Source organism: Maribacter ulvicola, assembly GCF_900155985.1.
In the GTDB taxonomy this organism is placed as follows: domain Bacteria; phylum Bacteroidota; class Bacteroidia; order Flavobacteriales; family Flavobacteriaceae; genus Maribacter; species Maribacter ulvicola.
On record NZ_FTMA01000003.1, the window covers coordinates 288,357 to 346,027 of the forward strand.

54 protein-coding genes and 1 other RNA gene (2 of these 55 cut by a window edge) are annotated in these 57,671 nt (G+C 35.3%); 35 read left to right on the plus strand and 20 right to left on the minus strand.

Annotation, left to right across the window (positions count from 1 at the left end; all coding sequences use genetic code 11):
- The 3 genes in view from BW936_RS11870 to BW936_RS11880 are tightly spaced (at most 10 nt apart) and all read left to right on the plus strand, a layout consistent with a single transcriptional unit that may run on beyond the window.
- On the plus strand, positions 1 to 314 hold the final stretch of the coding sequence (locus tag BW936_RS11870) for a DHH family phosphoesterase (protein ID WP_076548612.1). It extends 703 nt beyond the left edge of the window; 314 of the gene's 1,017 nt are visible here — the last part of the coding sequence; the start codon falls outside the window, past its left edge; the stop codon is at positions 312 to 314.
- Positions 311 to 862: a gliding motility-associated peptidyl-prolyl isomerase GldI gene (gldI, locus tag BW936_RS11875; RefSeq protein ID WP_076548613.1), complete on the plus strand. Its 552-nt coding sequence runs from the start codon at positions 311 to 313 to the stop codon at positions 860 to 862. Before BW936_RS11870 ends, gldI begins: the two co-directional genes overlap by 4 nt.
- A gap of 10 nt (positions 863 to 872) precedes the next feature.
- The gene (locus BW936_RS11880; RefSeq protein WP_076548683.1) at positions 873 to 2,012 is read left to right on the plus strand and encodes a peptidylprolyl isomerase; all 1,140 of its coding nucleotides are present in this window, start codon (positions 873 to 875) and stop codon (positions 2,010 to 2,012) included.
- 60 nt (positions 2,013 to 2,072) lie between these two features.
- Here the strand turns inward: BW936_RS11880 and BW936_RS11885 are convergent, their stop codons facing one another.
- Positions 2,073 to 3,518: an aminoacyl-histidine dipeptidase gene (locus tag BW936_RS11885; RefSeq protein ID WP_076548614.1), complete on the minus strand. Its 1,446-nt coding sequence runs from the start codon at positions 3,516 to 3,518 to the stop codon at positions 2,073 to 2,075.
- 68 nt (positions 3,519 to 3,586) lie between these two features.
- On the opposite strand from BW936_RS11885, the gene BW936_RS11890 reads away from it, so the two are divergent.
- From BW936_RS11890 to BW936_RS11900, 3 genes are all read left to right on the plus strand, one after another.
- Positions 3,587 to 4,654, plus strand: coding sequence for a DUF3810 domain-containing protein (locus tag BW936_RS11890; protein WP_076548615.1), 1,068 nt, complete (start codon positions 3,587 to 3,589; stop codon positions 4,652 to 4,654).
- 173 nt (positions 4,655 to 4,827) lie between these two features.
- Positions 4,828 to 7,782 (plus strand): amidohydrolase family protein, encoded by a 2,955-nt coding sequence (locus BW936_RS11895; RefSeq protein WP_076548616.1) that lies wholly within the window; start codon positions 4,828 to 4,830, stop codon positions 7,780 to 7,782.
- Positions 7,783 to 7,821: 39 nt separating this feature from the next.
- On the plus strand, positions 7,822 to 9,114 hold the full coding sequence (locus tag BW936_RS11900) for an amidohydrolase family protein (protein WP_076548617.1): 1,293 nt from the start codon (positions 7,822 to 7,824) through the stop codon (positions 9,112 to 9,114).
- 76 nt (positions 9,115 to 9,190) lie between these two features.
- Here BW936_RS11900 and BW936_RS11905 read toward each other — a convergent pair whose 3' ends face one another.
- From BW936_RS11905 to BW936_RS11950, 10 genes are all read right to left on the minus strand, one after another.
- Complete coding sequence (locus tag BW936_RS11905; RefSeq protein WP_076548618.1) at positions 9,191 to 9,598, minus strand: hypothetical protein; 408 nt, start codon at positions 9,596 to 9,598, stop codon at positions 9,191 to 9,193.
- Positions 9,599 to 9,619: 21 nt separating this feature from the next.
- Positions 9,620 to 10,810 (minus strand): molybdopterin molybdotransferase MoeA, encoded by a 1,191-nt coding sequence (locus tag BW936_RS11910; RefSeq protein WP_076548619.1) that lies wholly within the window; start codon positions 10,808 to 10,810, stop codon positions 9,620 to 9,622.
- A gap of 64 nt (positions 10,811 to 10,874) precedes the next feature.
- Positions 10,875 to 11,651 carry a sulfite exporter TauE/SafE family protein gene (locus BW936_RS11915; protein ID WP_076548620.1) on the minus strand — a complete coding sequence of 259 codons (777 nt, stop codon included), beginning with the start codon at positions 11,649 to 11,651 and terminating at the stop codon, positions 10,875 to 10,877.
- Positions 11,635 to 12,708 carry a HesA/MoeB/ThiF family protein gene (locus tag BW936_RS11920; RefSeq protein ID WP_076548621.1) on the minus strand — a complete coding sequence of 358 codons (1,074 nt, stop codon included), beginning with the start codon at positions 12,706 to 12,708 and terminating at the stop codon, positions 11,635 to 11,637. Before BW936_RS11920 ends, BW936_RS11915 begins: the two co-directional genes overlap by 17 nt.
- Positions 12,705 to 13,298: an NTP transferase domain-containing protein gene (locus BW936_RS11925; RefSeq protein WP_076548622.1), complete on the minus strand. Its 594-nt coding sequence runs from the start codon at positions 13,296 to 13,298 to the stop codon at positions 12,705 to 12,707. The genes BW936_RS11920 and BW936_RS11925 overlap by 4 nt, the downstream gene beginning before the upstream one ends.
- Positions 13,282 to 13,755, minus strand: a complete 474-nt coding sequence (gene moaC / locus BW936_RS11930; RefSeq protein WP_076548623.1) for a cyclic pyranopterin monophosphate synthase MoaC — start codon at positions 13,753 to 13,755, stop codon at positions 13,282 to 13,284. The genes BW936_RS11925 and moaC overlap by 17 nt, the downstream gene beginning before the upstream one ends.
- On the minus strand, positions 13,755 to 14,738 hold the full coding sequence (moaA, locus tag BW936_RS11935) for a GTP 3',8-cyclase MoaA (RefSeq protein WP_076548624.1): 984 nt from the start codon (positions 14,736 to 14,738) through the stop codon (positions 13,755 to 13,757). Before moaA ends, moaC begins: the two co-directional genes overlap by 1 nt.
- A gap of 119 nt (positions 14,739 to 14,857) precedes the next feature.
- Positions 14,858 to 15,274: a molybdenum cofactor biosynthesis protein MoaE gene (locus BW936_RS11940; RefSeq protein WP_076548625.1), complete on the minus strand. Its 417-nt coding sequence runs from the start codon at positions 15,272 to 15,274 to the stop codon at positions 14,858 to 14,860.
- Positions 15,274 to 15,513 (minus strand): MoaD/ThiS family protein, encoded by a 240-nt coding sequence (locus BW936_RS11945; protein ID WP_076548626.1) that lies wholly within the window; start codon positions 15,511 to 15,513, stop codon positions 15,274 to 15,276. Before BW936_RS11945 ends, BW936_RS11940 begins: the two co-directional genes overlap by 1 nt.
- Before the next feature lie 98 nt (positions 15,514 to 15,611).
- Complete coding sequence (locus BW936_RS11950) at positions 15,612 to 16,406, minus strand: DUF6503 family protein (protein ID WP_076548627.1); 795 nt, start codon at positions 16,404 to 16,406, stop codon at positions 15,612 to 15,614.
- Positions 16,407 to 16,490: 84 nt separating this feature from the next.
- Here BW936_RS11950 and BW936_RS11955 point away from each other — a divergent pair, with 84 nt between their 5' ends.
- From BW936_RS11955 to BW936_RS12040, 18 genes are all read left to right on the plus strand, one after another.
- A complete protein-coding gene (locus BW936_RS11955; protein WP_076548628.1) occupies positions 16,491 to 17,294 on the plus strand; it encodes a TrmH family RNA methyltransferase in 804 nt (267 codons plus the stop codon).
- Positions 17,295 to 17,340: 46 nt separating this feature from the next.
- The gene (locus BW936_RS11960) at positions 17,341 to 18,573 is read left to right on the plus strand and encodes a M48 family metallopeptidase (protein ID WP_076548629.1); all 1,233 of its coding nucleotides are present in this window, start codon (positions 17,341 to 17,343) and stop codon (positions 18,571 to 18,573) included.
- 44 nt (positions 18,574 to 18,617) lie between these two features.
- Complete coding sequence (locus tag BW936_RS11965; RefSeq protein WP_076548630.1) at positions 18,618 to 20,822, plus strand: RelA/SpoT family protein; 2,205 nt, start codon at positions 18,618 to 18,620, stop codon at positions 20,820 to 20,822.
- A gap of 50 nt (positions 20,823 to 20,872) precedes the next feature.
- Positions 20,873 to 21,343 (plus strand): Fur family transcriptional regulator, encoded by a 471-nt coding sequence (locus BW936_RS11970; protein ID WP_076548631.1) that lies wholly within the window; start codon positions 20,873 to 20,875, stop codon positions 21,341 to 21,343.
- Positions 21,344 to 21,368: 25 nt separating this feature from the next.
- Entirely contained in the window at positions 21,369 to 22,640 is a 1,272-nt protein-coding gene (locus BW936_RS11975) for an adenylosuccinate synthase (protein WP_076548632.1), read from the plus strand.
- A gap of 136 nt (positions 22,641 to 22,776) precedes the next feature.
- On the plus strand, positions 22,777 to 23,574 hold the full coding sequence (locus tag BW936_RS11980; RefSeq protein WP_076548633.1) for a 3-keto-disaccharide hydrolase: 798 nt from the start codon (positions 22,777 to 22,779) through the stop codon (positions 23,572 to 23,574).
- Between the two features lie 10 nt (positions 23,575 to 23,584).
- Positions 23,585 to 25,021: a Gfo/Idh/MocA family protein gene (locus BW936_RS11985; protein ID WP_076548634.1), complete on the plus strand. Its 1,437-nt coding sequence runs from the start codon at positions 23,585 to 23,587 to the stop codon at positions 25,019 to 25,021.
- Between the two features lie 90 nt (positions 25,022 to 25,111).
- Complete coding sequence (locus BW936_RS11990) at positions 25,112 to 28,270, plus strand: PVC-type heme-binding CxxCH protein (protein WP_076548635.1); 3,159 nt, start codon at positions 25,112 to 25,114, stop codon at positions 28,268 to 28,270.
- 20 nt (positions 28,271 to 28,290) lie between these two features.
- Positions 28,291 to 29,274, plus strand: coding sequence for a ThuA domain-containing protein (locus tag BW936_RS11995; protein WP_143744138.1), 984 nt, complete (start codon positions 28,291 to 28,293; stop codon positions 29,272 to 29,274).
- 3 nt (positions 29,275 to 29,277) lie between these two features.
- Positions 29,278 to 30,120, plus strand: coding sequence for a sugar phosphate isomerase/epimerase family protein (locus BW936_RS12000; protein ID WP_076548637.1), 843 nt, complete (start codon positions 29,278 to 29,280; stop codon positions 30,118 to 30,120).
- 132 nt (positions 30,121 to 30,252) lie between these two features.
- On the plus strand, positions 30,253 to 31,956 hold the full coding sequence (locus BW936_RS12005) for an OstA-like protein (protein ID WP_076548638.1): 1,704 nt from the start codon (positions 30,253 to 30,255) through the stop codon (positions 31,954 to 31,956).
- 9 nt (positions 31,957 to 31,965) lie between these two features.
- Positions 31,966 to 33,141 (plus strand): aspartate aminotransferase family protein, encoded by a 1,176-nt coding sequence (locus tag BW936_RS12010; protein ID WP_076548639.1) that lies wholly within the window; start codon positions 31,966 to 31,968, stop codon positions 33,139 to 33,141.
- A gap of 104 nt (positions 33,142 to 33,245) precedes the next feature.
- Complete coding sequence (locus BW936_RS12015) at positions 33,246 to 34,649, plus strand: tetratricopeptide repeat protein (protein WP_076548640.1); 1,404 nt, start codon at positions 33,246 to 33,248, stop codon at positions 34,647 to 34,649.
- A 17-nt stretch (positions 34,650 to 34,666) separates the two neighbouring features.
- Entirely contained in the window at positions 34,667 to 35,581 is a 915-nt protein-coding gene (locus BW936_RS12020; RefSeq protein ID WP_076548641.1) for a DUF368 domain-containing protein, read from the plus strand.
- A 13-nt stretch (positions 35,582 to 35,594) separates the two neighbouring features.
- Positions 35,595 to 36,614: a DUF368 domain-containing protein gene (locus BW936_RS12025; RefSeq protein WP_076548642.1), complete on the plus strand. Its 1,020-nt coding sequence runs from the start codon at positions 35,595 to 35,597 to the stop codon at positions 36,612 to 36,614.
- A complete protein-coding gene (locus tag BW936_RS12030) occupies positions 36,586 to 37,338 on the plus strand; it encodes a shikimate dehydrogenase family protein (RefSeq protein ID WP_076548643.1) in 753 nt (250 codons plus the stop codon). The genes BW936_RS12025 and BW936_RS12030 overlap by 29 nt, the downstream gene beginning before the upstream one ends.
- 148 nt (positions 37,339 to 37,486) lie before the next feature.
- A complete protein-coding gene (locus BW936_RS12035; protein WP_076548644.1) occupies positions 37,487 to 39,505 on the plus strand; it encodes a DUF349 domain-containing protein in 2,019 nt (672 codons plus the stop codon).
- A gap of 100 nt (positions 39,506 to 39,605) precedes the next feature.
- On the plus strand, positions 39,606 to 40,817 hold the full coding sequence (locus BW936_RS12040) for a sensor histidine kinase (protein ID WP_076548645.1): 1,212 nt from the start codon (positions 39,606 to 39,608) through the stop codon (positions 40,815 to 40,817).
- Positions 40,818 to 40,944: 127 nt separating this feature from the next.
- Here the strand turns inward: BW936_RS12040 and rny are convergent, their stop codons facing one another.
- The 4 genes from rny to BW936_RS12060 form a co-directional block, all read right to left on the minus strand.
- Entirely contained in the window at positions 40,945 to 42,513 is a 1,569-nt protein-coding gene (gene rny / locus BW936_RS12045; RefSeq protein WP_076548684.1) for a ribonuclease Y, read from the minus strand.
- A 49-nt stretch (positions 42,514 to 42,562) separates the two neighbouring features.
- Positions 42,563 to 42,673: non-coding RNA, 6S RNA (gene ssrS / locus BW936_RS12050), on the minus strand.
- Positions 42,674 to 42,729: 56 nt separating this feature from the next.
- On the minus strand, positions 42,730 to 43,026 hold the full coding sequence (locus tag BW936_RS12055; RefSeq protein WP_076548646.1) for a cell division protein ZapA: 297 nt from the start codon (positions 43,024 to 43,026) through the stop codon (positions 42,730 to 42,732).
- Between the two features lie 13 nt (positions 43,027 to 43,039).
- Entirely contained in the window at positions 43,040 to 43,330 is a 291-nt protein-coding gene (locus BW936_RS12060) for a hypothetical protein (RefSeq protein WP_076548647.1), read from the minus strand.
- Between the two features lie 194 nt (positions 43,331 to 43,524).
- On the opposite strand from BW936_RS12060, the gene BW936_RS12065 reads away from it, so the two are divergent.
- From BW936_RS12065 to BW936_RS12075, 3 genes are read left to right on the plus strand one after another with little or no spacing between them, the layout of a single operon-like run.
- A complete protein-coding gene (locus BW936_RS12065; RefSeq protein WP_076548648.1) occupies positions 43,525 to 45,219 on the plus strand; it encodes a M23 family metallopeptidase in 1,695 nt (564 codons plus the stop codon).
- Between the two features lie 5 nt (positions 45,220 to 45,224).
- On the plus strand, positions 45,225 to 47,690 hold the full coding sequence (locus BW936_RS12070) for a TonB-dependent receptor (protein WP_076548649.1): 2,466 nt from the start codon (positions 45,225 to 45,227) through the stop codon (positions 47,688 to 47,690).
- A 9-nt stretch (positions 47,691 to 47,699) separates the two neighbouring features.
- Positions 47,700 to 48,350 (plus strand): hypothetical protein, encoded by a 651-nt coding sequence (locus tag BW936_RS12075; protein WP_076548650.1) that lies wholly within the window; start codon positions 47,700 to 47,702, stop codon positions 48,348 to 48,350.
- Here BW936_RS12075 and BW936_RS12080 read toward each other — a convergent pair whose 3' ends face one another.
- On the minus strand, positions 48,351 to 49,496 hold the full coding sequence (locus BW936_RS12080; protein ID WP_076548651.1) for a cysteine desulfurase family protein: 1,146 nt from the start codon (positions 49,494 to 49,496) through the stop codon (positions 48,351 to 48,353).
- 102 nt (positions 49,497 to 49,598) lie between these two features.
- Between BW936_RS12080 and BW936_RS12085 the strand changes: the two genes are divergently transcribed.
- Positions 49,599 to 50,105, plus strand: a complete 507-nt coding sequence (locus tag BW936_RS12085) for a hypothetical protein (protein ID WP_076548652.1) — start codon at positions 49,599 to 49,601, stop codon at positions 50,103 to 50,105.
- Here the strand turns inward: BW936_RS12085 and BW936_RS12090 are convergent, their stop codons facing one another.
- Positions 50,106 to 50,648 (minus strand): Smr/MutS family protein, encoded by a 543-nt coding sequence (locus BW936_RS12090; protein WP_076548653.1) that lies wholly within the window; start codon positions 50,646 to 50,648, stop codon positions 50,106 to 50,108. It lies immediately after the preceding gene.
- Positions 50,649 to 50,752: 104 nt separating this feature from the next.
- Here BW936_RS12090 and BW936_RS12095 point away from each other — a divergent pair, with 104 nt between their 5' ends.
- Genes BW936_RS12095 through BW936_RS12105 form a run of 3 tightly spaced genes read left to right on the plus strand, consistent with a single transcriptional unit; the run spans position 50,753 to position 51,671 of the window.
- Complete coding sequence (locus BW936_RS12095; protein ID WP_244156221.1) at positions 50,753 to 51,013, plus strand: DUF2752 domain-containing protein; 261 nt, start codon at positions 50,753 to 50,755, stop codon at positions 51,011 to 51,013.
- A gap of 18 nt (positions 51,014 to 51,031) precedes the next feature.
- The gene (locus BW936_RS12100; protein ID WP_076548654.1) at positions 51,032 to 51,358 is read left to right on the plus strand and encodes a CCC motif membrane protein; all 327 of its coding nucleotides are present in this window, start codon (positions 51,032 to 51,034) and stop codon (positions 51,356 to 51,358) included.
- A gap of 4 nt (positions 51,359 to 51,362) precedes the next feature.
- Positions 51,363 to 51,671 carry a CCC motif membrane protein gene (locus BW936_RS12105; RefSeq protein ID WP_076548655.1) on the plus strand — a complete coding sequence of 103 codons (309 nt, stop codon included), beginning with the start codon at positions 51,363 to 51,365 and terminating at the stop codon, positions 51,669 to 51,671.
- A 55-nt stretch (positions 51,672 to 51,726) separates the two neighbouring features.
- Here the strand turns inward: BW936_RS12105 and rocD are convergent, their stop codons facing one another.
- Entirely contained in the window at positions 51,727 to 53,007 is a 1,281-nt protein-coding gene (rocD, locus tag BW936_RS12110; RefSeq protein WP_076548656.1) for an ornithine--oxo-acid transaminase, read from the minus strand.
- A gap of 234 nt (positions 53,008 to 53,241) precedes the next feature.
- On the opposite strand from rocD, the gene rlmD reads away from it, so the two are divergent.
- Genes rlmD through BW936_RS12130 form a run of 3 tightly spaced genes read left to right on the plus strand, consistent with a single transcriptional unit; the run spans position 53,242 to position 55,931 of the window.
- Positions 53,242 to 54,654, plus strand: a complete 1,413-nt coding sequence (rlmD, locus tag BW936_RS12120; protein WP_076548658.1) for a 23S rRNA (uracil(1939)-C(5))-methyltransferase RlmD — start codon at positions 53,242 to 53,244, stop codon at positions 54,652 to 54,654.
- Position 54,655: 1 nt separating this feature from the next.
- Positions 54,656 to 55,159 (plus strand): DUF6452 family protein, encoded by a 504-nt coding sequence (locus BW936_RS12125; protein ID WP_076548659.1) that lies wholly within the window; start codon positions 54,656 to 54,658, stop codon positions 55,157 to 55,159.
- On the plus strand, positions 55,140 to 55,931 hold the full coding sequence (locus BW936_RS12130) for a DUF6048 family protein (protein WP_076548660.1): 792 nt from the start codon (positions 55,140 to 55,142) through the stop codon (positions 55,929 to 55,931). Before BW936_RS12125 ends, BW936_RS12130 begins: the two co-directional genes overlap by 20 nt.
- On the opposite strand, the gene BW936_RS12135 is transcribed toward BW936_RS12130, so the two are convergent.
- Entirely contained in the window at positions 55,926 to 56,156 is a 231-nt protein-coding gene (locus tag BW936_RS12135) for a hypothetical protein (RefSeq protein WP_076548661.1), read from the minus strand. The genes BW936_RS12130 and BW936_RS12135 overlap by 6 nt on opposite strands.
- On the minus strand, positions 56,153 to 57,322 hold the full coding sequence (locus BW936_RS12140) for a THUMP domain-containing class I SAM-dependent RNA methyltransferase (protein ID WP_076548662.1): 1,170 nt from the start codon (positions 57,320 to 57,322) through the stop codon (positions 56,153 to 56,155). The genes BW936_RS12135 and BW936_RS12140 overlap by 4 nt, the downstream gene beginning before the upstream one ends.
- A 95-nt stretch (positions 57,323 to 57,417) precedes the next feature.
- Between BW936_RS12140 and BW936_RS12145 the strand changes: the two genes are divergently transcribed.
- Positions 57,418 to 57,671: the beginning of a ZIP family metal transporter gene (locus BW936_RS12145; RefSeq protein WP_076548663.1), read on the plus strand. 418 nt of this gene lie beyond the right edge of the window; 254 of the gene's 672 nt are visible here — the first part of the coding sequence; the start codon lies at positions 57,418 to 57,420; its stop codon lies beyond the right edge, outside the window.

Sequence of the window (57,671 nt, forward strand, 5' to 3'; positions counted from 1 at the left end):
ACATTACCTTAAGTCAAGACGAATTAGACGCTTATAACTACCAGAAAGGAGATACTGAAGGCTTTGTAAATTACGGTTTAACTTTAGATGGCATTAAGTTCGCAGTCATATTTATAGAAAACAGGGAAGAAGGCATTTACAAAATCTCATTTAGATCCGTAGGTGAGTTTTCTGTAAATGATTTTGCAAGAAAACACTTTAGCGGTGGTGGACATACAAATGCGGCAGGCGGTAAAAGTGATGACAATATCGAAGATACCATAACTAAATTTATTTCGTTACTACCTTTGTATAAGAATCAATTACAACCATGAGATTAGTTTCATTTTTATTTTTATACCTATTGATAGTAGGTTGTGACGGACCTGAACCAAGAAAACCAATTCAGACAAAAAGTGGAAGTTTCTTTAAAGCGTCTATTGAAAGAAGCAAGAAACTATTGGAAGCAGAAGAAAGCAAGATTAAAGATATTATAGAACTTGATTCTTTAAAACATTATTCTCACAGCAATTCTGGATCATGGTATCATTATTTAACCGTTAACGAAGAAAGTGATTACACCCCCAAAACAGATGACTTAATAGCATTTACCTATGACCTATTAACTTTAGACAACGACACTATTTATTCTCAAGATGAAATTGGCATTGTTACTTATAAGGTTGACAAACAAGAATTGTTCTTAGGACTTAGGGATGCCGTTAAAATGCTAAAAGAAAATGAGCGAGCTACATTTCTTTTCCCATCTTCTATAGCATTTGGCTACCATGGCGACGAAAACAAAATAGGCAGCAATGTTCCCCTTAAATCTACAATTACCATATTAAAGATAGAAAAACAACAAGACAACACAGTAAATTAAAATGACCATTATGATTAAAAAAATGTACCTGATTGCAATTGTAAGCTTAGTCTTAGCTAGCTGTAAAACCAGTAAAAGAGCTGATTTAGGAGACGGTTTATTTGCGGATATAAAAACTTCTAAAGGCGATATTATTGTTCGTTTAGAGCAAGATAAGACCCCCGTTACGGTTGCAAACTTTATCTCTTTGGCAGAAGGAACAAATACTTTTGTAAGTGAAGAATACAAAGGTAAAAAATACTATGACGGCTTAACTTTTCATAGAATTATGAAAGACTTCATGATTCAAGGTGGAGATCCTTTAGGGCAAGGAACCGGAAACCCAGGTTATAAATTTATGGATGAATTCAATGATTCTTTGGTGCATGACAAAAAAGGTATCCTTTCAATGGCCAACTCAGGACCAACAACTAATGGTAGTCAGTTTTTCATTACACATAAAGAAACACCTTGGCTAGATAACAAACATACTGTTTTTGGTGAAGTAGTAGAAGGGATGAGTGTTGTTGATTCTATTGCAAATGTTGCTGTAGGCGCAGGTAACAAACCTGTAGAACCAGTAATTATGAATACCGTTGAAATTATTAGAAACGGTAAAGAGGCACGTAAATTTGACGCTGTTCAAATCATGACAGATTATTTTGATGGTGAAGAAGAAAGACTTGCGGCCATTGAAAAAGAGAAAGCTGAAAAATTAGCTAAAGTTCAAAAAATAAAGGCAGAATTTGCTTCTTCTGTTGAAGCTCAAAAAGCAAATGCAAAAACATTGGCTTCCGGTCTTAAAGTAGTAACCTTAGAAAGTGGTTCTGGAGAAAAACCAAAAGTAGGTCAGAAAGTTAATGTAATGTACGCCGGTTATTTAATGGACGGTACATTATTTGATAGCAACTATGAAGAGATTGCTCAAAAATACGGTATGTTCGATATTAAAAGACAACAAGGTGGTGGCTATATGCCGGTTCCAATGGATTATTCTCCGGAATCTCGCTTAATTGCAGGATTCAGAGAAGGACTTTTAACCATGAAAGTTGGTGATAAAGTTCGTTTGTTCATTCCGTCTCATTTAGGTTATGGAGCACAAGGTGGCGGTCCAATTCCACCAGATGCAGATTTAATATTTGATTTAGAAATTACGGGTCTAACCCAATAATTATAAGAAATAAAAAAAGCCCTTTAGTGAAAACTAAAGGGCTTTTTTATACCTAAAATTCTAATTTGTATGCTTTAAAATCTCTAAGAGTAAACTCCAAAATTTCTGCACAGATGAAATACTTACACGCTCGTCTGGCGAGTGGGCTCCAAGAATGGTGGGTCCAAAACTCACCATATCCACCTCAGGGTAGTTCTGGCCCAGAATACCACACTCTAAACCTGCATGACAAGCAACAACCCTAGGCTCTTCTTTGAACAAATTAAGATATGTGTTTTTAGCCACAGTCAATATTTCAGAATGCGGATTAGGGTTCCAGCCTGGGTAAGCACCACTAAATTCAACTTTAAAACCACTAATCTCAAAAGCGGAGCGCAGAGAGTTGGCCAAATCTAACTTAGCGGTATCAACCGATGAGCGCGTTAAACACCCAATAGATATTTCTCCTTTTCCAACCTTTACAATTGCAATATTATTAGAAGTCTCCACCAATCCATCAATTGCACTACTCATGGCATACACGCCATTATGTGCAGCATATACTGCTTTAACCAGTTTTTCTTGAGCACCAAGACCCATTACCTTTTTCGCAGGCTTCATAACTTTTAACGCTACCTGCAAATCTGGTTCTTGAACGCGTAATTCTGTCTTTATTGCTTCAGAAAGTTCCTGAATCTTTTTAAGGAATTTATCGGTATGCTTTCTACCTATATTTAATTTACAAACACTTTCTCTAGGTATTGCATTTCTAAGACTACCGCCGTTCAATGAGCTGATACGAACATTATACTCCAGACCTAGAAAAAGTAATCTGTTCATAATTTTATTGGCATTGCCCAAACCTTTATGAATATCCATACCGCTATGACCGCCTTTTAGACCTTTAACCGTAATCTCTAAACCGGCATCACCGTGTGCACCTTCTTTTTCATTGTAGGTTCTAGTTGCCGTAACATCTATACCACCTGCACAACCAATATCAATTTCGTCATCTTCCTCCGTATCTAGATTTAGAAGAATTTCGCCTTTCAATACACCCGCTTTCAATTCAAAAGCACCAGTCATACCAGTTTCTTCATCAATAGTAAACAAAGCTTCAAGAGCAGGATGCTGTATATCGTCACTTTCTAAAAGCGCCATAATTGCAGCAACTCCCATACCATTATCAGCCCCTAATGTGGTTCCGTTCGCTTTTACCCAATCACCATCAACATACATTTCTATACCTTGAGTTTCAAAATCAAAAACGGTATCTGCATTTTTTTGATGTACCATATCTAAATGACTTTGCAGCGTAATCATTTTCTTATCTTCCATGCCTTTGGTGGCAGGTTTTCTAATGATAACATTCCCTATTTCATCAGAGAAGGTTTCTAAACCAAGACCATTACCAAACTCCAACATAAAACTGATTACCCTTTCCTCCTTTTTAGAGGGTCTAGGTACCGCATTTAATCTAGAAAAATTCTTCCAAACGGAAGTAGGTTTTAATTTCTTAATATCCATACATTTTTTTTCGTGGTTAGCGCCTACAAAAATACTGATAGAAAAAGGATTTCGCTATTTTTGAGATAATGAAGATATCTTTTAAAAATGCCATTGTTATTTCTTTGATCCCTCAGGTCATTATTGTAAAATGGCTGGCTACCCGTAGCTATTTAGTGGAACAGTACTACAGTAATGGTATATACCCTGTAATTTCAAAATTCTTTAGGCTTCTTTTTGGTTGGGTTCCATTTTCCGTGGGCGATATTATTTATTTCGTTTTAATACTACTTACCCTGCTCTATCTCATTAAAAATAGAACTTATATATGGCAACATAAACTTCTGTTCTTACAAAATGTAGCCGTGGTACTCTCTGTCGCTTATTTCACATTCCATGTCATGTGGGGTATGAATTATTATAGAGAACCTTTAGCTAAAAAGTTAGAGTTGGTTCCTAATAAAGATTATCAAGATTTACTGGATTTCACAGAACGCTTAATTCAGAAAACGAACGAAAGCCAAGTAACGATAACAAATGACTCAAGTTTAGCAGTCAAAATTCCGTATTCCCAAAAGGAGATTTTCAAAAAAACAATTCAAGGTTACGACCATTTAAAAACAATACATCCTTTTTTAGCTTACGATAGACCAAGCATTAAAAAATCATTATTCAGTACAGGCCTAACATATATGGGTTACGCCGGATATTTAAATCCATTTACGAACGAGGCACAGGTAAACGGTCTACTCCCCAACTTTAGATTTCCTTTTGTTGCCGGTCATGAAGTAGGACATCAGATTGGCTACTCTGCAGAAAACGAAACAAATTTTATAGGTTATCTAGTTACCTCTAACAATAAGGACCTCTATTTTAAATATGCAGCATATGCTTACGGCCTAGGCTATTGTTTAAATGACATAAGAAGAACCAATACCGAAGATTTTGATAAGTTAATGTTGCAATTGAATTCTGGTGTAAAAAGCAACTTTCAAGAAATGGCTATTTTTTGGAATTCTTACGAGAACCCTATGGAACCTGTATTCAAATCAATATTCGATACATTTTTAAAGGCCAACAACCAAAAAGAAGGTATTAGAAGTTATAGTGCCGTAGTACTGTTCTTAGTTGCCTACCATAAAGACCATCCTCTTTAAAACAGGTTAGGATTTCACAATCATTCATTAAAATAATCGCCCTTTTTATAAAATTTTAAGAAAATAATAGCTTTTCTCAATTACCACTTACCCAAGTGTTAAACAAAAGTGAAATAGACCGTGTTTACTGTGTAATCCCAGTATTTTTAAAATACTAATTCAAACCTAACGTAATGAGAAAACTATTTTTTGTACTATGCCTACTTGGGTATGGTTCACTTTTAACTGCACAAGATTATTTTCCCGAAAATGCAGGGGTAAAAGTCAATAACAATAACTACACGGCTTTTACAAATGCAAAAATCTTCATCACTCCAACTGAAGTCATCAAAAAAGGAACGTTATTAATCCAGCACGGCAAAGTTGTCAGCGCTTCTAGCACTGTTAGCATTCCAAAAAATGCCGTTGTTATCGATTTAGAAGGAAAATCTATTTATCCATCCTTTATTGACATATACTCCAAATTTGGTGTAGAACAAGCAAAAAAGAAGCCCAGTGGCGGACGTTCTGCTCAATATGAACCTTCTAGGGAAGGCTATTATTGGAACGACCATATTATGCCAGAAAACAAGGCAATTGAAAAATTTAATTATGATGATAAAGAAGCAAAAGTGTTGCGCGAAGCTGGTTTTGGTGTCGTAAATTCTCATATACATGACGGTATCGCCAGAGGCACCGGTGTTCTTATTGCCTTAAATGGTAGTGGCACCAATGCAAATAGGATTTTAGACGACCGCTCTGCTCAATATTTTTCTTTAACTAAAAGTATTGAAAAAAGTCAGTCCTATCCAGGATCATTAATGGGAGCGTTAGCCTTATTAAGACAAATGTATAGTGATGCAGATTGGTATGCCAAAGGCAATGCAACCACAACCGATCTATCTTTACAGGCATTGAATGAAAATAAGAACTTAGTTCAAATTTTTGAAGCCAAAGATAAATCCCATGATTTACGAGCCGATAAGATAGGAGATGCCAACGGCATACAATACACTATTTTAGGTGGAGGTAATGAATTTGAACGTATAGAGGAAATTAAAGAAACCAATGCCAAGTTCATAGTACCTCTTAATTTCCCAGATGCGTATGATGTTTCTAATCCGTATGCTGTGGGGTACGTTTCTTTACAAGATATGCGATATTGGAACCAGGCTCCTTCTAACCCAAAGGTATTGGCAGACAACGGAATTCAGTTCTCCCTAACTACCCATGACCTAAAATCTCCTGCAAAGTTCAAGGAGAAGTTGATGAAAGCCATTGAATACGGACTTTCCACTACCAAAGCGCTAGAAGCTTTGACTACGGTACCTGCGCAAATACTAGGTAAATCAAATGAAATAGGTTCTTTAAAAACTGGTGCTCTAGCCAACTTCTTGATCACCTCTGGCGATGTCTTTGATAAATCTATTACGCTTTACGAAAACTGGGTTCAAGGCACAAAAAGTGTTGTTAATGCAATGGATATAAAAGACATTCGTGGGGATTACAACTTAACCGTGCAAGGAAAATCGTATGCTTTTTCTATAACCGGAGAAATTTCAAAACCTAAGATTGAGGTAAAACAGGACACTACCAAATTAAACTCAAAGATTGCTTACAATGACAATTGGGTAACGTTATCATTTGCTACCGATAAAGGCAAAAAAACATATAGAATGATTGGTGCAGTTACTAAAGCATCAGATAACCTCACCGGTCGTTTGGTTTTACCAGACGGTACAGAATCACAATTTACAGCTACTAAATCTAAATCTTTCACCAAAAAAGAAGCTGAGAAAAAGAAAAAAGAAGATGTTATAAAAGTCATGCCGGTAACCTTCCCAAATGTAGGATACGGATTTGCATCTAAACCAAAAGCACAAAATACCTTATTTAAAAATGCAACGGTTTGGACCAGTGAAGATGCCGGAATTTTGGAAAATACGGATGTATTGGTTAAAAACGGAAAAATCGTTAAAATAGGAAAAGACCTCAGTGCTGGCGGCGCAACCGTTATTGATGCAACGGGGAAACACTTAACTGCAGGTATTATTGACGAGCACAGTCATATTGCCGCTTTAGCCGTAAACGAAGCAGGTCAGAACAGTTCTGCAGAGGTAAAAATGGAAGATGTAGTGGATCCAGAACATATGGGTATTTATCATTCTCTTGCAGGTGGTGTTACATCACTTCAATTACTGCATGGTTCTGCAAACCCAATTGGGGGTAGATCGGCAATTTTAAAATTAAAATGGGGTGAAGAAGCAGACGGATTAATTTACGACAACTCTCCCAAGTTCATCAAATTCGCCCTTGGCGAAAATGTAAAGCAAAGTAACTGGGGCAGTTTTTCTCGTTTTCCACAAACACGTATGGGTGTAGAACAATTGTACATGAACTACTTTCAAAGAGCTAAGGAATATGATACCAAAAAGAAAAACGGGGAACCTTATCGTTATGATGAGGAAATGGAAGTACTGGCCGAGATAATTAACGGAGAACGTTTTATCTCCTGTCACTCCTATGTACAGAGTGAAATTAACATGATGATGAAGGTTGCTGAACATTTTGGTTTCAGAATAAACACATTTACCCATATATTAGAAGGATATAAAGTAGCCGATAAAATGGCTGAACACGGCGTTGGTGCCGGTACCTTTAGCGACTGGTGGGCGTATAAATTTGAAGTAAACGACGCTATACCTTACAATGCCGCAATAATGCAAAAGCAAGGTGTTGTTACCGCTATTAATAGTGATGACCGTGAAATGATCAGAAGATTAAATCAAGAAGCTGCAAAAACAATTAAATATGGTGGTATGACCGAATTAGAAGCTTGGAAAATGGTAACCATAAATCCTGCCAAACTTTTACATTTAGATGACCGTGTAGGTAGTATAAAAGAAGGTAAAGATGCTGATCTTGTTTTATGGTCCGGTAGCCCGCTATCTGTATATACCAAAGCAGAAAAAACGATGATCGAAGGTGTTACTTATTTTGATTTAGAAACGGATAAGAAAAACCGTGAGAAAATTAAAAAAGAAAGAAATGAATTGGTAACCATGATGCTTGATGAAAAAAGTAGTGGTAAAAAAACACAAGGTCCAAAGCAAAGTGTAAAAAGAGATTTTACTTGCGAAAGCCTTTAAATCAACACGCTACATTTCAAAAAACATAAAACAATACAAATGAAAAAAGTTATAACTATAATCATAGCCTTAGGTCTGGTCATACCAGCGATGGCACAACAAACGCCCGGTTCTAAACAAACAGAAGCTATAACCATAGAAGGCGCCACGGCACATTTGGGTAACGGAGAAGTTATTGAAAGTTCACTGATCATGTTTGAAGATGGGAAGATTACTTTTGTAGGGGATTCTAAAATGAAAATTGCACGAAAGGGCAAAGTAATCAATGCTACCGGAAAACACGTGTACCCAGGTTTCATTGCACCTTCCAAAACACTAGGTTTAGTAGAAATCGATGCCGTGAGAGCATCAAAAGATGATGACGAAATAGGCGATTTTATTCCTCATGTTAGAAGTTTAATCGCATACAACTCTGAATCCAAAGTTGTAGAAAGCATGCGCCCTAACGGAGTACTTATTGGACAGATAGCACCTTCAGGAGGTAGAATTTCAGGTACGTCAAGCATTGTACAATTTGATGCCTGGAACTGGGAAGATGCTGCCATAAAAGTAGATGATGGTGTTCACTTAAACTGGCCTGCTACTTTTAAGCAAGGTCGTTGGTGGGCCGGTGAAGATCCAGGATACCAGCCAAACAAAGATTATGCTGAACAAATAGATGCAGTTACCAACTTCTTCAAAAATGCCGCTGCTTACGGTAAATCTACTACAAAAGAAGTAAACCCAGCCTATGCGGCAATGCAAGGGGTTTTTGATGGCAGTCAAAAATTATATGTGCATGCTAATGATGAAAAACAGATTATTGATGCTATCAATACTTTAAAATCTAACGGCGCTAAAGAAGTTGTTTTAATTGGCGGTTATCATGCCTACAAAATTCCTGATTTTTTAAAGCGCAACAATATTCCTGTTTTAGTACAATACACTCATAACCTTCCGGTATTTGATGACGATGATTATGACTTACCTTACAAACTACCTAAGTTGTTAGTAGATGCAGGTTTATTAGTGGGAATTCAAAACTCGAATGCAGCAAATTTTCAAACTAGAAATTTACCTTTCTATGCAGGACAAGCCGCACAACAAGGCTTAGATAAAGAAGTAGCCGTTCAATTATTAACAGGTAATACCGCTACAATTTTAGGCATAGACGACCTTTACGGAACTTTAGAAAATGGAAAGAGTGCTACACTTTTTATATCTGAAGGTGATGCTTTAGAAATGGCGGGCAATCAATTAACACATGTTTTCATTGATGGTAGAACTGTTTCTTTAGAAACACACCAAACTGAACTTTGGAAACGCTATATGGGCAAATACGAAGGAAAATAATACATTTAAATTATTCATAAAAAAGAGGCTGTCTAGAATTTTAGACAGCCTCTTTCTTGTTACAAATAAGGTATAACTATTTTTTACCAAGTAAATAGCCCACAAATGCCATTGGCATATAAGCTACTAAAATATCCAAAACGGTAAACCACATAGGACCTCCAAGCATAGCAATATTTACGGTACCGCCAATTAGGAAAAACAAGCCAACGATCAAAGCCATTAACATTTTTCTTGTTGCCGCTATTTTTGTTGCTACAAAAGCACCTACCAAAGTTCCCAATGCATGGGCTAGAAAAGGAAAAATAAAATTTTTAGGCTCAAATAAATGCATAGTTGCTTTTAACCCTTCCATTGTCGTAATATCTCCACCTTCCGGTGGCGGAATTATGGAGCCACTAATCATAATAATTCCCATATTTACAATACTACCAACTACTATTCCGGCTACGACACCCAAAATATTCTTTACTACAGAATTCATACAGAAACGTTTAATTAATTACTACCTAGTCTTAACAAAGGATACAACCTCCCCAACCTCATACTCCTTATTTCTTGGTTCTAGACAGATAAATCCGTCTGACTTTGCCAGACTGGTTAAATCTCCAGAACCATTTTCCATGACAGGAGTTGCCCATAACACCCCTTCTTTTTCTTCCGTATTCACCTGTATAAACCTGGTTAACGGTAATGATATGGTAATAGCCGTGCTCAGCTTAATATACAATTTATCTATTGAAATACCCCATGAGGTTTGCAACCAAGGTAAAAAATAGAGATGATAATTAGCAAATGTAGACACCGGATTTCCTGGAAAAGAAAAAATTACCGTCTTCAGCTTAGGGTGAATTCCAAACCAAAATGGCTTACCAGGTCTTTGTAGTACTCTATGAAAAACTTTCTTTACACCCAATGACTCCATTACTTCCGGGATAAAATCGAACTTTCCTTTAGATACTCCTCCACTCAATAGAAGCACATCATTATCTTGTAGAGCTTTTTCTAGTTCTCGCTCAATTTCCTTTTTATCATCCAACAAATGAAGTGAACCGGCTTCAATTTTAGAATTCAATAATGCCGACTCAATCGTAAGCATGTTAGATTTCCGTATTTGATGTGGTTTAGGTATCTCATCAACCTCAACCAGTTCATTTCCTGTTGCAACTGTGCAAATCTTAGGGTTTCCCTTAACCATTACCATTGCTTTCCCTACAGTAGCCATTACACCTATTTCTGCGGGACTGATTTTTTTTCTTTTGGATAATAAAAGTGTTCCTTTTTTTTCATCGCTGCCCTGATAATGTATATTCTGACCCTTGGTTACATTCTTAGTGATGGTCACCGCACCATCTTCAATAGTAAGATGTTCATACATAACTACGGTATCGCAATGATTTGGCACTACAGCACCTGTCATCACTTCCAAACAATTGCTTTTATCTTTTAAAACTTGCTGAACTACACCAGCGGCAGCAACTCCTTCTATTTTAAAAGCGTGTCTATTATTTGCTAAATCAGAGAACTGAATGGCAATCCCGTCTTTGGTAGCGCGATCAAAGGGAGGAAAATCTCTATCGGCATAGATGTCCTCTGCCAATATTCTATTCAAACTATTTAAAAGTGGCACATTCTCTATTCCTAGATCTAGAGGATGGTCTAACACTTTTTGGTACGCTTCTTTAAATGTAATCATGGAATTAAACATAAAATATTAAAAACAGCACTCTTGAAGATTTGAAACTCATTATTTTGACTTTCTAAAATAATCCTAGTCCATTTACCAACAAGACCCGTATACCCACTACAAATACCAATAAGGCGGTAATCCTTTTTATGCCATTTGGCGATAGTTTTTTAAGGCTAATGCGAATACCTAATTGTCCGCCAAGAAGCACTGCTATGACCAAGCAAATTGTTTCTCGCCATGGTAATGACAACGATTGGCTAGTTATTAATCCGAATAAACCGGAAACCGAATTTACCAAAATAAAAAAACTTGCCAGAGCAGCTATTTTTATGGCTTTATTCCACCGTAGGTGATTTAGAACCGGAGCTAAAAAAATACCTCCACCAATACCTACTAATCCAGATAGGAAACCTATACCAGCGCCAAGAACATAACTCAAATAATTCGGATACGCTGCAACCTCTTTTTTCGATTTATTGATTTCAAAGGTTTGAACAGCCAAAAACAATGCCGATAGAATTAGAGAACATCCCAAAATCATAAAAAACACATTCTCTTTTAAACGATATGTAGCTCCTAGATACGCTAACGGAATACTTGCCAAAACAAAGGGTAGAAAATCTTTCAATTTTGCATGACCATTTTTAAAATACAGATACGTACTACCTGAAACTACCACCAAATTACAAACCAACGCAATTGACCTTATGGCAAAAAAGCTTGTTAAAAATAGCGTCAACAAAGCTAAATAGCTAGATCCACCACCAAAACCTACAGAAGAATATAATGTAGCTATGATAAAAAAACCAACGGATAAAAGTAGTAGTTGCTCAATAGGTATCAACATAATCCTTCATATTATTCATTCCTCCCATTACATTAACAAAATCTTTCCCCGGAAATAATCCTTGCAAAATGCCTATTGCTTTTTTACTGCGTACGCCAGATTGGCATATGACATAAACGGTAGCCTCCAAATTAAGCTCAGCTACTCTATCTGTTAATTCACCTAAAGGAATATGTTTGGCTTCTTTTAAATGTTGCCTTTGAAATTCTTTATCGGTTCGCACATCTATCAACTCAACAGGTTTAGCTGAAAGCAATTGCTGAAGCTCAACAGCATCTACAGATTTCAATGGAAGTTCACAGTCAAACTCATAACTAGTAGCCAGCGTTTTTATCTCGTTGTTACCCGGTTGCAGTTGAAATTTCATTCGTTGCATACGCTGACTGAGAGTATCAAAAAGCAATAAAACACCTGATACCACTTCTCCTATTCCTGCAATAACCTTTACCACTTCTAAAGCTTGCAGGTTACCAATGATACCAGGCAAAATACCCAGCACGCCATTCTCATTACAGTTAGGAACAGCATCAGCCGCCGGCATTGTGGGGAACAAACAACGATATGTTGGTCCGCCTTTATAATTAAACACACTTACTTGCCCCTCAAAAGCGTGTAATGCACCATAAACAAAAGGCTTATTTGCAATTACACAGGCATCATTAATTAAATATCTAGTGGGAAAGTTATCCGTAGCATCTACAACGATATCATAGTTTTTAATAATATCAAGGGCATTTGCTACCGTTAAATAAGTTTGGTAAATCTGGATAGTAGTAGTAGAATTTTGAGCTGATAATTGACTTTTTATTGCCTCTACCTTGGGGATACCTACCATAGCTTCGGTAAATAAAACCTGACGATGAAGGTTTGATAATGAAACAACATCAGCATCAACAACACCCAAAGTACCAACACCCATAGCGTTTAAATAAGTCAGCACAGGAATTCCTAGTCCGCCAGCCCCAACCACTAATACCTTGGCTTCATTTAGCTTTTGCTGACCTTCATTTCCAAATCTGTCTAAGGTGATTTGTCTTAGGTAACGTTCCTCGTTCATTGGGCTATTTTTAGTAGCGCTTCTTCATATTCTGCTCTAGAATTTGCATTGAGCAATACCTCTTTATGTTTTGGAAACACCAAGTTCACATCTGAGTTTATAAGGAATTTTCTTGGACAAGAACCATTACCAGCTTCTAAATATGTTACAGACTTTTGTAAAGCTTCAGGTTCCCAAATAGCACAAAGTGGCTCTGGTAACGGGTTATCTGCATCTGCAAAAGCACTAGCAATTTTGTTTGCATTTCTCGCCGCAACCAACTCCTGTAAAGCCTTTTTATCCATTAACGGTAAATCGCACGCCAATACCAACCAAGCAGCTTCAGGATAAGTTTTATGAGCAGATAATAATCCGTTATAAGGACCACGAAATTCATCATTATCCACTATAGTTTCAAAATCGTTTGAAATATCTTTCTCTTGATCTTTACGGATACTCAAAAACGTTTGATCACAAACCTCGTTCAACAAATGGTATAAATACTCTCGTTGTGGTAGGTTGTGGTAAGCAATTAAACCCTTGTCTTCTCCCATTCTTGTGCTTTTACCTCCGGAAAGCACCAAGCCGTATAACTTATCTTTGGAAATCATTCTTCCCTCCTGTTTTTTGTTCTAATTGAATTGCCCCTATAACGATATCTTGTGAAAGGGCCTTGCACATATCATAAATAGTCAACGCGGCAATAGAAACTCCTGTTAAAGCTTCCATTTCCACACCTGTTTTTTCATTGCATTTTACCGTACAAGTAATCTGAAATGCATCAAATTCCGGTTCAATTTCAATATTGATTTTTGATAGGTTTATTTGATGGCATAAGGGTATTAATTCTGATGTTTTCTTTACCCCCTGTATACCTGCAATTACAGCTGTTTGTACAATACTTCCTTTTTTACCCACAAAATCTTGATCAGACAAAGATTTGAACACCTCTGACGGAAACTTAATAGTTCCACTTGCAATTGCGGTACGTACCGAAACTTTTTTTTGAGAAACGTCTACCATGGTAGCGTTCCCAGATTCATCTATATGTGATAATTTCTTCTGCATTATCCTCCTATTGAAGTCATTGAATTACTAAATACGTCTTTATATTTTTCTTGTGCTTCAAAACCTGTTTTAGCACGACTGCCTACAGCCTTTAAAATTTCCTTTTTAATATTCTCCTCCATATCATCAGCTCTCATAATTTCTCTAAGATTGGCACTTGCCTTGGCATATAAACAGGTGATAACATCACCTGTAGCCGATATTCTTAAACGATTACAACTACCACAAAATGTTCTACTAAAAGAAGGAATTACACCAAAAGTTCCTTTAAAACCGGGAATCTTGTAATTAATGGATGTTGATGTTTTTGGGGATTCTAATTTATAATAATCTGGATGCTCATTTCTTATATGTTCAAGTATGGTCTTAAAATCCCACTTGATAGTCTGAAATTCTTTAGATCCGCCATTAAAAGGCATTTCTTCCAAATAACGGACAGATACATTGTAATGTTTTGTTAACTCTAGCATAGGTAGAATATCATCTGTATTCTGACCGTCTAAAGCAATAAAATTAACACGAACATTAAATCCTTCAGTAATTAACCGAATCATGTTGTTATACACCACATCATAGTGATTACGGCGCGTAATACGTTCAAAAGTCTCACGATTAATAGCATCCATACTCACATTAATATTTTTAATGCCTAGTTCTTTCAGCTCATCTATAAACGGACCAATTAAAGTTGCATTCGTAGTAACAGAAATATCATTAAGTCCATCTAACTTTGACAAACTACGTAGCAACACCATTAAATCTTTACGAACAAATGGTTCACCACCTGTAATTCGTATTTTATCTATGCCTTGTGAAACTACAATCTTGCTTAATTTCACCAACTCATCTATGGTAAACAACTTATCATTTTTGGCAAAGTTAATTCCCTCTTCCGGCATGCAATAATTACAACGAAGATTGCAACGGTCCGTCACCGCCAATCTCAAGTAATTTATTGCTCTATTATGGTTGTCTATTAACATATTTTTTAAAAACAAGTTCAAGAGTCAAGTTCAAAAACAAAATCAAATTCAAAAACAAGTTCTTATTCTCTCTTCTCTACACTCTATTTTCTTTACTCTTTTATCTCTTTTCTAATTTCTCACGGATGTGCGGATACCCACACCGTTTTATTTTTAAATTTCTCTTTTTTCCATATAGGAACAGTCTCTTTTAAAGTATCGATAAGAAATCTACAGGCTTCAAAACACGCATCTCTATGCGCAGAAGATGCACCTACCACCACCACTGGTTCTTCAACTCCTTTTTCACCTACGGCATGTCTCATGACCACCTTGTTCAATGACCATTTTTCTAAAGCTGCATCTGCAATTTTCTCCATTTCTTTTAATGCCATTGACTTATAGGTTTCAAACTCTAAAGCAATTACTTCTTCATGGTTTGTAAACTCACGTACAGCGCCTACAAAAACACATATTCCTCCACTTTTGGCATCACTTAATTCAGTATACACCCTAGCGGTATCTATTACATCAACTATTTCAATTATTTTCTTCATTAGCCTCCGCTTACCGGTGGTATTATAGCAATTTCATCATTGCCGTTCAAAGGTACACTATCATCGGCATACTCACTATTTACAGCGACCGCCAATGAGTTTAATTTCAAAAATTCAGGATAAGAACTTATAAGTTGTTTTTTTAGTTCGGCAACATTTATAGGCTTAAAATCATCAGAAAAACTGATTTCAGAACTTCCTACGATATCCTTTGTAATGCCAAAAAAAAGTACATTCATATTCCTTTAAAATTAGATAAATTCCAAGTTAGGTATAAAAAATAAGGTGCCATAAAAATGGCACCTATTTTAAAAGAATTATATGATTTTAAGAAAACTTATTCCACAATTACCGCTTCTGTAGGTTTAGCATAAAAGTCCGTTGATTTAGCTTCAACACTTAAACTTGCATTTTCAAAGTTAACGGTATTTGCAGGCGCTGTAATTTCCCCTTTTTCTACTTTATACCATGTAATTACTTTTGGCAACAAAATTTTATCAACTTCAACCCACTCCGCATAATTGATCCAATTAATTTTTTCTGAAGGTTCACCACTAAAATAAGTCATAGTATAGCCCAACCATTTCATTTCATATGTTTTTGCATCATAATGAATATAGTACTCGTCTGTAGATGAAGCACCTACTCCGCTATTATAAGAAATTTTATACCCTGGGTATGCAACTCCGTCATGAATCAAAGCATCAACTTCTTCGTACTTTATTCCTTCATCAGATAACACAAACGGCATTGAATAGAAATAAAACATTAAGTTATGATAGAACTTAGGTTTTCCTTCATAATTACCCGTATGATCTGAAAGCCAAACATCAGAACCATCATAACCAAGCGTATAGGCGTCTGTAGAAATTTTGTCCAATCTTTTCTGAAGATCGATAGTTTGTATTTCATTAAACTCTTTATTTGGCATCTCAAACTTCAACGTTTTGTAGCTTTTCCAAGCTTTTATCCCGCCATGAGCCTCAAACACCTTGTTTAATTCTGTTGGGTACTTACTTAAATCCAGCTCTTTCTCCACTTTCTCAACAGAGTCGGCAATCGCTTCTTTTTTTGGAGCTTCTTTACATGAAAACAATGCCAGAGAGAATACTAATAGGTAGAATTTATTCATTTTTTATATGATTTTTATGGTTTTAAAGACCTGTTAGTCGAGAAACTATAAGAGACTTACTAAATTGACCTATTTTTGCATTTCATGCAAGCAACAAAATACATTAGCAGCACGCAAAACTCCCTAGTAAAAAAGGTACTACTTTTAAGGGAAAAATCAAGGGAGCGTAAAAAAACAGGCCTTTTTGTGTTAGAAGGGCTACGCGAGATAGAAATTGCGAACAATGCAAACTATCATATTGATACGATATTATACTGCCAAGAAATTCTAGAAAATAGTGACATACTTCAGTCTTTCAATGCAAATCAGTTAATTTCCGTAAGTGGGGAGGTCTATAAAAAAATGGCTTACAGAGATAGCACTGAAGGTATTATAGCTATAGCAAAGGCTAAGGATCACGAGCTTTCTTCTTTAGCATTTGAAACTAAAAATCCATTAATACTAATTGCAGAAGCTCCCGAAAAACCTGGTAATATTGGCGCATTATTACGTACGGCAGATGCTGCAAATTTAGATGCGGTTTTAATAGCAAACCCTAAAACAGACCTATACAACCCAAATATTATTAGATCAAGTGTAGGATGTGTTTTTTCCAGGGAGGTAAAAATGGGTAGCACAACAGAGATTATATCCTACCTTAAAAGAGAAGGGTTTCAGATTTTCTGTGCTGCACTGTCAGCATCTAAAGATTATACAACGGTTGACTTCAAAGAACCTACAGCTATAGTAGTAGGTACGGAGCACTCCGGTCTTAGTACTGAGTGGCTTAACAATGCCTCTCAAAATATTATTATACCCATGGAAGGCGCGATAGATTCTATGAACGTTTCGGTCTCTGCCGCAATACTTATCTTTGAAGCCAAACGTCAGCGAAAAATAAATAAGTAAAACTTTTACTTTTTCTATCAAATTTATCGTTTACAATTACATTATTATGAATAATACATTCGTCTTTTACTGCATTCTTTTCATACTAATTGCAGAATTTATATTTGCTACGACAATGAATTATTTGAACGCACAGCAATTTAAAAACCCCATACCAGAAGATCTAAATGACGTTTATAACACTGAAGAATATGAAAAATCCCAAGCATACAAACTAACGAACTACAAATACAACCTTTTTACATCGGTTTTTTCACTATTATTGATTTTAGCGTTTCTGCTATTTGGCGGATTTGCTTGGGTAGATAGCATTGCTCAGAATCAAAGTGATAATACCATTGTACAGGCTTTGGTATTCTTTGGGATAATTATGATCGGAAGCGATATGATCAATATTCCATTTTCTTACTACCAAACTTTTGTAATCGAAGAAAGCTTCGGCTTCAACAAAACCACAAAAGCAACCTTTTTTATTGATAAGCTCAAGCAATGGTTAATGACCGTTATTGTTGGTGGCACAATGCTATCGCTTATCATTTGGTTTTTTCAATGGGCAGGTACAGCCTTTTGGTTATATACTTGGGCACTGATTGCAATTTTCACCTTGTTCATAAATGTTTTTTACAGCAGGTTAATTGTACCCTTGTTCAATAAGCAAGAACCCCTAGAAGAGGGCACCTTAAAAGAAAAGATCAAAAACTACGCAGCACAAGTAGGTTTTGACCTGCAACAGATATTTGTCATCAATGGATCTAAACGCTCTACAAAAGCAAACGCCTACTTTTCTGGGTTTGGAAAAGAAAAGCGAGTAACTTTATATGACACCTTAATAGATGACTTGGAAGAAGAAGAAATTCTTGCCGTATTGGCACATGAAATAGGTCATTACAAGAAAAAACATATCGTATACAATCTGGTCACATCTATTCTTCTTACCGGCTTCATGCTCTTGATACTTTCATTTTTCATCAACAACCCAGAAGTTTCATTGGCAATTGGGGTAGACAGCCCAAGTTTTCATGCTTCACTAATTGGTTTTGGAATCTTATACAGCCCCATTTCTGAAATTACGGGCTTATTAATGAATTATTTTTCAAGAAAATTTGAATACCAGGCAGATGACTATGCAAAAAAAACTTATGCAGCTATACCATTAGTAACAGCTTTGAAAAAGCTATCAAAAAACAGTCTTAGCAACTTAACTCCACATCCAGCATACGTATTCATGCACTATTCACATCCACCACTAATAGATCGCATACGTAATTTAAAGGCATAATTTTTGTTGTGCATCATATAAGATTATCTTATTTTTAATCTAGTATGACACAGGCAGCGATAGAAGAAGAAAATAAACTTATAGCTCAAGAGTACAAAGAGCTACTTCGAATTAGTTATCAAACATTGACAGATGAGGATAAAAAACTAATACGGAGTGCTTTTGAGATAGCTGTTGATGCGCATAAAAATCAGCGAAGAAAATCTGGCGAAGCTTACATTTTTCATCCCATAGCGGTAGCTAAAATTGTTGCTTCTGAAATAGGACTGGATGCGGTATCTATAGCCTCTGCCCTATTGCATGATGTGGTCGAAGATACTGAATACACTTTAGATGACATAGATCGTATGTTCGGTGAAACGGTAGCTCGCATTGTAGACGGACTTACTAAAATATCTCATTTAAAAAAAGACATGAACATTTCTCAACAAGCAGAGAATTTCAGAAAAATGCTTTTGACCTTAAATGATGATGTACGTGTAATTATCATAAAGATTGCCGATCGCTTTCATAACATGCTCACCATGGATTCCATGCCAGAGCACAAGCAAGTAAAGATTGCATCCGAAACCCTATACATCTATGCTCCATTAGCCCATAGAATTGGACTTTACAACATTAAAACAGAGCTAGAAGATTTAAGCTTAAAATATACAGAACCAGAAGTTTACAACTCTATTAAAGATAAAATAGAGGACAGCAAAGAAGATCAACAAGCTTATATTGATGCATTTTCAGGCATTATTGACAATTCTCTCAAAAAAGAAGGACTCAATTATATTATAAAAGGTAGAATGAAATCTATCTTTTCTATGCGTAAAAAGATGATTGCCCAGAATGTCACTTTTGATGAGATCTATGACAAGTTTGCCATTAGAATTATTTATAAATCCGATATACAGAACGAGAAATTTCTTGCCTGGAAAATATATTCAATAGTCACCGATCACTTTACCCCTAACCCAGTTAGATTACGAGATTGGATATCCTCTCCTAAATCTACCGGTTATGAAGCTTTGCATATTACCGTAATGGGCCCAAAAGGCAAATGGGTAGAAGTACAGATCAGAAGTGAGCGCATGCATGAAATAGCAGAAAAAGGATATGCCGCACACTTCAAATACAAACATGGAGACCAAAAAGAACAAGGTATAGAAGTCTGGTTGAACAAACTACAAGAAGCCCTTGAAAATGCTAACACCAACGCTGTAGATTTTGTAGAGGAGTTTAAACTTAACCTATACTCAAAAGAGATATTTGTTTTTACCCCAAAAGGAGAATTAAGATCTTTACCAAAAGGAGCTACACCATTAGATTTTTCTTTCAACATACATACCGAAGTAGGTATGCGCACCAGAGGAGCAAAAGTCAATGGCAAATTAGTTCCTTTGAACACCACTCTTTCTAGTGGAGACCAGGTGGAAATTATCACTTCCGATCAAGCAAAACCAAATCAGAACTGGTTAGATTACGCTACCACGGCAAGAGCACGCGCAAAAATTAAATCTGTTTTAAGGGAAGAGAAAAAATCTGTAGCAGAAGATGGCAAGGAAATTTTACGCCGTAAGCTGAAATCACAAAAGATTTCGCTTAATGAAGATTCTATTAATAAAATGGTTTCCTTCTTTAAACTAAAAACTAGTTTAGACTTATTTTATCGCGTAGGTATTGGCTCTATAGACAATACAATGATAAAAGATTTTGCCTCTTCATATAGTAACGCGTTCATAAGCTTCTTTAAGAACAGAATGCGCAAATCGCCTGCCCAAGAAGATATCAATAAAGATGAGATTACCTCTAAATATGATATGCTTGTCTTTGGCAAAGAGGAAGAAAAGCTAGAGTACAAACTATCACAATGCTGCAACCCTATTCCTGGTGATGAGGTATTTGGTTTTGTAAGTGTATCTGAAGGAATTAAAGTCCATAAAAAGAATTGCCCTAATGCCATCTCTTTGCAGTCTAATTACGCTTATCGCATTATTAGTGCCAAATGGATAGATTCATCTCAACAAGAATACCAAGCTGACATAGTCATGACAGGTATTGACAACTTAGGCTTGGTAAGCGATATTACAGAAGTTATCTCTGATATTATGCACGTAAATATGCGTAATTTAAATTTCAGTACCGATGGCGGAACGTTTAAAGGCAAGATTACCGTGGTGGTTAAAAACAAGGCGGTATTGAAAAAACTGACCGATAATCTTATGAACATCAACGGTATTGATAAAGTTACTCGTATTTAGAAAAAGTAAATTAAAATTTAGCTGTACCTTTGTATATTAATGCCGTAAATATGTCTTCTGATAAAAATCAAGAAATTGTAAAAAACGTCTTCACAACCTTTTTAGAGGACAAAGGACATAGAAAAACACCCGAACGTTACGCTATTCTTCAAGAAATTTATGAAAGCGATGAACATTTTGATATAGAATCGCTCTATATTAAAATGAAAAATAAAAACTATCGCGTAAGTAGGGCTACACTCTATAATACCATTGAACTACTTTTAGATTGCAAATTGGTACGTAAACATCAATTTGGCAAAAACCAGGCACAATACGAGAAATCATACTTTGACCGTCAGCATGATCATGTTATTTTAACTGACACAGGAGAGGTAATGGAGTTTTGTGACCCAAGAATTCAATCTATAAAAAAAACCATTGAAGAAGTTTTTGATATTAAAATAAATACACATTCCCTTTATTTTTATGGGACGAAAAATACTCCTGCAAAAGATGCGGACAAAAAAGAAGTAAAATAAAACTAACCAAGTATATAATATTTAGATGGCAGTAGATTTATTGTTAGGCCTACAATGGGGTGACGAAGGAAAAGGAAAAATTGTTGATGTATTAACTCAAGATTACGACATTATTGCACGTTTTCAAGGTGGACCAAATGCCGGTCACACTTTAGAATTTGATGGAATAAAGCATGTACTGCATACTATTCCTTCCGGAATATTTCATAAAAATGCAGTGAACGTAGTTGGTAACGGTGTTGTAATAGACCCTGTTATTTTTAAAAAAGAATTAGATGCATTGAAAAAATTCAATTTAGATATAAACTCTAAGTTATTCATTTCAAGAAAAGCGCACTTAATTTTACCCACCCACCGTTTACTTGATGCCGCTTCTGAAGCATCTAAAGGAAAAGCCAAAATTGGTTCTACCTTAAAAGGAATTGGCCCTACTTATATGGACAAAACCGGCAGAAACGGTATGCGTATCGGTGACCTTGAATTAAGTGACTGGAAAGAAAAATACCGTAGCCTTGCGAACAAACACGAAGCTATGATCAATTTCTATGATGTTGACATCCAATACGATCTTGCTGAATTAGAAGCTGATTTCTTTAAAGCGGTAGAAGAGCTAAAATTATTGACCTTCATTGATAGCGAAGAATATTTGTACCAAGCTCAGAAAGCAGGTAAAAAAATATTAGCTGAAGGCGCCCAAGGATCATTATTAGATATCGATTTTGGAACATACCCATTTGTAACCTCATCAAATACCACTGCAGCAGGCGCATGTACTGGTCTTGGAGTTGCCCCAAACCAAATTGGAGCAGTAAAAGGTATCTTTAAAGCATATACAACAAGAGTAGGTAGCGGACCTTTTCCTACAGAATTATTTGACGAAGATGGCGAAACCATGGCTCGCGTAGGAAACGAATTTGGCGCTACTACTGGTAGACCAAGACGTTGTGGTTGGTTAGATTTAGTAGCATTAAAATATGCGGTGCGTGTAAATGGAGTTACTGAACTAATGATGATGAAAGGTGATGTACTGAGTGGTTTTAATAAACTTAAAATCTGTACAGCATACCATTACAAAGGAGAGCAAATTGAGCACTTCCCTTACAATATTGAAGCAGAAAATGTTACGCCTGTTTATTCAGAAATGGACGGGTGGAAAGAAGATCTAACAAATATGACATCTGCAGACCAATTACCAAAAGCACTTAATGAGTATATAGCATTTCTTGAAAAAGAATTAGAAGTGCCAATTAAGATTGTTTCAGTAGGTCCAGATAGAACTCAAACAATTCTAAAATAGTCGTACAACGACTCACACAGGTTGTTCAACCTCAAAGAATGGCGATTTAGGGAAATACCTTTATCGCCATTCTTTTTTTTTGTAATTTCAAGCTTGTGTAAAATATACATTTTACCACTTAACCACAAACCAACAAATGACAAGAACGACCTACTCAACTCTTCTTTTCTTTCTCATTCTTACAACCGCTTGTAAAACAGAAAAAAAAGAAAAAGTAGAAGAACGGACACCTACCCAACAAAAAACCGATAATGAATGGATAACCCTTTTTGACGGTACAACTACCAAAGGTTGGCGCGCTTACAACGGAAAAGAACTACCACCAGGTTGGATCGCTAGAGATGGTGAATTACAATTTGATACCGAACTAGGTATGGAACAAGATTATACCGGTGGCACAGACATTATTTATGGTGCCGAAGAATTCGATAATTTTGAGCTCTACGTAGAATGGAAGTTACCAAAAGGAGGAAATAGCGGTATTTTCTACCATTTAAAAGAAAGTTATGATAGTCCACCGGAAGTTTCTCCAGAGTATCAATTGATCGATGATGAAAACTACGCCAGTATTCACGACTTAACAGACTATAACTTAAGTTTAGGCTATACGGACAAACCCGAAGAGTTAAAACCATTACAACAGACTGCTTCTGATTATGCAATGCATGCCGCTAATCCTGAGGGAAAAATATTGAACCCTGTTGGAGAATGGAACACTACAAGAATCATATTCACACCTGAGCAAGTAGAACACTGGCTAAATGGCAAAAAAGTAGTGTCATTTGTACCATGGGATGAAGCTTGGTACGAGAAAAAAAATTCAGATAAATGGAAGAACAGCAAAGACTACGGCAAGTTCAAAACTGGCTATATTGGCTTTCAAGATCACTCTAGCCCTATCTGGTTCAGAAACATAAAAATCAAAAAACTTTAACCAACAATCAATGAATAAAAGAGACTTTTTAAAAAATGCTGCGGCGTTGTCTACCTTTGTACTATTACCATCTGGACTTTGGTCTTGTAAAAAAGAAAAAGAGAAATTAACAAGGTTACGTACCGCCCATATTGGTGTTGGTAATATGGGAGCTGAAGACTTGAAAGCAATTTCATCACACAGTAAAGTTGATGTTACCGTATTGTGTGATGTAGATGCCAATAACTTAGCAGCAGCAAAAAAATTGCATCCAAACGCCAAAACATATTCAGATTACAGAGTTATGTTGAAAGAAATGGGTGATGAAATTGATGCTGTGGTCGTTTCCACTCCGGATCACACCCATGCACCCGCTTCAATGATGGCTATGGAAATGGACAAACCAGTGTATTGTCAAAAACCATTGACCCATTATGTCTCTGAAGCTAGAGCAATGAACAAGCTTGCAGCAGAAAAAGGTTTGGTGACCCAAATGGGAATTCAGGTACATTCATTTTATGATTACAAACTTGCAACCTTATTAATACAATCTGGAATTATTGGAAAAGTACACACCGTACGCGCCTGGTCTCCTAAAGATTGGGGTTATGACGGACCAGAACCTACAGGGTCTGACCCAGTACCTGAATCATTAGATTGGAATTTGTGGTTGGGAACGTCAGCTGAAAGACCATATAAAGAAGGTTTCTACCACCCTGGAAACTGGAGAAAACTAGTTGATTACGGTTGTGGTACCTTAGGTGATATGGGGGTTCATATTTTTGACACGCCTTATAATGCATTAGCATTACAAGTACCAAAAACCATTAAAAACGAATGCAGAGAACCAAATGGTTTTGGGTTTCCACAAAAAAATGTAGTTACTTATGAGTTTCCTCAAACGGAATTTACCACAGAAACATTAAAATGGGTTTGGTACGATGGTCCGGGTGCTCCAAAAGATCATGAAGATTTAATATTGCCGGGCGCAGAGAACAAGACAACAACGGAAGATGCATCTGGAGATTCTATGGAAGACAAAATGTCCTTAGACACCAAAACAGCAAAAGAAGGGACCTTACCTGACCAAGGAGCCATGTTCATAGGTGAAAAAGGAAGGTTATTACTACCTCATTTTATGCAGTTACCTAAAAAAATAGTAGACGGCAAATATGTGGATATCTCAGCAGAAATAGAAGCCGTAGGAAAAGCGAACAATATGGGTGAACCAATTCGCAACTATAATACGGAAGGTCCTAAACATTATCACCAATTTGTTGACGCTTGTTTAGGTACTGATGAAACTACAGCACCGTTTTCATATGCATCTAGACTAACCGAAACTATATTATTAGGCGTAATTGCTGGCAGATTCCCAAATCAAGTTTTACACTGGGATAGTGAAAATGCAAAATTTGCAGAAGAAGAAGCTAACGCCTATTTAGAAGGTGATTATAGAAATTTCTAAACCATTTTTTAAACATACAAAATAACCACTTTCGAGTGGTTATTTTATATCTACTCTTCACAGAACGGACCACAAACAACTTAATCAATAATGACAAATTTTTTCACAAACACTTATAGATACGCACTACTACTCATAGGCGTACTATATATTCAGAGCTGCTCAGAAAACAAAGAACCTATAGTTCAAATTAAACCACATTCTTCAATAGTCTTTATAGGAAACAACTTAGGCTCTAGAATGTTGAATTATGGTAGTTTGGAAACAGAATTACAAATGCGCTACCCTACAGATTCTCTTATCATAAGAAATATGTGTGATGGTGGTGACACCCCTGGTTTCAGACCTCATTCCGGTCGTGTTTCTCCATGGGCTTTTCCGGGTGCAGAAAAATTTCAAACCGAACTAGCTCAAAAATCTGGCAGCCAAGGTGTATTTGAAACACCTGACGAGTGGTTAACACGCTTAAACACCGATATCATATTAGCGTTTTTTGGATATAACGGATCTTTTGAAGGAGCTGATGGATTAGAAAATTACAAGGCAGAATTAGATGCATTTATAAAACATACATTAAAACAAAAATATAACGGAACATCGGCACCACAGTTAGTATTGGTGTCACCAATTGCCTTTGAAGATATATCTGACCATTTAGATGTACCCAATGGAATTTCAGAAAATGAAAATCTTAAAGCATACACTGAGGCAATGAAAGAAGTAAGTGCTGCCAATTCTGTTCCGTTTATAGATGCATTTACCCCATCAAAAAACTGGTTTAACAATACCAATGAAAATTTAACCATTGATGGTTCTCAATTGAACGAAGCAGGTTATGATTCTTTGGCAAAGCTATTGGCAGATGAGCTCACAGGAAATAAATCTGTAAAATCTCAAAGTAATAAAGTTGCCGTCAACGAAGCTATCAAAGAGAAAAATTTCTATTGGCACAATGATTATAAAATACCCAACGGAGTTCATGTTTTTGGTAGACGCCATGCTCCTTATGGTCCAGACAACTATCCTTTTGAAATTACAAAAACAAGAGAGCTAACAGCTATTAGAGACTCATCTATTTGGGCAACTGTTAATGGTAATTCATACGACATAAAATCTGCCGATGATAGAACCAGCAAGCTACCTCCTGTAGAAACCAATTACAATTTAGGTAACGGAGAAAAGGTACACTATAAATATGGAGAAGAAGCTATTAATACACTTCGTGTACCATCGGGTTACAAGGTTGAACTATTTGCTTCTGAAAAAGAATTTCCAAATTTGGCAAACCCGGCACAAATATCTTTTGACAATAAAGGCAGGCTTTGGGTGGCTACACTCCCCTCTTATCCGCATTACAAGCCCGGTGACGCAAAACCGAATGATAAAATTATCATATTAGAAGATACCGATAATGATGGAAAAGCAGATAAAGAAACCGTCTTTGCGGACAATTTGCATTTACCCATAGGCTTTGAATTTACCCCAGAAGGAGTATATGTTAGTCAAGGCACTAACTTAAAATTATACACTGATACCGATGGTGATGACAAGGCAGACAAAGTTGAAATTGTATTAAGCGGTTTTGATGACCATGATACCCACCATGCCATATCAGCATTTTGTGCAGATCCTTCAGGGGCTTTTTATATGTCTGAAGGCGTATTTCTTCATACAAATGTTGAAACGTCATATGGAACTGTTAGAGCTACCAATGGCGGATTTTACAGGTATAATCCCCAGAGAAAACACTTAGAGCGTACACTACAAGTATCTATACCTAACCCGTGGGGTATTGCATTTGATGAATGGGGACAGGATTTCTTTTTACATACTTCAGGTCCTAAAGTAAACTGGATGATGCCAAGTTCATTAAAACCAATTTACGGCGTTGCCGCACCTTTGACTAAAGGCTTAATTGAAGCAGAACACCGTGTAAGGCCAACTTCAGGAATGGAATTTATTTCTAGCAGCCATTTCCCTGATGAAGTTCAAGGTGATATGTTATTAGCTAATTCTATAGGATTTTTAGGATTAAAACAACACCAAATGATGGAAGACGGCACAGGCTACTCTTCAAAACACAGACAAGACCTAATTACCAGTACCGATCCTAATTTTAGACCCGTTGAATTAGAATTTGCACCTGATGGCTCATTATATCTAGTTGATTGGCATAATGTTTTAATAGGCCATATGCAACATAATGCCCGTGACCCGTTACGTGATCATGTACATGGTAGAATTTACAGAATTACCTACCCATCTAGACCTTTAGTAACACCCGCTAAAATTGATGGAGCTTCTATTCCTGAATTATTTGAAAACCTTAAATTACCTGAATACAGAACCAGATACAGAACCCGCCGCGAGTTAAGAGGTAGAGCTACTGATGAAGTTTTAAAATATGTAAATACATGGGTAGATAATTTAGATAAAAACGACAGTAACTATGAACATAATCGCTTAGAAGCACTTTGGGTATCATGGGGTTTAAATAAAGTAAACGCTGATCTTTTAGCTTCCTTGTTAAAATCTGAGGACCACAGAGTACGTGCTGCATCCGTAAGGGTAGTGAGGTACATGGGACACCAATTAAATAACTCGCAAGAGTTATTAAAAACAGCTGCTGCCGACACACACGGCAGAGTAAGACTAGAAACTATAACCGCAGCGTCTTGGCTACCACAATCAGAAGGCTTGGAAATCTTAAATATAGCCAGAAATCATCCTTTAGATGACTGGATGGAAGGTGCTTTCAATTTTGCAGAAAAAAGATTAACAGGTAATTTTTTAGAGAAAACCAAAGAAAAAACCCTTGCTTCACATTTAAAAGGGAATGATTTAGAAGTTTTTATCAAAGGAAAAAAGATTTACGAAACAGAAGGTTACTGTATTACCTGTCACCAAGAAAGTGGCACCGGTCTTCAAAAAGCAGGGTACCCAACATTAGTAGGTCAGGAATGGGTTTTAGGTAATGAAGAGCGCTTGATAAAACTTGCACTTCACGGTCTTTACGGACCAATGACCATTGAGGGCAATCATTATGAAGGTCAAGTACCCATGATGGCTTTTAAAGGCTTATTGAAAGATGATGAAGTTGCCGCCGTACTTACTTATGTAAGAAATTCATTTGGGAACAAAGCTTCAGTCATTGATCCTAGCAAGGTAAAAGAAGTAAGAGAGGCAACCAAAGATCGTAACAATTTCTACACGGCAGACGAGTTGCTAGAAGAACATCCAATGAAATAAACTACCATAACATTCACTTTATGAAAAATAATTATATAATGATGCTGCTGCTATGCTTAGCAACGGCATGTGGAGAAAAATCAAAAGAAAAAAAAGAAGGGACTTTTGAAGAGACGAAAGCTCCACATATTGTTTTTGTGACCGGCGAGGAAGAATACCGATCAGAAGAAACCTTTCCTATGTTAGCTAAATTGGCAAAAAGAGAGCTAGGAGCAAAAGTTACAGTGGTCTATTCTGTAGATAGTTTAGGTTTTATAGACCCCAACAGAAGAGACCATATAGCCGGTTTAGAAGCTCTTAACACTGCAGATTTAATGGTTGTTTTCATGCGTTTTAGAAATTTACCAGAACAAGAACGCGAATACATCACCAATTATGTGGAATCTGGTAAACCCATAGTAGGTTTCAGAACCAGCACCCATGCTTTTAAATATGAAAATGATTCTACCTTAACAGAATTTAATGCAGCCTGGCCGGCAAAAGTTTTTGGTCAACAATGGATCACTCATCATGGTCATTTTGATGATGGCAAATTTCCGGTAACGAACGTTACCATAAAAGGGGATCAAGCAACAAATCCTATTTTAAATGGTTTTTCTGAATTTGAAGCTTACTCTTGGCTATATCATGTTGATGGAGGTAATTGGAAACTTCAAGGAGATAGCGAACCATTTCTAATGGGACATTCCACAAAATCGCAACATGAAATGAATGGTAAATTAGAAGAATTTTCATTGGATAATCCTGTTGCTTGGACTAAAAGTTATACAGGTACATCAGGTAAAAAAGCCAGGGTATTCTTTACTACGCTTGGCCATCCATATGATTTTAAACTTACGCCAATGCGTAAATTAGCTATGAACGGAATGTATTGGGCATTGGGTAAAGAAGACGATATTCCAAAAGATGGCGTAAATGTAACTTTAGATGAACCTTTCTTACCTAACAATTCTGGTTTCGGACAAAAATTTAAAAAGAATCAAAAACCGATCACTAATTTTTAAATTATGGCACTATCCCGTAAAAATTTCATTAAAACTAGTGGATTAGGAGCCTTGGCATTAGGTACCGTATCTTTTAAATCTGATCAGAATGGCAGAACCACAGCCAAATATGTAGGCCATAACCTTAATATTGGCTTAGCCTCTTATACTCTTAGAAAATATAGTTTAGACGAGCTATTAGATATTACAGAACGGCTTAATTTAAAGGATGTAGCTTTAAAAAGTTTTCATTTACCCTATGACGCTGGTAAGAAAAAACTAAAATTTATTCATGATAAAGTTACCGCAAGAGGATTAAATTTATATGGTGGTGGTGTTATTACCATGAAAACCAGTGAAGATGTAGAAACCTATTTCAACTATGCCAATGATGCCGGTCTCCCTATGATAATAGGTACAACCGCCCATCATCTACTTCCATTAATAGAAGAAAAAGTGAAAGAGACCAATATTAAACTAGCCATACACAATCACGGTCCTGAAGACAACGTCTTTCCCTCTCCAAAAAGCATATATGACAAAATAAAAAAATTGGACTCTAGAATTGGTCTCTGTATAGATGTGGGTCACACCTATCGATTAGGTTTAAATCCTGCCGAAGAGCTCATCAAATATCAAGACAAATTATTTGACGTTCATATTAAAGATATAGATGCTCCTATTGCAAAAGGTAACAAAACTATTTTAGGTCATGGTTCTATTGATATTCCAGAAATCTTAAACGCTTTAAGAAAGATCAAGTATTCTGGAGTTGTAGCGATAGAGTATGAGAAAGATGAAAACCATGCCATATACGGTCTATCTGAATCTGTTGGATATATAAGAGGAATTCTGAAGGTTACTTAACAAAATTATTTCTACAAAACCCCTAAATTATAAACCTAGATAGATAAGCAAACTTTAGAAAACAAATCCCAAAAGTATCATAACCATGACAAGGCTCTTTTAAAATGTCCTATTTTTGAAAAAATTTTTAGGTTGAAAAAGATTTATTCCGTTGTTTTATTATTCTTTACGTGCACAATTTTGGGATACACCCAACAGCCAGCTGCTGAAGAAGAACCCAAACAAATTAATATTGTCTATGGTGCCAACTTTACAAAAAACGAAGCCAAATATCCAGGCGCATCAATTTTTAGTAAAGATACCCGTCAAGTACAATTTGAACATCAAGGAGCAGACCTTTGGTGCGATGTTGCTATTTATTACCAATTAGAAAATAGATTAGAAGCTATTGGAAATGTCATTTTAAAACAGGGCGATTCTGTTGAAATGACCAGTAAAAAAATCAACTACTTAGGAGATATAAAACTAGCAAAAGCATGGGGGAATGTGGTGCTAACAAATTCTGACATGACCTTAAGAACCGACACCTTACGTTTAGATCGCGAAAAACAAGAGGCATATTATCAAGACAACGGTACTGTTATTGATTCTACAAATACGTTAACAAGTAAGATCGGCAAGTATTTTATGGAACTTAAAAAATATCAGTTCCTAGATAGTGTACATATCAAAAACCCTAAATACACGGTAGACTCTGAGCAACTAGACTACTATCAAACATCTAAAAATGCCTACATGTACGGCCCATCTACCATTAACGGAGAAACATATAAAATTTATTGTGAAAGAGGGTTTTATGATACCAAGGTAGAAACCGGTTACGGCATTAAAAACACCCGTATTGATTATAACAACCGTATTATTGAAGGTGACAGTGTATATTTCAATAAAAATCAAGAATTTGCTTCGGCAACCAATAATATAACCGTTACAGATACTATTAACAATGGTATTATTAGGGCGCACTATGCCGAAGTATATAAGGCAAAAGATTCGGTTTTTGCCACAAGAAGGGCTGTTTCTATTTCTGTTCAAGAAAGAGATTCTCTTTATGTTCATGGAGATACCTTAATGGTCACCGGTAAACCAGAAGAAAGAGTGCTACGTGCTTTTAGAAATGCCAAATTCTATAAAACAGATTTAAGCGGTAAATGTGATAGCATCCATTCAGAACAAAAAACAGGTATCACGCAGTTGATCAAGAATCCCATAATTTGGAACGGTGCCAACCAAATGACCGGAGATAGCATTCACCTAAAATCAAACTTAAAAACTGAAAAACTAGACTCCCTAAAAGTATTGAACAATGCCTTTATTATTTCATTGGATAGTGTTAGCATGACCGGGTACAACCAAGCAAAAGGGATAAACCTTTACGGACAGTTTATTGAAAACGAATTAAAAATTATAGATTTAGTACAGAACACAGAAGTTGTTTACTACATGTATAACGATGATGATGAACTTATTGGAATAGATAAAACCGTTTGTAGTACTATTAGAATTACAATGGCGGATAATGATATAGAAGACCTTACATTTTACACAGATCCTGACGGAGATATTTTTCCTGAAAAAGAATTACCTAAAAATAGTAGAATATTAAAGGGCTTTGTATGGCGTGGCGATGAACGTATTCTAACCAAAGATGATATCTTCGATGAAGATGATAATAACTTAAAACTTGTTGTCATTAACGGAATTGACAACCCTATAGATATTGATGCCGAAGAGCAACAAAGAAGCAAAAACGAATCTGACCCGGTCAATAATATACCTACACAAGATAAAGCCACGGATCCTAAAAAATCTATAAAACCTAAAAAGGTGAAATAGCTATTTCACATGAACAAAGATTTTCTAAAATATCAAGCACAAACTTCCCCCTACCCTTTAGGTATGGAAGTTTCTCATGCCAGCGGCAGTTATATTTATGACACTAGCGGTAATGCTCATTTAGATTTTGTTGCAGGTGTATCTGCATGCACACTTGGTCATTGTCACCCAGATGTGGTAGCGGCAATAAAAAATCAGGTAGAGAAATATATGCATGTTATGGTGTATGGCGAATATGCGCAATCTCCAGCAACTATTTACACCAAATTACTTGCTGATAATTTACCTAAACCCTTAGAAGTTACCTATTTGGTTAATTCTGGTACCGAAGCTATAGAAGGCGCTTTGAAATTGGCACGTAGATTCACCGGTCGTTCAGAAATTATTGCGGCTAAATCTGCCTATCATGGTAATACCATGGGCAGTTTAAGCCTAATGGATTTTGAAGAACGTAAAAGTGTTTTTAGACCATTGTTACCAGATATTTATCATATTCGTTTCAATAACGAAAAAGATTTAGAGAAGATAACCCATAAAACTGCTTGTGTCATTTTAGAGACCATACAAGGCGGTGCCGGTTTTATACTGCCAACAAATGACTATTTAAAGAAAGTAAAAGCACGATGTACAGCAATGGGAGCGCTTTTAATACTTGATGAAATACAGCCAGGCTTTGGAAGAACAGGAAAACTATTTGCGTTTGAACATTATAATTGCATCCCTGATATTTTGGTAATTGGTAAAGGCATGGCATCTGGTTTACCCGTTGGTGCTTTTACGGCTAGCAAAGAAATTATGGATACGTTAAGTGAGAATCCTAAAATGGGTCATATTACTACTTTTGGTGGTAATCCGGTAATTGCGGCATCTAGTCTGGCAACATTAAATGCGCTGTTGAATTCGACTATAATTACCGATACTCTAAAGAAAGAAACACTTTTTAAATCGCTATTAAAACATCCGAAGATAAAAGAAATTAGAGGTAAGGGATTAATGCTTGCCTTGATCATGGATTCCCCCGAAACAGCTAATGAATTAGTTTTAAGAGCCAAAGAAAAAAATCTTATTTTATTCTGGCTTTTATTTGAAAATAGAGCGGTAAGAGTCTCTCCACCATTAACTATTTCGGAAAAAGAAATTAAAGACGGATGCGCTATAATTTTAGCCCTTCTTAACACTATGTAAATCAACGTTGTTAACTAATTTGTTAATAATATCGATTGATAACATAGCTGAAACCCCATACAAACGCTTACTTTTAAAATATCTTGTAAAACCAAAAAGTTCCTATGGCGTTAGAATCTAGCGAGAGACCGGACAAGCCAATAACAAAATTCGAGTCAATGTTAAAGACAGATGATGTCTATTTCTTTGATGCCGAGGATTTTGAAGATATTGTGCACCACTACCTAAATCATGGGAAGATTTCTTTGGCTAAAAAAGGGATTAAAATTGGTTTACAGCAGCACCCAGCTTCTACAGAATTAAAATTACTTCAAGTAGAAGTCATGGTTTTTGAAAACCAAATGGACAAAGCTGAAGCCCTTTTAGATGATTTACAACGGTTAGACAATCGTAATGACGAAATTTACATTCAACGTGCCAATATTTATTCAAAAAGAGATGACCACGAGGGTGCAATTGCATTGCTACAACAAGCATTAGGTTTTACCAATAATAGTTTTGACATTTATAGCCTTTTGGGCATGGAGTATCTGTTTTTGGACAACTTCAATAGCGCTAAAGAGAGCTTTATGAAATGTGTGGAGTTCGATGAACAAGATTATTCGTCGCTTTACAATGTAGTATATTGCTTTGAGTTTCTAGAGGATTATGATGGCGCAATTATTTACCTTAATAGTTATTTAGAAAAGAATCCGTACTGCGAAGTAGCATGGCATCAATTGGGTAAACAGTATTATCATAAAGAAATGTATACCGAAGCACTGACCGCTTTTGATTTTGCCGTCATTTCTGATGACACCTTTATAGGTGCTTATTTTGAAAAAGGAAAAGTTCTTGAAAAACTAGGTCGCTATAAAGAGGCCATTGAAAATTACGAGACAACCATATCTATTGAAGACCCAACGTCTCATGCGTTTTTAAGAATAGGAAAATGCTATGAAAAGCTGAAGGATACTGATATGGCCAAATACTATTTTTACCAAACCGTTCACGAAGATCCACTTTTAGACAAAGGTTGGCTGGCCATTACAAATCTATATTACAATAGCAGGGATTATGAAAAGGCAGTATTCTATATTAACAAAGCCTTGAATATAGATGGTGAGAATCCGCAATATTGGAAAAAGTGTGCACACATTCACATGGCCTTAAAGAATTACGACCAAGCAGATTTCGCCTTTAAACAAGCAGTAGACTTAGGTAATTTTGAATTGGATACTTGGCTAGATTGGGCAGAAGTTGTTCACATAAACGGAGAAGAAGTGGCAGCGGCCGCCATTTTAGCGCAAGGAAGAGAATTTTACCCTGAAAATTTAAAACTATTGTATAGGTCTGTAGGCTATTTGCTTCTTGCTGAAGATGCCATTAATGCCCGTATTATGTTAATGGATGCACTAAAAATTGACAAAAAGCAGAAAAAACTACACTTGTTCATTGAAAATTTTCCTGAATACGGCAAATCTGAATGGACCCAAGAAATTGTAAGAAAATACAATAAAACCTCATAGAATAGGTTCTACACTTCATGGACAACAGAAAACTTAAAGATTATACGTACATATCTCTAAAAGGTATGGCAATGGGTATTGCAGAATTGGTTCCAGGAGTATCTGGAGGTACAATAGCTTTTGTAACAGGTATATACGAAGAATTCATCACCTCTATAAACAACGTTAACCTAACGACCTTAAAAGTTTTAAAGGAGGAAGGCTTTAAAAAGTTTTGGGAGAAATTGAACGGTAACTTTCTTCTGGCCCTGGTCATTGGTATGATGATCAGTATTTTCTCATTATCCAAAATTATTGCTTGGTTATTAGAAGAACACCCTATTATAACATGGTCATTCTTTTTTGGTTTAGTATTCGCAAGCGTCATATTCGTAGCAAAATCCATTAAACGATGGAATATTCTGGCTATTTTATTATTTATAGCTGGTACAGCTAGTGCCTTTTACATCTCTACCCTACCTCCTTCTACTAGTTCAGGAAGTTTGCCTTTTATATTTCTGTCTGGCGCCATAGCCATTTGCGCCATGGTATTACCAGGTATTTCTGGATCTTTTATATTAGTTCTATTGGGCTCTTATAAAACTGTATTAGAAGCCGTAAATGAAAAAGACTTTGGCATAATTGTCACTTTTGCATTTGGTGCCGCTTTTGGTATTTTAAGCTTTGCCAGGGTTTTAAAATGGATGTTCACCAATTATAAAGACGCCACCTTAGCCGTTTTAACAGGATTCATCTTGGGTTCTTTGAACAAAATATGGCCTTGGAAGAATATTATAGAAGTTATTCAGATAGGTAAAAAAGAAATTATAATAGACGAAAATATTTCTCCTTTTTCTTTTCAGGGAGACAATCAATTAATCTATGCTATTGTTGCTGCTGTAATAGGTTTTTCTCTTATTTTTATATTGGAAAAATCTGCCTCTAAGCAGTAACGCTAAAACCTACATGAACGAAACCCGATCCTTTACTGATAAATTTTTCTTGATCGTTAAAGGACTTTGTATGGGTGCTGCCAATAAAGTACCCGGTGTATCTGGTGGCATAGTCGCTTTTGTTGGTGGTTTTTACGAAGAATTCATTTATTCATTACAAAAAGTAAATACAAAAGCTTTCAAACTGCTTATTAGTGGTAGGTTTAAAAGTTTCTATAGGTATATTAACGGTACTTTTTTAACACTCCTCATCTTTGGTATGCTTGTAAGCTATTTTAGCATATCAAAAATATTGGATTATTTTTTGGTATCTCATGAACTTTACGTTTGGGCTGCTTTTTTTGGTATGATCCTAGGTTCTATATATTATATAGGTAAAGATTTCGATTATTGGAAAAAGAAAACATTTACTGCTGCACTAATAGGTTTATGTGTTGGCGTTGCCATCAGTTTCCTTAGTCCTGCAAAAGAAAATGATAATTTACTATTTATTTTTCTATGCGGTATGATCAGTGTATCTGGCATGACATTACCCGGACTATCTGGTTCTTTCATATTAATTTTACTAGGTAATTATGTACTTCTATTGGTAGATTCTGTCAACGCATTATATGATACTTTCTCAGAATTACTAGTAGGCGATTTTAGTTTTACCTCTAATGCGGATCGCCTGCATACGTTACAAATTTTAGCGGTATTCACCTTAGGTTCCGCTACAGGTTTAGTAACACTCTCCCATGTATTGACCTATGTCCTAAAACATTACAAACATGTAACAACTGCTACTATTTTAGGTTTCATTACCGGATCATTGGGAGTAGTTTGGCCATGGAAAAGGACCATTTTTAAAACCGGAGTTAATGGAGAAGATATTTTAGATTCTAATGGAAAACGTATAATAATGAATTATGAAAGATTTCTACCAGATTTGACCACCGTAGAAAATTGGACAGCTATTTTCTTTATTATCGTTGGTATTAGTATTTTGCTACTTTTAGATTGGTATGGAAAAAACAGAAAAACAGAAAGCTAATTACGGCTTAATAGGAAAAGACATTTCTTATTCATTTTCAAGAGGATATTTTAAAAAGAAATTCGAAGTTATGGCATTGGATTATTGCCATTATCAAAACTTCGATTTACAGTCTATTTCAGAATTTCCAACCATTTTTGAAAACACCGAAAATGTAATGGGCTTGAACATTACTATACCTTACAAGGAAGAGGTAATGGCATTTTTAGATGATTTGGATTTGGCTGCAAAAAAAATAGGAGCCGTGAACACCATAAAATTCACAGATAATGGTTTAGTAGGTTTCAATACCGATGCCTACGGATTTGAGAAATCTATAGAACCCTATTTAAAAGAACATCATAAAAAAGCATTAATTTTAGGTACGGGAGGAGCATCTAAAGCAATCGCATTTGTATTGGATGAATTAGGAATTAATTTTTCTTTTGTTTCTAGAAGCGGTAAAAATAATGGGTACACCTACAATGAGTTAACTGATGGCATTATTGCTGAGCACACCTTAATCATTAATTGTTCACCAGTGGGCACCTTCCCTAATATTAAAGAAAAACCTGCAATACCCTATTCAAAAATTGGAACAGAACATCTACTTTTTGATCTAATCTATAATCCTGAAGAAACTGCTTTTCTAGCTGCGGGTAAGGCTAACGGTGCAGCGGTTTGTAACGGACATAGAATGTTAGAATTTCAAGCCGAAAAAGCATGGGAAATCTGGAACCGCTAGTTCTTCATCTACATACTTATCATTTAAATAGACGGTGTAAATTATAGGTATACGCTAGAATATTCTTAAGTCATTTAACTAAAAAGAACAATCAATTCTTTGCTAGTCGTAGGGTTGTTACTATCTTGTAAGCATATAATTTAGGATTATGTCTGAGGATAAAGAACAACAATTACCAGAGAATTCAATTGAGGAAAAAACTACCATCGCAACTACTGAAAACAAAGTAGAAAAAACGGTTAATCCTACAGAAGAATCAACAACATTACAAACAGAACCTGCAACTGAATCTAATGAAGATACAGCCAGTGCCGATGTAATGAATGAAATTGACGATTCTAACGCAGAAGATGCAGAAGATACCCATACCGAAAAAAGGCATGAGATACCTATGCCAGATTATCATGAGATGAGCATGGAAAATTTGGTAGGAGAATTACAACGTTTGGTAAAGAATGAAAAGGTCCAAGCCATTAGAAAGCATGTGGATACCATCAAAGACGAGTTCAATCAAAAATTTGATCAATTCTTAGAGGAGAAAAAAGAAGAATTCATTTCAACCGGTGGCAATGAAATTGATTTTAGATATAATTCTATAGATAAACAACAGTTTAACGAAGTTTACTCAGAGTACAGGGATAAACGTAATCAACATTACAAAAGTCTAGAAAAAAGCCATAAAGAAAATCTTGCTTATAGATTAGATTTAATTGAACAATTAAAAGCCTTGGTCAATGTAGAAGAAGATATTAATACAACCTACAACAACTTTAAGGATATACAGGCTAAATGGCGCCATGCAGGCCCAATACCTCGTGCAGACTATAACAATGTTTGGAAAACCTATCACCATCATATTGAAATTTTTTATGATTTTCTTAATATCAATAGAGATTTAAGAGACTTAGATTTTAAGCATAATTTAGAAGAAAAAGGCAAAATAGTTGCTAGAGCCGAAGAACTTTCTAAAGAACCAGATTTAAATAGGGCATTTAGGGAACTACAAGTGCTACACAAAATCTGGAAAGAAGATTTAGGTCCGGTAGGCAAAGACCACAGAGAAGAAATTTGGGATAGATTTAGAGCTGCTACCAAAATTATACATGAAAGAAGACAGGACTATTTTAAAAATCTTGATAAAATAAAAGAAGAAAATTTAGAACGTAAAAATGTTATCATAGCTGAAATACATATGCTTAGCGAAAATATTTCTAGCAATCATGGTACATTACAACAACAGATTAAAAAATTAGAAGAGCTAAGAGATTCTTTTTTCAAAGCAGGTCAAGTACCACAAAAAGTAAATTCTAAGACTTGGAACAGTTTTAAGTCCGCCGTTCGTTCGTTCAATCAGAATAAAAATGCTTTTTACAAGAATCTTAAAAAAGAACAACAAGAGAATTTAGATAAGAAAAGGGCTTTATTAGAAATTGCAGTATCATTAAAGGATAGTGATGATTTTGACACCACAACTTCAGAAATGAAGCGCATACAAGGTCAGTGGAAAAAAATTGGTCATGTACCAAGAAAGTACTCTGATAAACTATGGAAGGAGTTCAAAACAGCATGTAATCACTATTTCGACCGCCTAAATGCGCTTAAAAATGATGCCTTTAAAGAAGAAGAGGCTAATTTTAAACTTAAGGATGAATGTATTGACCGTCTTAAATCATTTGAATTAAGTGGTGATAAAACCAAGGATTTAGAAACCATCAATAAGTTTTCTGAAGAGTGGAAAACGTATGGAAGAGTTCCTTTTAAGAAGAAAAACATCAATCAGAAATTCGATAAAATTATCGATGCTTTATATCAAAAGTGTGGTGTTAGCAAGCAAGAGTCAGAGTTGTTGAAATATGGAAATAAAATTCAGCAATTAAGTGATAACGATAATCAAGAACGTGCTATACAAAATGAACGTGCCTTTATCAGAAAGAAAATTGATGAAAGTAAAGATGAGATTAGGCAATTAGAAAACAATCTACAATTCTTCTCCAATGCTTCTGAAAGCAATCCGCTGGTGCAAGATGTAATTAAAAGAGTAAACCAACACAAAGAATCCTTAGCTGCTTGGAAAGCTAAATTAAAGAAGTTAAATATCTTAAAAAACAACTTAACCAAAGAAGAGGATGAAGCTGAAGAAACAGCAGATTCTAAAACTGAAGAATAGCTATAACTTAATTAAGGAAAACATATAAGATTTCCATAAATTGAACGTTATTACTGTAAGAAAATACTTACTATTAAAACTAAGTAGTTAGCTACCTAAAATGGTTACACCAAAAATACCGAATAACGAAAAACAAAGGCTTAAAGCATTAAAAAGTTTTAAAATACTTGATACATTAGAAGAAAAAGAATATGATGCCATAACCCGTATTGCCTCTGATATTTGCAATACACCTATGGCACTTGTTTCTTTCATTGATGAGAATCGGCAATGGTTTAAATCTCATCATGGTATAGATGCTACAGAAACCCCCAGAGATTTAGCCTTTTGCGCACATGCCATAAACACTCCAGATTCCTTATTGGTGGTAAAGGATGCCAACAAAGATGAACGATTTTTTGATAATCCGTTGGTAACCGGCGGTCCAACCGTTCAATTTTATGCCGGCGCACCTTTAAATACTAGTGAAGGTGAATCTATAGGCACTCTTTGTGTTATAGACACCATGCCAAGACAGGAATTTACAGAAAAACAACAAGCGTCTTTAAAAGATTTAGCCGATCAAGTAATGGCGCAATTAGAACTTAGAAGGCAAAATATACAGCACAAGATTGTTAATGAAGAACTACGCATAAAAAACAATCAGTTAAAGCAAATTTCATATCGAATGGCACATGATATGAAAACCCCGTTATTGGGCATTAGTTCTATGATTAGCTTTATTAAAGAAGATTATACTTCGTTTTTTAAAGATACCAAAATACCTAAGTATTTAGACATTATAAATACTAGAGTTGAGTATATGGAGTCTTTGATCACTGGTATTAACAACTACAACTCAATAACTAATGCCGAGATTAACTTGAGAAAATTTAATATCTCAAAACAAATAAAAAGTATACTCAGCAAACAACCTGATAGTGAATCTGTTTCCTTACTATTAAAAAATTGCGACCACAACATAGAACATTCTATAAATAGCTTTGATCAAATATTTAGAGACTTAATAGCTAACAGTATAAAGTTCACCAATAAGTCTACCGTTGAAATTAAAGTTTCATTCCACGAAGATGAAAATACCTATTTCTTTACCTATGAGGATAATGGACCAGGAATACCTGAGAAATACTGGAAAAAGGTATTCCTATTATTTGAAAAACTTAGTATAGAAGGTGCTACCGATACGGGTATTGGTTTAACAACCATAAAAGAGCTCTTAGAAAAGCTAGGAGGTACTATTACTATTGGCAAACGTGATGACGATAAAGAAGGTGTGCTTTTTAATTTTACACTTTCTAAAAACCTCTCATAAATGATTATAAGATCATGAAACCTATAATCTTGCTTGTTTTGGAAATTACTGAACTAAATAAAGCTCTAAGTTAGACATAAAAAAAGCCGCTATATATAGCGGCTTTTTCATCATTATTAAACTATGATTATTTAGCAACGTTAACTGCTCTTGTCTCTCTAATAACAGTAACTTTCACTTGACCTGGGTAGGTCATATCTGTTTGTATTTTCTGAGAAATTTCAAAAGACAATTGTGCCGCTCTGTCATCATTAACCTTTTCACTCTCAACGATTACTCTAAGCTCTCTACCCGCTTGTATAGCATAAGCTTTTTGTACACCACTAAAACCAAATGCAATCTCCTCTAGGTCTTTTAAACGTTGAATGTAAGAATCTAACACTTGCCTTCTTGCTCCCGGTCTTGCACCACTTATAGCATCACAAACTTGAACTATAGGCGCTATAAGCGTTTTCATTTCAATTTCATCGTGGTGCGCACCAATAGCATTGCATACCTCGGGCTTCTCTCCAAACTTCTCTGCCCACTGCATCCCTAAGATCGCGTGTGGAGTTTCAATTTCATTTTCTGTATTAGGAACTTTTCCTATATCATGTAAAAGTCCGGCTCGTTTAGCTATTTTAGGATTCAATCCTAATTCAGACGCCATAACACCACAAAGTTTCGCAACCTCTCTAGAGTGTTGTAATAAGTTTTGACCGTAAGAAGATCTATACTTCATTCTACCAACTGCACGTATCAGCTCTGGATGTAGACCATGAATACCAAGATCGATAACCGTACGTTTTCCAATTTCAACAATTTCAGTTTCTATTTGCTTTTCAGTTTTCTTAACAATTTCTTCAATTCTTGCCGGGTGAATTCTTCCATCCGTCACAAGTTTATGAAGTGAAAGTCTTGCAACCTCTCTTCTTACGGAATCAAAGCAAGAAAGTATAATAGCTTCTGGCGTATCATCAACAATAATTTCAACACCGGTTGCAGCTTCTAAAGCTCTAATGTTCCTACCTTCCCTACCAATAATCCTACCTTTAACATCGTCAGATTCAATATTAAAAACAGAAACACAATTTTCAACAGCTTCTTCTGTACCAATTCTTTGAATGGTATTGATAATGATTTTACGGGCTTCTTGTTGCGCGGTAAGTTTAGATTCTTCCACAGTAGACTGAATAAATGCCATTGCATCTGTCTTAGCAGTTTCTTTTAAACTCTCTACCAATTGGTTTTTAGCCTCATCTGCAGAAAGTCCAGAAATAACTTCTAACTGTTGAATTTGGCTTTTGTGCATTTTATCCAACTCCTCATGACGCTTTTCAAAAAGCTGCTTTTTTTGCTCTACATCTTTCAGCTTATTATCTAACTGAGAGTTCATATTCTTGTTCTTCGCAAGTTCACTACTTACTTGAGACTCTTTATCTCTAGTACGCTTCTCTGCATCGTTTATCTTCTTATCCTTGTTATGAATAACCTTCTCATGTTCAGCTTTTAATTCTAAAAACTTCTCTTTGGCCTGCAAAATCTTTTCTTTCTTGACACTTTCTCCCTCAGCATTTGCATCTTTTAATATGCGTTCAGCATCTTTCTTTGCATTTATTATGGTTTTAGAGGCTTTCCCTTTTTCCAAAAATTTTGCTATCGCAAAACCGATTGCCAGCCCAACTATTGCGGCAATAATTATCATTGTACTATCCATAGTGTAATTTATTAATAAAAAAAAAGCCCACATTGGAGAAGTTTTGATCAAACTCCGGTAAACAGGTTTAGGGCTAACAGACTGATCAAGGATCCCTATACAAGTAGGGCTTGCTTTTACAATCTAAACTCACCCTTTTTAAAAAAAATAAATGTTGAGTTTGTCAAAAGGTATTACCAATGTGGGCAGTAACTTAATATATTTATAAGAACGTCTTTATTTAAAAGCTAATTTAGATGTCACCAATTCTTCAAGCGCTTTCAAACGCTCTTCAGCTTCTTTGGTACCTTCTGTTTGCTCTATGCCATTCTGCTCTATCTTTGACGCAAATTGTAAGGCGCACATGGCCAAAACATCTTGTTTGTCTCTAACTGCATAATTCTGCTCAAATTTTTTAGCCAACTGTTCTATATTTTTAGCTGCTTTTCGCAAACCTTCTTCCTGAGCAGGATCAATAGTCAATGGGTAGACCCTATCAGCAATAGAAAGTTTAATTTTGAGCTTTTCTGACATATTATTATAAACATTACTCTGACAATTGGGCTATACAATGATCCAACTCTCGTATTAATGTATTTATTTTAAGCTTAGCTTCTGTTTTATTTGTATTACTGCCAAGCATTGAATTTGCTAGTTTAAGTGAATTATATTTTTCTTCCCATTCAGATACCGTCTTACTGGTATTTTCTTGTGAAGACTTTATATTCCTTAATTCTTTTTCCAACTCAATATTAGTATTGTTTAAAACTTCAAGTTTATGCAACAATTTGCTAATTTTATTTTCTAGAGAATCAACGATTTTAATTAACTCGCTCATACATTACAATCAATGCGATTTACACAAAGTTAACATACATTATATGACTTAGCAATAGTTTTGTGAAATATTCGTAAATCGACCCATCATAAATTTAAGAATACATTACCATAAATTCTTTATAATAATTTTAGCGTGCCCAACTTCATGGAATTGTTATCGATTAATTATTTTCGCAATATTCCTATCTACCTATGAAAAAAATATCCCTTAGTCTGTTATTATTATTATTTTGCTTTAATCTTTTCGCACAAGAAAATTATCCAAAAGATGCTTTTGCTCCACCAATGGATATCCCTATTATATTAGCGGGTACATTTGGCGAGTTGCGCTCCAACCATTTTCATTCTGGCGTTGATATTAAAACACAACAGCGAGAAGGTATTCCAATAAACGCAATTGGTGATGGTACTATTACCCGTATTAAAGTTTCTCTTTGGGGTTATGGTAAAGTGCTTTATATTGCTCACCCAAACGGGTATACTTCTGTATATGGTCATTTGCAAAAGTTCTCACCTACTATTGAAGCATACATTAAAAAATTACAATACCATAAAAAATCTTTTGAAGTAGAGGTATTTCCAGATTACGGAGAATTGAAAGTATCTAAAGGGGAACTTATTGCCTATAGCGGTAACACTGGTGGTTCTGCAGGTCCGCATTTACATTTTGAAATAAGAAGTAGTATTTCTGAAAAACCTACAAACCCATTAATGTATGGTTTAGATGTAGCCGATGCCACAAATCCTATCCTAGAAAAATTATTTATATACCCTTTAACAGATAAATCTCACGTCAATAGCAATTATAAAAGAACACAGATAAACTACAGTAAACAAACTGATGGTACGTTCTTAGCAAATAAGGTAACCGCCTTAGGGGATATAGGAATCGGGTTTATTGGTTTTGACAGGCTAGATATGGCTGCTAACAAAAACGGTGTATATAGCGTGGAACTTAGTGTAAACGGCAAAGTGTATTCACTTTATGATTTTGAATCATTTTCTTTTGGAGAAACCAGATATATAAACACGCTAGTGGATTATGACTATTATGGCAGATACAGACAAAAAATTCAAAAAAGCTTTAAGTCTCCAGGTAATAACCTGAGTATTTATAAAAAATTATATAACGATGGTAAGGTTAAAATAAACGAAGGCTTAAGCTATACCGCTAAATTATTGATTAAAGATTATGCGGGAAATAAGACAGAAGTTAATATACCTATTGAAGGAGTAAAGAATGTATTGGGCAATAAAAAGGTTGTAGAAAAAACAGACCATTACGTGATTGCTAAAAAACCTAATAATTTTGATTTAGACGGTGCTAAAGTTTATTTTCCTACAAATACGTTTTATGAAGATTTTTATATCGATTTAAAAAAAGGAAAAGATACCGTTACCATACATACCAACACCGTACCTGCACATAGAAACTTTACGATCAGTTTTGATGTTTCTAAATATTCACAAGAAGAACGAAAGCAATTGTTTATTGCAAGACTAGATTCTAAACTTAGGCCACGCCACGCAAACACATACAAACGTGGCAATGAATTTACAACAAGAACACGTAATTTAGGTACGTATACTTTAGCCAAAGATTCTGTTGCACCAACCATTAGAACTAGAAACTTTAAAGAGAAGCAGTGGTTAAATAATTATAAGTACCTGAGTGTTCAAATTGCAGATGACTTAAGTGGTGTGGACAAATACGCTGCAACTTTAAACGGAGAATGGATTTTAATGGAATACGAACCTAAGCGCAATACGTTGACTTATAATTTCGATGATAAGATTGCGGATCAAACGCAATGTGTGCTTGAAGTTACCGTTACAGATAATGTAGGTAATACAAATACCCTCAGCACCACTTTTTACAGAAAATAATATAGTTGAAACTACATAACGTTCTAAACCTGATACTACTGCTGTGCAGCTCCATTGGTTTTGCTCAGAATGCTACTATTTCAGGTATTATATTTGGCGAAAATAATACCCCCTTAGCTAATGTAAACATTTCTAGTAAAGGTTTAGGAACCACTACAAATGCTGACGGATTCTATATTTTAGAGATTACCTCAGACGAAGAGAACACCATAACTTTCTCCCATATTGCTTACTTAGATGTGGTATTAGAAAAATTAATATTGAATACGAACGAAACCTTTGAATTCAACCCGGTTTTAAAAAGTGATGTTACGCAAATAGACGGCGTAACCGTATCTGCCACTGGCGAAAAGGAAGCGAATAACATCTTAAACATTTCTCCAGAAAAGATCAGAAAAATACCAGGAGCCAATTCAGGGGTAGAAACCATATTAAAACTATTACCAGGTGTTTCTTCCAATAATGAATTAAGTACACAATACGCGGTACGTGGTGGCAACTACGATGAAAATTTGGTATATATAAACGAAATAGAAGTTTATAGACCTTTTCTAATTCGTTCTGCACAACAAGAGGGCTTAAGCTTTATAAATAGTGATCTGGTACAGAATGTAAAATTTTCAGCTGGTGGCTTTCAAGCAAAGTATGGTGATAAGTTAGCTTCTGTTTTAGATATTAAGTACAAGACCCCTACTCTATTTTCTCTTCGGGCAGATGTAAGTTTTCTAGGCGCAAGCACTAGTTTAGAAACGATTTCTAAAAATCAAAAATTGAGCTCGGTATCTGGTGTACGTTACAGAAATAATTCCCTATTAGTTAATAGTCAACAGACAGAAAGTAATTTTAACCCGGCATTTACAGATGTTCAAAGTTATTTGACCTACCGATTTTCACCTAAATTTCAACTTAATTTCCTAAGCAACCTAACTGTTAACGATTACAAGAACGAGCCTTTAAACAGACAGACTAATTTTGGCACTATAGACAATCCGCAGGCATTGGTCGTATATTATCAAGGACAAGAAATCAACAAATACACCACAGCTCTTGGCGCTTTAAAAGGCAGTTATTTTTTAAATGAAAATACTACGTTAAAATTAATATCCTCTATTTATCACACTACAGAAGAAGAATATTCAGATGTTGTTGCAGCGTATGAGCTTGGTGATGTTGATAGTAATTTAAGTAGCGACACGGCTGGTGAAGTAATCACTTCTCGCGGAATAGGCTCACAGTTTAACCGTACTAGAAACGATTTAGATGCCTTGATTTTCAATATAGAGCATAAAGGTTTTCATACAATGAATAATTCTGTATTGGAATGGGGAGCAAAATATACCCATGAAGATATACGAGATCAATTGCGTGAATCTGAATTTATAGATTCTGCAGGGTATTCCATTAGACCACCTAGAAGTGAGTTTATTAACAATGAGCCTTCAGAACCTTTTGATGCTCCCCTGGTAGCATATAATGGGCTTAGCGCTTTAAATTTCGTAAAGACAAACCGGTTTTCTGGCTATGTACAATTAGGAACTCAAAAAACATGGAGCAATGCAGATGTATATTATAACATTGGTGTACGCTCTCATCATTGGACAGTTAGTGGAACCGGAGTTGAAAAAGTATCACAAACCGTATTTAGTCCGCGTGCACAATTTGCTATAAAACCTGATTGGAACAAGGATATGCTTTTTAGGTTATCTACCGGATTATATCACCAACCACCTTTTTATAGGGAATTACGTGACCATATAGGCTCCATACTACCCAACGTAAAAGCACAAAAAGCATTTCATTTAGTTGCAGGTAACGAATATAGCTTTCTGCTCTGGGACAGACCTTTTACTTTAATCAGTGAGGCGTATTACAAGAGATTAGAAAATGTAAATCCGTATACTTTAGAAGATGTACGCATACGCTACGCTGCCAACAATGACGCTGAAGCCTATGTTTATGGAGCAGAAGTAAGGTTAAACGGTGCCTTTGTTCCCGGCACGGAGTCTTGGGTAAGTCTTGGATATTTAAAGACCGAAGAAAATAGAAACAACAGAGGTTACATTTCAAGACCTACAGATCAACGCGTAAAATTTGCCATTCTTTTTCAAGATTACATACCTACCATACCTGATTTAAAGATGTATTTGAATTTGATATACCAAACAGGGGTTCCTGGAGGTTCACCAAGTTATGCAGACCCCTATATTTTTCAGAATAGATTAAGAGATTATAAACGTGCAGATTTAGGAATTTCCTATATTTTTGCAAATAAGGACAAACAATTTCCAAAAACACATTGGCTACGTAATTTTAAAGAATTGAGTTTAGGTTTTGAAATTTTTAATTTATTCAACAATCAAAATTCAATTACCAATACATGGGTAAGAGATGCCGACAGTAAAAATGAGTATGCTGTACCAAATTATCTTACCGCTAGAGTTTTAAATTTAAAGTTAGGTATACGCCTTTAAACCATACAAATGAAAAGAATACTTTTCTTACTAGCACTTATTTTCTCTTTCGCTGTTACGGCTCAGAAAAACATTTACGAAAGTCCAAGTTTTGATGACTTAAGTTCTGACCATGATGTTTTAGCCATTATACCCTTTTTAACAAATTTAGACCTAAACGAAAAAGTCTCTAAGTCTGAACAAAAAAGATTAGAGGAGAACGAAGGTTATGCTGTTCAGAATGCTTTAGAGACATATTTCTCCAAACGTAGTAAAAAGAAAAAACTACCGGTAACCTTTCAGAACATCGAAAATACTGCGGCCATTTTAGCTAAAGAGCAAATTAGTTATGACAATATTGATGTGTACACCACAAAAGAACTTAGTGAAATTTTAGGTGTAGATGGTATCATTAGCGGTACTTTAGATTTGAACATCTTACTGTCTAATGGGGTACCTACAGAATTTAGTTTTACAGACTATTTCTCTGGTGGAGCAAATTATGGAAGAATTGGCATTAAAATAAGCGATGGCAATTCTGGTAAGCTTCTTTGGAAATACGAAAAAGAAATCAATAAGAAAACCGGTAAGAATACCACAGATCTTATTGACCGCATGATGAAATTAGCGATTAGAAAATTCCCTTACGAGAGAGAGCGTAAAAGAGACCGTAAAAACTAATTACGCTTCAACAATATCCTTTAAGACTGCAATAGTATAGTCTATATCCTCTTTGGTATTATACGTGGAGAATGAAAAACGAACAGATGGTTTTTTCATATCCTCAGTAGATAATATTTGTGTAAGTACATGAGAACCTGCATCACTACCAGACTGGCAAGCACTACCTTTAGAACAAGCAATACCTTTCATATCCAAATTAAACAAAAGCAACATTGCTTTATCTTCGGTAATAGGTAAGCATACGTTTACCAAAGTATAGGTACTCTTCTCCAAATCTCCAGAGTGACCATTAAATTTAGCACCAGGTATTTCTTTTTTTACCTGTTCAATAAAGTAAGACTTTAATCCTTCAACATATTTCTTTTCTTCGTCTAAATTCTCATAAGCATGAATAAAAGCTTCTTCTAGACCAACGATATTATGAAAAGATTCTGTACCGGCTCTAAGCCCACGCTCTTGAGATCCACCGGAAATCATACAGCTTAAGCCAGAATTTTTACGAATAAAAGCAAAACCTACACCTTTTGGTCCATGAAACTTATGAGCTGCAGCGGCTAAAAAATCTATAGGAAATGCTTTAACATCCCAATTATAATGTCCTAATGACTGTACGGTATCTGAATGCACAAGTGCATCATATTTTTTAGATAATAGAGTAATTTCCTCTAAATTGATTTTATTTCCTATTTCATTGTTTACATGCATTAAGCTTACTAATTTTTTAGAATCGTCTGTCTGTAAAAGCGTTTCTAAATGGGCAACATCAGGATTTCCAAAGGCATCTAAATCCACATATAACAATTGAATTAATCCTTTTTGCTCCAATTCTTCTACAGTATGCAACACTGCATGGTGCTCTATTCTAGAAGTAATAATGGTCTGTACACCTAAATCACGCACAGCACATCTAATAATCATATTATCTGCTTCAGTACCACCAGATGTGAATATAATTTCTGACGGCAGGGCGTTCATATACTTAGCAATTGTTTTACGCGCACTTTCAATAGCGGTCTTTGCCGTTCTCCCAAAACTATGTGTAGAAGAAGGGTTTCCATATACAGCTAAAGCATCTTGCATTTTGGCAATTACGTTAGGGTGAACTTGTGTAGTGGCTGCGTTATCTAAATATACTTGTTTCATAAGGCGTACTCTAAAATAAATAATGAACAAAAATAGTTAATTAACCTATAATTGACAGTGATGCTACAAACAGATTTATAAATTTTAAATTAAATTTGACGTATGAAAAAATACCTTTTAATTGGTTGTTCCATTTTGTTTTTTGCATGTAATGACGGAGACCTACAAATTGAAACCGTAGATTTTGATAGTATAGAAACTATTCAAAGCTGTAATGACATTTCTGCTACTAGAGAAAATGTACTGTTCAAAATAAACGATGATGAAGCTTTAATTCTGAATCTCCCTAGCGAATTATTAAAGAATGAAGTTTCCACAACTGAAATAACCAGTGCCGTACCGGGTAGCTCTCAAATTACCTATCGTATTTTTTCTGAAACCGTAAGTAGCGATTATTTCTGTGATTCTCCACCGCCACTTACACCAACCGTTCTAGAAGAAATTGATGCTGAAGGCGGAAATATAATTGTAACGACTACAACTGAAGATAACATTACATACACCCATAATATACAATTAAGCGGTGTCACGTTCTTAAATGAAAATGGCAGCAGAATTACAGACTTACAGGTAAATGAATTTGGTACAGTAAGCACTACGGCAGAATAATTAGAAGTTTTGAAAAATATATACCTCAGTTGCCCCTAAGCCATACTTTTGATAATCGGCATCGTAATATTTTACGTTGTCGTATTTTCTGAACAAATAGCCCAATTCTTCTTTTAGCACACCTTCACCAACACCATGTATGAATACAATTTTCTGTATTCTTTTACTGATGGCAAAATCTAATTGCCGTTTAGCCGTATCTAACTGAAGATTCAGTATATCAAACTTACTAATAGATTTAGGATTTTTAATTAATTGATTAATATGCAAATCAACCTCCATCTTGGGTGCCGTACGTTCTTTAGACTTTAAAACTGTTGTTTTTCTGCGCTTAGGAATTTCCTTTTCCTTTTTAATTTTAGCGACTTCATAATTAGACACCCTAATATCATCTGCAATTAATACCAGTTCATGTGCAGCAAATGTTAACGGAAAACCATCATCACTTAACATATTGATATCATTACCATTAATAGATTTAACAACGCCTTTTATAACGTCATCAATTGTTTCTACGGTATCACCAATATTAAAATGAGGCATGTTTTTGTTTTGAATGCACAAAAATAATGGTAATTTTCGGACTATTAATTTATTTACAGATGCGCATTAAAGCATTACTTATTTTCCTGGGACTAGAAAGTTTTATGCTTCCCTGTTTCACTAAACAGTTGTTAGGGATTGATTGTCCTGGCTGCGGCTTACAACGTTCGCTATTATTTTTAATAAAGGGCGAGTTTATATCTGCCTTTTTAATGTACCCCGCTATTTACCCAATGCTATTACTTTTTGGCTTTTTAGCCCTTAATAAGCTATACCCTTTTAAACATTCAAACACAATTACAATTACGCTTATGGTAAGCACCGTAAGTTTTATATTAACCAATTATATATTAAAATTTATCTAATCACTTAACTTTTAAATTATGGAACAACAAAAATTACCTAATGTAACTTTAGCATTAGTACTTGCTATTTTAGGATTTGTATGCTGCTGCTTTGGCGGAGTACCTGGTATACTTTTCGGTGGTATCGCTTTTTTCTTAGCTACGAAAGACGAAAAAGTATACAAAGAGAATCCTGAAAACTATTCTAATTACAGCACTTTAAAAACAACAAAAACTGTTTCTATAGTAGTATTGATTATCGGTATTCTTTATTTGGCTTATTCTATTTACGGAATAATGAGCATTGGTGGATGGGATGCGTATATGGAACAAGTTCAAATAATGACTGAACAATATTCTCAATAGCAAAATGAACAACTCAGAATATCAACAAATACCAGGATCTAGCAACGCTTTAACTTTTGGTATTTTATCTATTGCGCTAACCCTTTTCTGCTGTGGTCCTTTTGGTGCCATATTCAGTTTCATTGGTTTAAGCAATGCTAAGAAAGCCAAAAGTTACTTTGAAGCTAACCCAGGTAATTATAGAGGGTACGAAAATATTAATACGGGGAAAATTCTCTCTTATATAGGACTAGCACTAGCCCTTATTTATCTAGTATTTTGTATTCTCTATTTTGGACTAATAATTGCATTTTTTACTACAGCCAATTTTTAATAAGAAAATAACAATCAATAAAAAATCCCCGATTTACATCGGGGATTTTTTATTTCTAATTTTTAAACTCTTTTAGTGTTTTTATAATGATAGAAACACAATCTAAAAGCTGTTCTTTTGTCATCACCAATGGTGGTGCAAATCTTATAATATTACCGTGTGTAGGTTTTGCTAGTAATCCGTTTTCTTTTAACGCCATACAAATGTCCCATGCAGTAGAACTATCTTCACTATCGTTTATAAGTATTGCATTTAAAAGACCTTTTCCTCTAACACTGTTCACCAAATCTGTAGTCGGTATAAATATATTTAGTTCAGCTCTAAAAAGTTCACCTAGTTCAAAGGCATTTTCTGCAAGCTCTTCTTCTTTTACCACTTCTAAGGCAGCCATACCAACAGCGGCAGCAATAGGATTACCACCAAAAGTACTACCATGATTACCCGGGCGAATTACACTCATAATATTATTATTTGCTAAAACTGCAGAAACAGGATATGCGCCGCCAGACAAGGCTTTACCTAATATTAGTATATCTGGCTTAATTTCTGGCGTACCGCTACAATGCTTATCTGAACAAGAACAATTACCACAAGTAGCCAACAAACGACCTGTTCTTGCAATACCAGTTTGTACTTCATCTGCAATGAACAAAACATTATACTTTTCACATAAAGCTTTTGCTCCACTTAGATAACCTTCAGATGGCACATAAACTCCAGCTTCACCTTGTATAGGCTCCACTAAAAAACCAGCGATATTCGAATTTGATTTTAAAACCTCTTCAAGGGCAGATAAATTATCGTACGCTATTTTAATGAATCCGTCAGTATATGGTCCAAAGTTCTTACGAGCAACAGGATCATTAGAAAAAGAAATGATCGTTGTTGTACGACCGTGAAAATTATTCTCGCAAACAATTATTTCTGCAGTATTCTCCGCAATACCTTTTTCTTCATATGCCCATTTTCTACAGATTTTCAAAGCTGTCTCTACAGCTTCTGCACCCGTATTCATGGGTAACAATTTATCAAAATGAAAAGTTTCTGTTGCATACTTCTCATACTTACCTAACATATCATTGTAAAATGCTCTAGAGGTCAAAGACAATGTCTTGGCTTGCTCTGTCATTGCATTTACAATTTTTGGGTGACAATGCCCTTGGTTTACAGCAGAGTAAGCAGAAAGAAAATCATAATATTTTTTTCCTTCCACGTCCCAAACATAAACACCTTCTCCTTTGCTTAATACAACAGGTAATGGGTGATAATTGTGGGCTCCGTGTTTTTCTTCTAATGCAATAGCATCCTTAGAAGAGATGTTTTCTAAAATTGACATGATAAAAATTACTTTAAATAAAACTTTAGCAATTCCTTCTATACCTTTTTCCTTTCAAAACCCGAAAAAGACATCGGGGCGAAAATTCAGCGTGGGAGAGAAATCATCCTGTAGAATTACAAAAATACAAATTTATAGCTGGAAATATAAAAATTATGTCCAATGGCATCAATATCTTGTTAATACTATCAATAACTATATTCTCAATTCAAAGAAACCCATTATTTTTGCCACATGCGAAAAAAGACAAAGCGAGTAGTTTTTGAAAATGTAATGGTGACCGATGCAGCAGCAAAAGGTAAAACTATTGGCAAAGCCCCAGACGGCAGAGTTATTTTCTTAAACAACACCGTACCGGGTGATGTGGTAGATGTACAAACCACCAAAAAGCGAAAAGCATATTTTGAAGGAACAGCTATCAAGTTCCATAATCTTTCCGATAAAAGAGTAGCTCCGGTTTGTCAACATTTTAATGTTTGTGGAGGGTGTAAATGGCAAGATATGGGCTACGAGCACCAACTTTTTTACAAACAAAAAGAAGTAGAAAACAATCTTAAAAGGATCGGACATTTAGATTTACCTGAGCTTACACCTATTCTTGGTTCAGAACAACAATACTTCTACAGGAATAAAATGGAATTTTCTTTTTCTGATAGTCGTTGGTTAACGCTAGAAGAAGTAAAATCTGATAACCAAATTGAAGATAGAAATGCATTAGGGTTTCATATACCCGGTATGTGGGATAAAATTTTAGATATTAAAAAATGCCACTTGCAAAGTGACCCCTCTAATGCAATACGGCTGGAAACCAAAAAGTTTGCTACTGAAAACGGGTTGACATTTTTTAATCCAAGGAACCAATATGGTTTGCTGCGTACATTAATGATACGTACCAGTTCTATTGGTGAAATAATGATATTAGTTCAGTTTTTTGAAAATGATAAAGAGAAAAGAGAATTACTTTTAAATCATCTGGCTATAACGTTTCCTGAAATAACGTCTTTATTATATGTAATCAATCCAAAACAGAACGATACTATTTATGATCAAGAAATCATCTGTTTTTCTGGAAGAGACCATATTTTCGAAGAAATGGAAGGACTAAAATTTAAAATCAATGCCAAATCTTTTTATCAAACAAATTCTGAACAAGCATACGAGTTATATAAAATTACCAGAAATTTCGCAGATTTAAAAGGTGATGAATTGGTATATGATTTGTATACGGGTACCGGTACCATTGCTCAATTTGTTTCTAAAAAAGCAAAGAAGGTGGTTGGTATAGAATCTGTCCCAGAAGCAATTTTAGATGCTAAGGCCAATGCGGAGCGTAATAAGATTAAGAACGTTGACTTTTTTGTGGGTGACATGAAAAATGTATTCAATGAACAGTTTATTTCTCAGAACGGGGAACCAGATGTAATAATAACGGACCCTCCACGTGATGGTATGCATAAAGATGTAGTGCAACAAATATTGAACATCGCTCCTAAAAAAGTAGTTTACGTAAGTTGTAATAGCGCTACCCAAGCAAGAGATTTAGAACTGATGAAAGAGATGTATACTATCACTAAAGTGCAGCCGGTAGACATGTTTCCACAGACCCATCACGTAGAAAATGTTGTACTTTTAGAAAAGAAAGTTTAGCATGAAAAAAATTCAGTTCGGATTATTATTGTTTCTTGGTGTTATTTCATCATCCTGTGAGAAAGATGATATCTGTGTAGAAGGAAATACTCCCCTACTCGTTATAGAATTTTATGATATTGATGATACGGAGACCTTAAAAGATGTACAGACGCTAAGAGTAGTGGGTGTTGGGCAAAATGTAACCGTGAATACTGTTACCGATCGTAGCAATGTAAGCACCATATCCATACCGTTAAAAACAGATGAAGATGCTACTAGTTTTTTATTCATTAGCAACTCGGCAGATTCTGATGATGGCGCAGAAACGGGAAACATAGATACCATTAATTTTTCTTATTCCAGAGATGAAGATTTTTTATCACGCGGATGTGGTTTCGTAGTTAATTACAATGAATTACAAGCGAATACAACAGCAGATTCAGATAGTTGGATTCAGAATATAGAAATAACACAGTCACTAGTCACCAACTCAGATACTACACATGTCAAGATTTTTCATTAATCTTTTTCTCCTATTAATTACTTTTTCGGCCTTAAGTCAAAGTAAGCCTATAGATTTAAACCCCAAAGATACTGTTGTACATAAACAATCTTATGGAGTAAGTTTAGGTATTGATTTAAGCAGAATTATAACCGGGGCTCTAGATGATAATTATAAAGGATTTGAAATTGTTGCTGATTACAGACTTACACAAAATTTATATATTGCCGCTGAACTTGGTAGTGAAGAGAAAACGAAACAAGAAGACCTATATAATTTCACCACTTCTGGTAATTACATAAAACTAGGGGTTAACAAAAACAATTATGCAAACTGGTACGGTGAGCATAATTTAATTTACATGGGTGCCAGAATAGGATTTAGCTCCTTTGAAAATACGCTGAACAACTATCAATATTTTAACACAAACAGATACTGGAATCCAGATGATTTTGCGAATGGATCAGATACTCCCGAGAACTTTTCAGGACTCAATGCAACATGGATAGAAGCCGTTTTTGGTACTAAAGTTGAAATAGCATCGAATTTATACATGGGTACAAGCATCCGCTTAGGGCTTATTGTATCTTCTAATAATAATGATTTTGATAGATTTCCCAATTTATGGATACCAGGCTTCAACAAAGTTACTTGGGATAGTAATTTTGGGGTTGGTTACAACTTCAGTATTTCTTATTTTTTACCGCTTTACAAAAAGAAAAATCAAGCTAAGAAAAATACCGAAAATTCTGCAGAACCAGAAGATCCTTTAAAATCGAAAGAAGGTTTATAGAATTCTAAATCCTTTTATAAACACCCATTTCATTACGATCTTATCAAGTCCCTCTATCTTTGCAACTGCAAATTTAGGTGCTAGTATTGAAGCTGCAATAGCTGCTATTGCAGATATATAAAGACTATCTATTGATAGCGTTACATACAAGATAAACCTAAATAGTATAAAAAGCACCGCAAAGGCTAAAAAATTATATATCAAAACTTTATGTTTAAGCTTCATTTTTCATTTCTTTTTTGATACTTGGCTTTCTTACTACCTTCATACATCTCATACTTAACCAACCGAGATTCTAAGTGACTATTGAACACTTTAATTTTTCTAGAAGGTCTTAAACCCACAAACTTTAAAGCAGGTAAATTACTTGTTATAAACCAAGCGTTAGTACCTGGATAACCTTGTTTTAAAGTGTCTCCAATAGCACTATAAAAGTTTTCCAAATCAATGTCCAAACGCTCTCCATAAGGCGGGTTAAAACACATATGCAGCCTTCCTTCCGATTCTTTTTCTGTTTTGAAAAAATCTTTTCTTTCTACAGATATATACTCTTCAAGATTAGCATTTTCAATGTTATCCTGAGCTTTTCTTACCGCAGACGGAGCTTTATCAAAGCCAATAATTTTATGATGAAATTCTCTAGTTTTCTTTAAACTAGAATCTACAATCTTCTCAAATAAATCTTGATCAAAATCTGTCCATCGCTCAAAAGCAAAACCCTTTCTATTAATATTTGCCGGAATATTACAAGCAATCATAGCCGCTTCTGTCAACATGGTACCACTGCCACACATTGGGTCAAGAAAATCACATTGTCCGTCCCAACCGCTCATTAGCAATAAACCAGAAGCTAAAACCTCATTTATTGGCGCAATATTCGTTGCGGTACGGTATCCCCTCTTGTGTAAAGAATAACCAGAACTGTCCAAAGACACATTACAGTCGTTGTTATGAATATGAATGTTAATACGTAAATCAGGATTTTTAACGTCCACATCTGGTCTTGTACCATCCGTATCTCTAAATTTGTCTACTATAGCATCTTTGGTCTTTTGAGACACATACAATGAGTGTGTAAACTGCTCCGAATTTACGGTTGCATCTATTGCAAAAGTTTCACTGACAGAAAGATACTCTGTCCAATCCATCGCATAAATTTTCTTATAAAGATCCTGCTCATCCCTAACACGAAAAGAGTGTATGGGTTTAATAATCTTAATAGCTGTTCTTAAACAAAGATTAGCTTTGTACATAAAACCATTATCACCTTCAAAAGATACATTTCTTGTTCCCTCTACAACATTACTAGCCCCAAGATTTCTAAGTTCTTTAGAAAGCAGTTCTTCAAAACCAAATAAGGTCTTAGCGACCATTTTAAAATTATTACCCATATTCATCTTTTCTCGTACCGCAAAAATACGCTAATTTTGACGCCTGTTTAATTTATGACCTATTTCCTTTTTTTTAAAAGGTTTATCAGCATCGCATGATTTATATATTACCTATTCTAGGAGTACTTATTAGTTTTCTTTTTGTAGTTGTTACAAAGCCACAGAAAAATGAATCCTATAAATTGTTATTAGCTTTTAGTGGTGCCTTTCTGTTAGCACTTACCATTTTTGAAATGTTACCTGAGGTGTATGAAAATACAGAACCTAAGTTTATTGGCGTCTTTATTATGCTAGGTATTCTTTTTCAAATATTTTTAGAATTTTTTTCTAAAGGGGCTGAACATGGTCA

Excerpts from the sequence above, each read along its gene's own strand:
- BW936_RS11975 (WP_076548632.1), top strand. The coding sequence starts at position 21,369 with ATGGCAGTAGATTTATTGTTAGGCCTACAATGGGGTGACGAAGGAAAA.
- BW936_RS11910 (WP_076548619.1), bottom strand. The coding sequence starts at position 10,810 with ATGATTACATTTAAAGAAGCGTACCAAAAAGTGTTAGACCATCCTCTA.
- BW936_RS12075 (WP_076548650.1), top strand. The coding sequence starts at position 47,700 with ATGAAAAGAATACTTTTCTTACTAGCACTTATTTTCTCTTTCGCTGTT.
- BW936_RS11945 (WP_076548626.1), bottom strand. The coding sequence starts at position 15,513 with ATGAATGTACTTTTTTTTGGCATTACAAAGGATATCGTAGGAAGTTCT.
- BW936_RS12135 (WP_076548661.1), bottom strand. The coding sequence starts at position 56,156 with ATGAAGCTTAAACATAAAGTTTTGATATATAATTTTTTAGCCTTTGCG.
- rlmD (WP_076548658.1), top strand. The coding sequence starts at position 53,242 with ATGCGAAAAAAGACAAAGCGAGTAGTTTTTGAAAATGTAATGGTGACC.
- BW936_RS11920 (WP_076548621.1), bottom strand. The coding sequence starts at position 12,708 with ATGAACGAGGAACGTTACCTAAGACAAATCACCTTAGACAGATTTGGA.
- rocD (WP_076548656.1), bottom strand. The coding sequence starts at position 53,007 with ATGTCAATTTTAGAAAACATCTCTTCTAAGGATGCTATTGCATTAGAA.
- BW936_RS12040 (WP_076548645.1), top strand. The coding sequence starts at position 39,606 with ATGGTTACACCAAAAATACCGAATAACGAAAAACAAAGGCTTAAAGCA.
- BW936_RS11880 (WP_076548683.1), top strand. The coding sequence starts at position 873 with ATGATTAAAAAAATGTACCTGATTGCAATTGTAAGCTTAGTCTTAGCT.
- BW936_RS12055 (WP_076548646.1), bottom strand. The coding sequence starts at position 43,026 with ATGTCAGAAAAGCTCAAAATTAAACTTTCTATTGCTGATAGGGTCTAC.
- BW936_RS12000 (WP_076548637.1), top strand. The coding sequence starts at position 29,278 with ATGGCACTATCCCGTAAAAATTTCATTAAAACTAGTGGATTAGGAGCC.
- moaC (WP_076548623.1), bottom strand. The coding sequence starts at position 13,755 with ATGCAGAAGAAATTATCACATATAGATGAATCTGGGAACGCTACCATG.
- BW936_RS12090 (WP_076548653.1), bottom strand. The coding sequence starts at position 50,648 with ATGCCTCATTTTAATATTGGTGATACCGTAGAAACAATTGATGACGTT.
- BW936_RS11995 (WP_143744138.1), top strand. The coding sequence starts at position 28,291 with ATGAAAAATAATTATATAATGATGCTGCTGCTATGCTTAGCAACGGCA.
- rny (WP_076548684.1), bottom strand. The coding sequence starts at position 42,513 with ATGGATAGTACAATGATAATTATTGCCGCAATAGTTGGGCTGGCAATC.
- BW936_RS12030 (WP_076548643.1), top strand. The coding sequence starts at position 36,586 with ATGGAAAAAACAGAAAAACAGAAAGCTAATTACGGCTTAATAGGAAAA.
- BW936_RS11965 (WP_076548630.1), top strand. The coding sequence starts at position 18,618 with ATGACACAGGCAGCGATAGAAGAAGAAAATAAACTTATAGCTCAAGAG.
- BW936_RS12140 (WP_076548662.1), bottom strand. The coding sequence starts at position 57,322 with ATGGGTAATAATTTTAAAATGGTCGCTAAGACCTTATTTGGTTTTGAA.
- BW936_RS11915 (WP_076548620.1), bottom strand. The coding sequence starts at position 11,651 with ATGTTGATACCTATTGAGCAACTACTACTTTTATCCGTTGGTTTTTTT.
- BW936_RS12080 (WP_076548651.1), bottom strand. The coding sequence starts at position 49,496 with ATGAAACAAGTATATTTAGATAACGCAGCCACTACACAAGTTCACCCT.
- BW936_RS12125 (WP_076548659.1), top strand. The coding sequence starts at position 54,656 with ATGAAAAAAATTCAGTTCGGATTATTATTGTTTCTTGGTGTTATTTCA.
- BW936_RS12015 (WP_076548640.1), top strand. The coding sequence starts at position 33,246 with ATGGCGTTAGAATCTAGCGAGAGACCGGACAAGCCAATAACAAAATTC.
- BW936_RS12010 (WP_076548639.1), top strand. The coding sequence starts at position 31,966 with ATGAACAAAGATTTTCTAAAATATCAAGCACAAACTTCCCCCTACCCT.
- BW936_RS12020 (WP_076548641.1), top strand. The coding sequence starts at position 34,667 with ATGGACAACAGAAAACTTAAAGATTATACGTACATATCTCTAAAAGGT.
- BW936_RS11900 (WP_076548617.1), top strand. The coding sequence starts at position 7,822 with ATGAAAAAAGTTATAACTATAATCATAGCCTTAGGTCTGGTCATACCA.
- BW936_RS12100 (WP_076548654.1), top strand. The coding sequence starts at position 51,032 with ATGGAACAACAAAAATTACCTAATGTAACTTTAGCATTAGTACTTGCT.
- BW936_RS11895 (WP_076548616.1), top strand. The coding sequence starts at position 4,828 with ATGAGAAAACTATTTTTTGTACTATGCCTACTTGGGTATGGTTCACTT.
- BW936_RS12085 (WP_076548652.1), top strand. The coding sequence starts at position 49,599 with ATGAAAAAATACCTTTTAATTGGTTGTTCCATTTTGTTTTTTGCATGT.
- BW936_RS11955 (WP_076548628.1), top strand. The coding sequence starts at position 16,491 with ATGCAAGCAACAAAATACATTAGCAGCACGCAAAACTCCCTAGTAAAA.
- BW936_RS11885 (WP_076548614.1), bottom strand. The coding sequence starts at position 3,518 with ATGGATATTAAGAAATTAAAACCTACTTCCGTTTGGAAGAATTTTTCT.
- BW936_RS11960 (WP_076548629.1), top strand. The coding sequence starts at position 17,341 with ATGAATAATACATTCGTCTTTTACTGCATTCTTTTCATACTAATTGCA.
- BW936_RS11950 (WP_076548627.1), bottom strand. The coding sequence starts at position 16,406 with ATGAATAAATTCTACCTATTAGTATTCTCTCTGGCATTGTTTTCATGT.
- BW936_RS11925 (WP_076548622.1), bottom strand. The coding sequence starts at position 13,298 with ATGATTTCCAAAGATAAGTTATACGGCTTGGTGCTTTCCGGAGGTAAA.
- BW936_RS12035 (WP_076548644.1), top strand. The coding sequence starts at position 37,487 with ATGTCTGAGGATAAAGAACAACAATTACCAGAGAATTCAATTGAGGAA.
- BW936_RS12060 (WP_076548647.1), bottom strand. The coding sequence starts at position 43,330 with ATGAGCGAGTTAATTAAAATCGTTGATTCTCTAGAAAATAAAATTAGC.
- BW936_RS12105 (WP_076548655.1), top strand. The coding sequence starts at position 51,363 with ATGAACAACTCAGAATATCAACAAATACCAGGATCTAGCAACGCTTTA.
- BW936_RS11940 (WP_076548625.1), bottom strand. The coding sequence starts at position 15,274 with ATGAAGAAAATAATTGAAATAGTTGATGTAATAGATACCGCTAGGGTG.
- gldI (WP_076548613.1), top strand. The coding sequence starts at position 311 with ATGAGATTAGTTTCATTTTTATTTTTATACCTATTGATAGTAGGTTGT.
- moaA (WP_076548624.1), bottom strand. The coding sequence starts at position 14,738 with ATGTTAATAGACAACCATAATAGAGCAATAAATTACTTGAGATTGGCG.
- BW936_RS11890 (WP_076548615.1), top strand. The coding sequence starts at position 3,587 with ATGAAGATATCTTTTAAAAATGCCATTGTTATTTCTTTGATCCCTCAG.
- BW936_RS11905 (WP_076548618.1), bottom strand. The coding sequence starts at position 9,598 with ATGAATTCTGTAGTAAAGAATATTTTGGGTGTCGTAGCCGGAATAGTA.
- BW936_RS11985 (WP_076548634.1), top strand. The coding sequence starts at position 23,585 with ATGAATAAAAGAGACTTTTTAAAAAATGCTGCGGCGTTGTCTACCTTT.
- BW936_RS12130 (WP_076548660.1), top strand. The coding sequence starts at position 55,140 with ATGTCAAGATTTTTCATTAATCTTTTTCTCCTATTAATTACTTTTTCG.
- BW936_RS12025 (WP_076548642.1), top strand. The coding sequence starts at position 35,595 with ATGAACGAAACCCGATCCTTTACTGATAAATTTTTCTTGATCGTTAAA.
- BW936_RS12095 (WP_244156221.1), top strand. The coding sequence starts at position 50,753 with ATGCTTCCCTGTTTCACTAAACAGTTGTTAGGGATTGATTGTCCTGGC.
- BW936_RS11970 (WP_076548631.1), top strand. The coding sequence starts at position 20,873 with ATGTCTTCTGATAAAAATCAAGAAATTGTAAAAAACGTCTTCACAACC.
- BW936_RS11980 (WP_076548633.1), top strand. The coding sequence starts at position 22,777 with ATGACAAGAACGACCTACTCAACTCTTCTTTTCTTTCTCATTCTTACA.
- BW936_RS12065 (WP_076548648.1), top strand. The coding sequence starts at position 43,525 with ATGAAAAAAATATCCCTTAGTCTGTTATTATTATTATTTTGCTTTAAT.
- BW936_RS11990 (WP_076548635.1), top strand. The coding sequence starts at position 25,112 with ATGACAAATTTTTTCACAAACACTTATAGATACGCACTACTACTCATA.